This is a genomic window from Roseobacter weihaiensis, assembly GCF_020622345.1.
Classification (GTDB): Bacteria; Pseudomonadota; Alphaproteobacteria; order Rhodobacterales; family Rhodobacteraceae; genus Roseobacter; species Roseobacter weihaiensis.
Genome location: NZ_JACNMO010000016.1, coordinates 1 through 57671, shown reverse-complemented (window position 1 = coordinate 57671; position 57671 = coordinate 1). Strand labels below are relative to the sequence as shown.

The 57671-nt window shown below is 62.7% G+C and carries 48 protein-coding genes (2 of these 48 only partly in view); 31 read left to right on the top strand and 17 right to left on the bottom strand.

The features are described from left to right. On the bottom strand, window positions 1-23 hold the 5' end (the start) of the coding sequence (locus H7847_RS16915; RefSeq protein WP_227270668.1) for an RES family NAD+ phosphorylase. 754 nt of this gene lie to the left of the window's left edge; only the first 23 of its 777 coding nucleotides appear in the window; it begins with the start codon at window positions 21-23; the stop codon falls past the left edge of the window. Continuing rightward, window positions 1-363, bottom strand: partial view of an MbcA/ParS/Xre antitoxin family protein gene (locus H7847_RS16910; protein ID WP_227270667.1) — the 5' portion only. The gene continues 18 nt to the left of window position 1, outside the view; the window shows 363 of its 381 coding nt (coding positions 1-363); the start codon lies at window positions 361-363; its stop codon lies off the left edge, out of view. The genes H7847_RS16915 and H7847_RS16910 overlap by 41 nt, the downstream gene beginning before the upstream one ends. Window positions 364-662: 299 nt before the next feature. Next, on the bottom strand, window positions 663-2840 hold the full coding sequence (gene katG, locus H7847_RS16905; RefSeq protein ID WP_227270666.1) for a catalase/peroxidase HPI: 2178 nt from the start codon (window positions 2838-2840) through the stop codon (window positions 663-665). 115 nt (window positions 2841-2955) lie between these two features. Here katG and H7847_RS16900 point away from each other — a divergent pair, with 115 nt between their 5' ends. Further along, window positions 2956-3867, top strand: a complete 912-nt coding sequence (locus H7847_RS16900) for a hydrogen peroxide-inducible genes activator (RefSeq protein ID WP_227270665.1) — start codon at window positions 2956-2958, stop codon at window positions 3865-3867. A 199-nt stretch (window positions 3868-4066) separates the two neighbouring features. Here the strand turns inward: H7847_RS16900 and H7847_RS16895 are convergent, their stop codons facing one another. Then, complete coding sequence (locus tag H7847_RS16895) at window positions 4067-5512, bottom strand: UdgX family uracil-DNA binding protein (RefSeq protein ID WP_227270664.1); 1446 nt, start codon at window positions 5510-5512, stop codon at window positions 4067-4069. Window position 5513: 1 nt separating this feature from the next. Next, the gene (locus H7847_RS16890) at window positions 5514-6749 is read right to left on the bottom strand and encodes a putative DNA modification/repair radical SAM protein (protein WP_227270663.1); all 1236 of its coding nucleotides are present in this window, start codon (window positions 6747-6749) and stop codon (window positions 5514-5516) included. Window positions 6750-6851: 102 nt separating this feature from the next. Between H7847_RS16890 and H7847_RS16885 the strand changes: the two genes are divergently transcribed. Continuing rightward, a complete protein-coding gene (locus H7847_RS16885) occupies window positions 6852-8276 on the top strand; it encodes an alkaline phosphatase D family protein (protein ID WP_227270662.1) in 1425 nt (474 codons plus the stop codon). A gap of 5 nt (window positions 8277-8281) precedes the next feature. Here the strand turns inward: H7847_RS16885 and H7847_RS16880 are convergent, their stop codons facing one another. Both H7847_RS16880 and H7847_RS16875 read right to left on the bottom strand, forming a co-directional pair. Further along, window positions 8282-10165, bottom strand: coding sequence for a glycosyltransferase family 2 protein (locus H7847_RS16880; protein ID WP_227270661.1), 1884 nt, complete (start codon window positions 10163-10165; stop codon window positions 8282-8284). A 121-nt stretch (window positions 10166-10286) separates the two neighbouring features. Continuing rightward, complete coding sequence (locus tag H7847_RS16875; protein WP_227270660.1) at window positions 10287-10883, bottom strand: eCIS core domain-containing protein; 597 nt, start codon at window positions 10881-10883, stop codon at window positions 10287-10289. 229 nt (window positions 10884-11112) lie between these two features. Here H7847_RS16875 and H7847_RS16870 point away from each other — a divergent pair, with 229 nt between their 5' ends. From H7847_RS16870 to H7847_RS16760, 23 genes are all read left to right on the top strand, one after another. Continuing rightward, the gene (locus H7847_RS16870) at window positions 11113-12405 is read left to right on the top strand and encodes a transporter substrate-binding domain-containing protein (RefSeq protein WP_227270659.1); all 1293 of its coding nucleotides are present in this window, start codon (window positions 11113-11115) and stop codon (window positions 12403-12405) included. Window positions 12406-12446: 41 nt separating this feature from the next. Next, complete coding sequence (locus H7847_RS16865; RefSeq protein ID WP_227270658.1) at window positions 12447-13202, top strand: class I SAM-dependent methyltransferase; 756 nt, start codon at window positions 12447-12449, stop codon at window positions 13200-13202. Next, complete coding sequence (locus H7847_RS16860) at window positions 13196-14854, top strand: transporter substrate-binding domain-containing protein (protein ID WP_227270657.1); 1659 nt, start codon at window positions 13196-13198, stop codon at window positions 14852-14854. Before H7847_RS16865 ends, H7847_RS16860 begins: the two co-directional genes overlap by 7 nt. Beyond that, the gene (locus H7847_RS16855; RefSeq protein WP_227270656.1) at window positions 14851-15486 is read left to right on the top strand and encodes a hypothetical protein; all 636 of its coding nucleotides are present in this window, start codon (window positions 14851-14853) and stop codon (window positions 15484-15486) included. Before H7847_RS16860 ends, H7847_RS16855 begins: the two co-directional genes overlap by 4 nt. 173 nt (window positions 15487-15659) lie before the next feature. Next, on the top strand, window positions 15660-16226 hold the full coding sequence (locus H7847_RS16850) for a DUF4255 domain-containing protein (RefSeq protein ID WP_227270655.1): 567 nt from the start codon (window positions 15660-15662) through the stop codon (window positions 16224-16226). Next, window positions 16226-16960, top strand: coding sequence for a hypothetical protein (locus H7847_RS16845; protein WP_227270654.1), 735 nt, complete (start codon window positions 16226-16228; stop codon window positions 16958-16960). Before H7847_RS16850 ends, H7847_RS16845 begins: the two co-directional genes overlap by 1 nt. 15 nt (window positions 16961-16975) lie before the next feature. Then, on the top strand, window positions 16976-19321 hold the full coding sequence (locus tag H7847_RS16840) for a phage tail sheath C-terminal domain-containing protein (protein ID WP_227270653.1): 2346 nt from the start codon (window positions 16976-16978) through the stop codon (window positions 19319-19321). A gap of 25 nt (window positions 19322-19346) precedes the next feature. Beyond that, complete coding sequence (locus tag H7847_RS16835; RefSeq protein WP_227270652.1) at window positions 19347-19805, top strand: phage tail protein; 459 nt, start codon at window positions 19347-19349, stop codon at window positions 19803-19805. 5 nt (window positions 19806-19810) lie between these two features. Further along, on the top strand, window positions 19811-20266 hold the full coding sequence (locus tag H7847_RS16830; protein WP_227270651.1) for a phage tail protein: 456 nt from the start codon (window positions 19811-19813) through the stop codon (window positions 20264-20266). Continuing rightward, window positions 20266-20439 (top strand): hypothetical protein, encoded by a 174-nt coding sequence (locus H7847_RS16825; RefSeq protein WP_227270650.1) that lies wholly within the window; start codon window positions 20266-20268, stop codon window positions 20437-20439. Before H7847_RS16830 ends, H7847_RS16825 begins: the two co-directional genes overlap by 1 nt. Window positions 20440-20442: 3 nt before the next feature. Continuing rightward, window positions 20443-21129 carry a CIS tube protein gene (locus H7847_RS16820; protein WP_227270649.1) on the top strand — a complete coding sequence of 229 codons (687 nt, stop codon included), beginning with the start codon at window positions 20443-20445 and terminating at the stop codon, window positions 21127-21129. A gap of 9 nt (window positions 21130-21138) precedes the next feature. Further along, entirely contained in the window at window positions 21139-22905 is a 1767-nt protein-coding gene (vgrG, locus tag H7847_RS16815) for a type VI secretion system tip protein VgrG (RefSeq protein ID WP_227270648.1), read from the top strand. Window positions 22906-22936: 31 nt separating this feature from the next. After that, window positions 22937-23227 (top strand): PAAR domain-containing protein, encoded by a 291-nt coding sequence (locus tag H7847_RS16810; RefSeq protein ID WP_227270647.1) that lies wholly within the window; start codon window positions 22937-22939, stop codon window positions 23225-23227. Between the two features lie 3 nt (window positions 23228-23230). Then, window positions 23231-23668 carry a GPW/gp25 family protein gene (locus H7847_RS16805; RefSeq protein ID WP_227270646.1) on the top strand — a complete coding sequence of 146 codons (438 nt, stop codon included), beginning with the start codon at window positions 23231-23233 and terminating at the stop codon, window positions 23666-23668. A 49-nt stretch (window positions 23669-23717) separates the two neighbouring features. Beyond that, window positions 23718-24635 (top strand): hypothetical protein, encoded by a 918-nt coding sequence (locus tag H7847_RS16800; RefSeq protein WP_227270645.1) that lies wholly within the window; start codon window positions 23718-23720, stop codon window positions 24633-24635. 33 nt (window positions 24636-24668) lie between these two features. Next, window positions 24669-28673 carry a baseplate J/gp47 family protein gene (locus tag H7847_RS16795; RefSeq protein ID WP_227270644.1) on the top strand — a complete coding sequence of 1335 codons (4005 nt, stop codon included), beginning with the start codon at window positions 24669-24671 and terminating at the stop codon, window positions 28671-28673. After that, window positions 28670-29530 (top strand): hypothetical protein, encoded by an 861-nt coding sequence (locus H7847_RS16790; protein ID WP_227270643.1) that lies wholly within the window; start codon window positions 28670-28672, stop codon window positions 29528-29530. Before H7847_RS16795 ends, H7847_RS16790 begins: the two co-directional genes overlap by 4 nt. Then, window positions 29527-31668, top strand: coding sequence for a hypothetical protein (locus H7847_RS16785; RefSeq protein ID WP_227270642.1), 2142 nt, complete (start codon window positions 29527-29529; stop codon window positions 31666-31668). The genes H7847_RS16790 and H7847_RS16785 overlap by 4 nt, the downstream gene beginning before the upstream one ends. After that, window positions 31668-34649, top strand: a complete 2982-nt coding sequence (locus tag H7847_RS16780) for a contractile injection system tape measure protein (RefSeq protein WP_227270641.1) — start codon at window positions 31668-31670, stop codon at window positions 34647-34649. Before H7847_RS16785 ends, H7847_RS16780 begins: the two co-directional genes overlap by 1 nt. Further along, on the top strand, window positions 34642-35985 hold the full coding sequence (locus H7847_RS16775; protein ID WP_227270640.1) for an ATP-binding protein: 1344 nt from the start codon (window positions 34642-34644) through the stop codon (window positions 35983-35985). The genes H7847_RS16780 and H7847_RS16775 overlap by 8 nt, the downstream gene beginning before the upstream one ends. Continuing rightward, window positions 35982-39317 (top strand): hypothetical protein, encoded by a 3336-nt coding sequence (locus H7847_RS16770; protein ID WP_227270639.1) that lies wholly within the window; start codon window positions 35982-35984, stop codon window positions 39315-39317. Before H7847_RS16775 ends, H7847_RS16770 begins: the two co-directional genes overlap by 4 nt. 89 nt (window positions 39318-39406) lie before the next feature. Continuing rightward, a complete protein-coding gene (locus H7847_RS16765) occupies window positions 39407-40591 on the top strand; it encodes a CaiB/BaiF CoA transferase family protein (RefSeq protein WP_227270638.1) in 1185 nt (394 codons plus the stop codon). After that, window positions 40588-41358, top strand: coding sequence for a citryl-CoA lyase (locus H7847_RS16760; RefSeq protein ID WP_227270637.1), 771 nt, complete (start codon window positions 40588-40590; stop codon window positions 41356-41358). The genes H7847_RS16765 and H7847_RS16760 overlap by 4 nt, the downstream gene beginning before the upstream one ends. Before the next feature lie 11 nt (window positions 41359-41369). On the opposite strand, the gene H7847_RS16755 is transcribed toward H7847_RS16760, so the two are convergent. Genes H7847_RS16755 through H7847_RS16735 form a run of 5 tightly spaced genes read right to left on the bottom strand, consistent with a single transcriptional unit; the run spans window position 41370 to window position 46254 of the window. Beyond that, window positions 41370-42539 (bottom strand): phytanoyl-CoA dioxygenase family protein, encoded by a 1170-nt coding sequence (locus H7847_RS16755; RefSeq protein ID WP_227270636.1) that lies wholly within the window; start codon window positions 42537-42539, stop codon window positions 41370-41372. Window positions 42540-42564: 25 nt separating this feature from the next. Then, window positions 42565-43374, bottom strand: coding sequence for a 5-deoxy-glucuronate isomerase (iolB, locus tag H7847_RS16750; protein WP_227270635.1), 810 nt, complete (start codon window positions 43372-43374; stop codon window positions 42565-42567). Then, the gene (locus H7847_RS16745) at window positions 43371-44165 is read right to left on the bottom strand and encodes an ATP-binding cassette domain-containing protein (protein WP_227270634.1); all 795 of its coding nucleotides are present in this window, start codon (window positions 44163-44165) and stop codon (window positions 43371-43373) included. Before H7847_RS16745 ends, iolB begins: the two co-directional genes overlap by 4 nt. A 1-nt stretch (window position 44166) precedes the next feature. Next, window positions 44167-45267 carry an ABC transporter permease gene (locus H7847_RS16740; protein WP_227270633.1) on the bottom strand — a complete coding sequence of 367 codons (1101 nt, stop codon included), beginning with the start codon at window positions 45265-45267 and terminating at the stop codon, window positions 44167-44169. Between the two features lie 60 nt (window positions 45268-45327). Then, complete coding sequence (locus H7847_RS16735) at window positions 45328-46254, bottom strand: sugar ABC transporter substrate-binding protein (RefSeq protein WP_227270632.1); 927 nt, start codon at window positions 46252-46254, stop codon at window positions 45328-45330. 155 nt (window positions 46255-46409) lie between these two features. Here H7847_RS16735 and H7847_RS16730 point away from each other — a divergent pair, with 155 nt between their 5' ends. After that, window positions 46410-47408 carry a LacI family DNA-binding transcriptional regulator gene (locus H7847_RS16730; protein ID WP_227270631.1) on the top strand — a complete coding sequence of 333 codons (999 nt, stop codon included), beginning with the start codon at window positions 46410-46412 and terminating at the stop codon, window positions 47406-47408. Here the strand turns inward: H7847_RS16730 and H7847_RS16725 are convergent. Genes H7847_RS16725 through H7847_RS16715 form a run of 3 tightly spaced genes read right to left on the bottom strand, consistent with a single transcriptional unit; the run spans window position 47405 to window position 50565 of the window. After that, on the bottom strand, window positions 47405-48538 hold the full coding sequence (locus H7847_RS16725; RefSeq protein WP_227270630.1) for a Gfo/Idh/MocA family protein: 1134 nt from the start codon (window positions 48536-48538) through the stop codon (window positions 47405-47407). The genes H7847_RS16730 and H7847_RS16725 overlap by 4 nt on opposite strands. Window positions 48539-48548: 10 nt before the next feature. After that, window positions 48549-49442 carry a TIM barrel protein gene (locus H7847_RS16720; protein ID WP_227270629.1) on the bottom strand — a complete coding sequence of 298 codons (894 nt, stop codon included), beginning with the start codon at window positions 49440-49442 and terminating at the stop codon, window positions 48549-48551. 28 nt (window positions 49443-49470) lie between these two features. Next, on the bottom strand, window positions 49471-50565 hold the full coding sequence (locus H7847_RS16715; protein ID WP_227270628.1) for a Gfo/Idh/MocA family protein: 1095 nt from the start codon (window positions 50563-50565) through the stop codon (window positions 49471-49473). Window positions 50566-50686: 121 nt separating this feature from the next. Between H7847_RS16715 and iolD the strand changes: the two genes are divergently transcribed. Genes iolD through iolG form a run of 5 tightly spaced genes read left to right on the top strand, consistent with a single transcriptional unit; the run spans window position 50687 to window position 56237 of the window. Next, window positions 50687-52552: a 3D-(3,5/4)-trihydroxycyclohexane-1,2-dione acylhydrolase (decyclizing) gene (iolD, locus tag H7847_RS16710; protein ID WP_227270627.1), complete on the top strand. Its 1866-nt coding sequence runs from the start codon at window positions 50687-50689 to the stop codon at window positions 52550-52552. After that, window positions 52552-53550, top strand: coding sequence for a 5-dehydro-2-deoxygluconokinase (gene iolC, locus H7847_RS16705; RefSeq protein WP_227270626.1), 999 nt, complete (start codon window positions 52552-52554; stop codon window positions 53548-53550). The genes iolD and iolC overlap by 1 nt, the downstream gene beginning before the upstream one ends. Window positions 53551-53556: 6 nt before the next feature. Beyond that, complete coding sequence (locus H7847_RS16700; protein WP_227270625.1) at window positions 53557-54399, top strand: 5-deoxy-glucuronate isomerase; 843 nt, start codon at window positions 53557-53559, stop codon at window positions 54397-54399. Then, entirely contained in the window at window positions 54396-55226 is an 831-nt protein-coding gene (locus H7847_RS16695) for a class II fructose-bisphosphate aldolase (RefSeq protein ID WP_227270624.1), read from the top strand. The genes H7847_RS16700 and H7847_RS16695 overlap by 4 nt, the downstream gene beginning before the upstream one ends. Window positions 55227-55247: 21 nt before the next feature. Beyond that, complete coding sequence (iolG, locus tag H7847_RS16690) at window positions 55248-56237, top strand: inositol 2-dehydrogenase (RefSeq protein WP_227270623.1); 990 nt, start codon at window positions 55248-55250, stop codon at window positions 56235-56237. Window positions 56238-56276: 39 nt separating this feature from the next. Here the strand turns inward: iolG and H7847_RS16685 are convergent, their stop codons facing one another. Next, entirely contained in the window at window positions 56277-56438 is a 162-nt protein-coding gene (locus H7847_RS16685; RefSeq protein WP_227270622.1) for a hypothetical protein, read from the bottom strand. Window positions 56439-57324: 886 nt separating this feature from the next. Further along, window positions 57325-57471: a hypothetical protein gene (locus tag H7847_RS16680; RefSeq protein ID WP_227270621.1), complete on the bottom strand. Its 147-nt coding sequence runs from the start codon at window positions 57469-57471 to the stop codon at window positions 57325-57327. Window positions 57472-57671: the final 200 nt, after the last annotated feature.

Sequence of the window (57671 nt, the reverse complement as noted above, 5' to 3'; positions counted from 1 at the left end):
GGCGTCCAGGTAGGTGACGACATCTGCAAGTCCTTGTACGGAGGTGATACGGTCCGCCGGACGGGCCCCGAGGGCGGCGTTTGGCGCAGTCAGCCACGCGCGAGCCACGCGTTCATCCCCCCCCGTGATGGCTTCCAGAGAGCGAAAGGCCCGCACCAGCAAGGCCGCCAGCTCGAACGGTTTGCTGTGTTCCGTGAGCGCGGTTGCGCCGGTTCTGAACCGGGAAATTTGTGCTTCTGAAACGCCGAGCACCTCCGCCAGGGTCCGGCCGGATATACTGAGCCTGTCAGCGGCCCGTATCGCGGCTTTGGTCAGGACGGCCCCCCGATCAATCTCGGGCGTATGGTTGAGAGCAATGGACATCGCAATTCCTTTCTTAAGCAAATATAATACATCTTTATTACATAGGAAAGGGTTAATATCTGTATTCCTCACCCTGCGGGCGCTTGCCTCGCATCCCCGCTCATTGGGGGGTGACCGGATACCAGTTCCAATGCTGGTCCAGACCGGCCAGCGCCTCTCGGGCGCGCGGTGTGACAGGCTGTGCTGTTTGACGGGTTCCGCATTCCGGCGCGGGTCCGCTCCAAAACGCGATGCCGCGCATCAGGCCAGCCGCGTGGAGTGCGCGCCCGGGCGATATCGACCGCCCGGGGGCAGGGGGTTCAGGCCGCGAGATCGAAGCGGTCGGCGTTCATGACCTTGGTCCAAGCCGCCACGAAGTCTTTCACGAACTTCTCCGCGTTGTCGTCCTGGGCATAGACTTCGGCGTAGGCCCGCAGGATCGAATTGGAGCCAAAGACCAGATCAGCGCTGGTTGCCGTCCATTTGGTCTGCCCGCTGGCGCGGTCGCGGATCTCGTAGGAGCCATCCTCCACCGGATGCCAGCTGTTGGCCATATCCGTCAGGTTGACGAAGAAATCCGTTGTCAGCGCCCCTTCCCGGTCGGTGAACACGCCCAGCTTGCTGCCGCCATGGTTGGTGCCCATCACGCGCATGCCGCCCAACAGGACCGTCATTTCGGCAGCCGTCAGCCCCATGAGTTGGGCACGATCCAGCATCATCTCTTCGGCTGACACGGCATAGGCCTCTTTCTGCCAGTTCCGGAACCCGTCGGCGAACGGCTCCAGAACATCGAAACTATCCGCGTCGGTTTGTGATGCATCCGCATCCCCGCGGCCCGGTGTGAAGGGGACATCGACGGTGTGGCCGCCCGCCTTGATCGCCTGCTCAAGGCCCACGTTGCCAGCCAGCACGATGACATCCGCAATCGATGCGCCGACCTCTGCCGCAATGGGCTCGAGGATGCCCAGAACCTTGGCCAGACGTTCCGGCTCATTCCCGGCCCAGTCCTTTTGCGGTGCCAGCCGGATGCGGGCTCCATTGGCGCCGCCGCGCTTGTCGGAGCCGCGGAACGTGCGGGCGCTGTCCCAGGCGGTGGCGATCATCTCGGCTGCGGTCAGACCGCTGTCAGCAATCCTGGCCTTTACCGCCGCCACGTCGAAATCCGCGTTTCCGGCCGGGATCGGATCCTGCCAGATCAGGTCTTCCGCCGGCACATCCGGCCCGAGGTAGTTGGCCCGCGGCCCCATGTCACGGTGGGTCAGCTTGAACCAGGCGCGCGCAAAGGTATCGGCGAAGTACTCGGGGTCGGCCATGAACTTCCGGCAGATCTCGCTGTAGATCGGGTCGACCTTCATCGCCATATCCGCATCCGTCATCATCGGGTTGCGCCGCTTGGACGGATCGCCCGCGTCAACAGGCTTTTCCGCGTCCGGCATGTCCACCGGCTCCCACTGCCAGGCGCCTGCGGGGGATTTGGTCAATTCCCAGTCGTAGTTGAAGAGGTAGTCGAAATAGCCCATGTCGAATTTTGTCGGCTCCTTGGTCCAGGCCCCTTCGATGCCGGAGGTGAAGGCTTTGGAAGCAGTGCCGCCATGATCCGGGTTCGCCCAGCCAAAGCCCTGGTGTTCGATGCCAGCCGCCTCGGGCTCCGCCCCGATGTTGTCATCCGCCATCGCGCCATGCGCCTTGCCGACCGTGTGGCCGCCACAGGTCAGGGCGGCGGTTTCTTCATCGTCCATCGCCATGCGGGCAAAAGTCTCGCGCACGTGCAGCGCCGTCTTGGCCGGGTCCGGCGTGCCGTTCACGCCTTCGGGGTTCACGTAGATCAGCCCCATATGGACCGCAGCCAGCGGGTTTTCCAGCGTCGACGGGGTTTCAAGGTCACCGTACCGGTTTTCCGACGGGGCCAGCCACTCCTGCTCTGACCCCCAGTAGACATCGGTTTCCGGGCCCCAGATATCTTCGCGGCCAAAGCCAAAGCCAAAGGTTTTCAGACCCATTGATTCGTAGGCCATGTTGCCGGCGAGAATGATCAGGTCCGACCAGGACAGGGCATTGCCGTACTTCTTTTTGACCGGCCACAGCAGACGGCGCGCTTTGTCGAGGCTGGCGTTGTCGGGCCATGAGTTCAGCGGCGCAAAGCGGATGTTTCCGGAGCCCGCGCCCCCGCGACCGTCCTGCATCCGGTAGGAGCCCGCAGAGTGCCATGCAAGGCGGATCATCAGGCCGCCGTAGTGACCCCAGTCTGCCGGCCACCAGTCCTGGCTTTCCGTCATCAGGGCCTTCACGTCGCTTTTGACCGCATCAAAATCGAGCGCTTTGACCGCCGCGCGATGATCGTAATCCGCATCCATCGGGTTGGTGCGGGCCCCGTGCTGGTGCAGGATGTCGAGGTTGAGGGCGTTCGGCCACCATTTGGTCACCGGCTTGTCCATCGATGTGTTGCCGCCATGGTTGACTGGGCAGCCACCGAGGCCATGAATATTGTTTCCGTCCATCGTGGGTCTCCTTGCAGATTACAACGGTACTAAAGATGCATCGTTAGAATGATTCTATCTTGGGAGTTTCATAAATTCCAATTGAATATAATTAACGCAGTGATAGTTTGTATTTATGATAAACTTCACGATCAAACAGCTGCGGTACTTCGATGCGCTGGCGCGTATTGGGCATTTCGGGCGCGCGGCAGAGGCCTGTTCCATTTCCCAACCCGCCCTGTCGGTTCAAATCAAAGAGTTGGAGGCCATGCTGGGCGCGCCACTTGTGGAACGCACCACCCGCCAGATCCGTCTGACCACCCTGGGCAAGGAGTTTCTGACCCGCGCCCGCAAGGTCCTGACAGACGTCGAAGAAATGGCTGAACTCGCGCGCTCGTCAGACGGGCCGCTCAAGGGGACGCTTCGGATGGGGGTGATTCCCACCGTGGCACCCTACCTGCTGCCCGCGGTCATTCAGGAACTGTCCGAGCGTTTTCCCGACCTGGAACTGCATCCCAGAGAATCAGTCACCAGATCTCTGATCGAGGATCTGCTGCAATCGCGGCTGGATTTCGTGCTCGCCGCCCTGCCGGTGTCCGAACCTGCGCTGCAGGAGTTTGCACTCTTTGACGAGGACTTTGTTTTGGTGCGCCCGCAGAAAGACGCCGGCAAACCGGTGCCAAGCCCCACGAAGCTGCAGGAAATGAAATTGCTGTTGCTGGAAGAGGGGCATTGTTTTCGCGACCAGGCGTTGACCTTCTGCGATATTCGCGGCGCGGACCCGAGCCTGCTGATGGAGGGATCGTCCCTGTCTACGCTGGTGCAGATGGTTAGTGCCGGGTTGGGTCTGACGCTCCTCCCCGAGATGGCGCTCCCGCTGGAGACGCACAGCACCTCGGTTTCGATTTCCCGTTTCACCGAAGACACGCCGGCGCGCACAATCGGCATGATCTGGCGCAAGACCAACCCCCTCAGCCAACAGCTGATGGAGCTGGGCGCAATTGTCCGACAGGTGGGCCAGACACAAAGAGAAAAACTGCACAGGTGACCGCAAAGCCCCGGAGAGAGCCCTATAGGTGACAGGCATCAGGATCTTATGCGCAGGAAGCGCTGGGATGCTCGGAACCCGGAAGGTCGGCGGCATCGCTGTCAGACTTGATGTGAAGCCGTCGTGCATCAACCCGCTGTTCGGTTGCGCACCAGCCGCGACGCCATTGACAAAGGGTTCGCTTACCCGTGGGTTACACCTAATAATACTTTTTTAAATCAATGTTCTGGGATAATTCGACCGCTTGTTTCAGGTCGGCGACCGCCTCAGCCCTCGCAGCATGTTTCTCTGCCGCGTCCCGTAATCGGAGCAGGTAGGACGGGTGCCGGGAGATCAGCACCGGCACCCCTTCAGGCCCTTTTTCGACGGACCCGCGCCTTGTGGAGATTGCCTTGTCGGACCCGGTCAGGGCTTCGGCGGCGGTGGCGCCCAGGGCCAGGATCAGCCGGGGTCGCACCTGCCGGATTTCCGCATCAAGCCACCTTTTGCAATGGGCGATCTCGTCGCTGTTGGGCCGTTGGTGGATGCGTTTGCGCCCGCGCGGCACAAACTTGAAGTGTTTCACGGCATTGGTGACAAAGGCGCGGGACCGGTCCAGCCCGGCCTCCGCCGCCAATTGGTCAAAGAGTTGCCCCGCAGGGCCGACAAAGGGGCGGCCTTGCAGGTCTTCGTGATCGCCGGGTTGCTCGCCCACGATCATCAGGGCAGCATCGAGCGGCCCCTCTCCCGCCACGGCCTGCGTGGCAGTTCGGTGCAGCGGACAGCCTCTACAGGCGGAGATGGCGCGCGGCAACTCTTCCGATGGGCCTTGCCAGGCCGAGACATTGGCGGCCTGTTGCGCCAGCGCTGCGGCGGCGCGTCGCGGCGGCAGGGTCGGCCCGGCAAGCGCCATCGCGCGCGCGCGGGCAGGGGCCTCGGCAATCAGCTTTGGGATCGCGGCGGCCTCCGGCATGTTCTTCCAATACTTCTTGGGCATTTCCGATTGCATCGCCTGCACCTTGAGCCGGGCAGGGTTGAAGATATTGCGGAAATAGGTGATCCACAGGTCCTCGGACGCGTCCGGCGGCAGCGTGGGGCGGGGATGATCCGGCTCAAACCGCAGCGTGCCGTCTTCGAAAAAGACAGAGATATCCGGTGTCAGGATGCGCCAGTCCATATCCGCGAAACGCCGGGTAAAAAACCCGGCAGTCGGCTCTATTGTGTGGTGCGTCGGCTCGAACCAGGCGGCAAAGGACCGGCGTGGATCGGCCGGCCCGCCGAGTTCTCGAAAGCGGACAAAGGCCTTCATCTTGTGCTGACAGCGCCGCACGTTTTTCTCCATCTGGCGCAGTTTCGCAAGCTCGGCATCGCCGCGATCCGTTATCAGATGCGGGGCATCCTTGAGCCGCCACAAAAACGCATAAAGCCGGGCAAAGCGCGCGGGATCGTTGTGAAAGACCACCGTATTGGCCAGCCCGATGAAGGACCGGGGAACGGTGACAGGTCTGCTACCCGTGCCGGTCGCGGGGTCATCGAAGAGACCTGCCTCCACAGAGCTGTCACCCCAGGTCACCGCCTCGGGCGGCACGCCAGCGGTCAGAAAGCCGCGTGCCGCATCGCGCCAGGCCTGCGCCGTACCGATGCGGGGCAGGGTGACATGGGGCACGTCAGAAAAGGCTCATCTGCTGTGGTGGGGGCGCAAACCGCGCCCGCAGATCGGCGCTGTCGGTCAGCGGGCCGGGCGACCACCCCTGCAGGGTGACAAAGGCGCGCGCCTTCTTCATCGAGGCGCCCATGCGGTGCAGATCCTCATAGCGCAGGCTGCGGTGGCGGCGGGTGCCAAGAATGCGCCCGACGGTCTTGGTTCCGAACCCCGGCACCCGCAGCAGCATCTCGCGCGACGCGCGGTTCACATCCAGCGGGAACAGCCCGCGATGCGCCAGCGCCCAGGCCAGTTTCGGGTCGATCTCCAGATCGAGATTGCCGTCTTTGCGGTGCCCGGTGATCTCGTGCAGATCAAAGCCGTAAAAACGCAGCAACCAATCGGCCTGATAGAGCCTGTGTTCGCGTTGCAGGGGCGGGCTGATCAGCGGCAGCTTGGTCGAGGCATCGGGGATCGGCGAAAAGGCGGAATAATAGACCCGCTTGAGCTTGTAGCTGGCATAGAGCCGCGTCGACTGGCCCAGCACTGTGGCATCGGTCGCACCATCGGCCCCGATGATCATCTGCGTTGACTGGCCGGCGGGCGCAAAACGGGGCGGGCGCTTGCCGGTGTGGGAGCGGTCCTTGGCACCGTCCTTGCGCAGCCGCACATCGGCCATGGCGCGCCGGATTTGTTCGGGGCTCTTTTCCGGCGCATAGTGCTTGACCGACGCATCCGTGGGCAGCTCCACATTGATCGACAGGCGGTCGGCCAGCAACCCGGCCTCCTCAATCAGCTCAGGCGCTGCGTCCGGAATGGTCTTGAGGTGGATATAGCCGCGAAAATTCTCTTGGTGGCGCAGCTTGCGCGCAATCCGAACCATGTCGAGCATGGTCGTATCGGGGGACCGGATGATGCCGGAGGAGAGGAACAGCCCTTCGATGTAGTTGCGGCGGTAGAACTCGATGGTCAGCGTCACGACCTCCTCCACTGAAAACCGCGCCCGAGGGACGTTGGACGAGACACGGTTGATGCAATAGCTGCAGTCGTAGATGCAGAAATTCGTCATCAGAATCTTCAGCAGGCTGATGCAGCGCCCATCCGGTGCGTAGGCGTGGCAGATACCGCTGCCTTCGTTCGACCCAAGGCTCTTGCCGCCACGCGAATCGCGTCGGGTAGAGCCAGATGACGCGCAGGACGCGTCGTATTTCGCCGCATCGCTGAGGATAGCGAGTTTCTGATCCAGGGTTTGCTTTGCCATCTGTTCTGTATATGTTCTCATTCGCGCCGTCGCAATGAGAATTGTGGCACGGCGCCATGGGGCCCTTGATCCAGGCGGCGGGCACCCCATTTGCCACTGCATATGAAGACTGAAATTCTTGGCCCCTTCCTGACCCTCGACGCAGCAGACAGTGACCGGATGCATCTGGCCGCGGTTTTTGTGGCCCCCCAGGGTGTGACCGTTCCCGCGGTGCAGGTTCAGGATGTCGACTACCCCGCGGTCAGGCTTGCGCAGATCGATGAGAGCGTGATCTACCGGGTGCGTTTTGCGGTGCCGACCGACCGGGCCAGCGCTTACGCGTGGCAGGGCACGACCTATGATCTGGCCAGCGATCTGCGCGGCGATCTGCGCATCGCCTTTGCGTCTTGCAATGGCGAAGAACACGGCGACATGGATCGCGAGGAAGCCGAGCGCAATGTGATGTGGGCACGGTTGGGCGCGCAGCATGAGGCCGCGCCGTTTTCGATCCTGTTGCATGGGGGCGACCAGATCTACGCGGATGAGGCGACGCTTGGGCACGATCTGAGCCACCACTGGCCCAAGGAGGTGCCCAAAGATCCGTCACGAGCCGATCTGGAAGACCTCCGCCAGCATCTGCGCCAGGGCTTTCTGGCTCGCTACACCGCTTTGATGGCCGCGCCCAGTTACGCATGGCTCTGTGCGCGTGTGCCGTCTTTGGCGCAGTGGGACGATCATGATATCTGCGATGGCTGGGGGTCTCTGCCCCGGTCGCGAACATATTCACCCGTCGGGCAGGTGCTCTTTGAGGTGGCCCGCGAGATGGCGCTGTTGTTCCAGCATGGCTGCCGTGATGGCGATTTGCCTGCGCGGTTCCACGACCCCGAGGGGGCGCATCTGGGGTGGGTGGTTGCGGTGCCGGGGCTGGCGCTGGTCGCGCCTGATCTGCGCAGTGAGCGGACGCGGCGGCAGATCATGGGGCCCGGTGGCTGGCGCATGATGGAGCAGATCGCGGCACAGCCACAACCGGACCGGTTGCTGCTGCTGTCGAGCGTGCCGCTCCTGGGCCCGCGCTTGTCCTTGTTAGAGACGCTTATGGTGCTCACGCCAAGGATGCAGAAATACGAAGACGACCTTCGCGATCAGTGGCAGAGCCGCGCCCACCGTGCGGAGTGGCAGCGCATGCTGCAGCTCGTCTGCACCGTGATGCAGGACGGGCGCTGCGACGTGACCGCACTGTCGGGCGAGATTCATCTGGCCACGCGGGCGACGATGGCAACGGGGCGGGGGCGCGCGCTGCATCAGCTGGTGGCCTCGGGGGTCACACACAGGCCCCCGCCACAGAAATGGGCCCGCTTTCTGGGGGCACTGGCAGCGTTTGGGGACAGCCCGCTGCCGGGCCACCCGATCCGCATTCACCGCATCCCCGGTCAGCGGCAGCGTTACATCGCTGAGCGCAACGCATTGCTGGTGACGCGGCAGTCAGATCGCTGGCGGGCCGAATGGTCGATGGAGCAAAGCGGGCTGACGCCTGCGCTGCCGATCTGAGGCCGCTACCCCTGTATCAGCAGCGTGAGCGCGGCTGAGAGCGGAGGCGATTCTGGTTCTTGATACCCCATCCGGGCCAGCAGTTCCCGACAGGTCGCCGCCTCACAGGCCGCCGCCAGCGCCCGGGGTCCGACGATAATACGGTCGGGCAGGGGGCCGGTTTGCGCGGTCAGGGCATTTGCGATCATCTGCGCCGTGAGCCTTGGGTCATTGACATGCAGCACGGTACAGGCGGTGCGGGAAATCAGCGCTGTCAGCCCGCGCGCTTCATGCTGCCCGTCCATCGCGTGAAAGAGCCCGGTGGCCAGCAGGTGGCGCGTGTCGCTGGTCTCAATACCATTGGCCTTCCAGATTGCCGCAGCGGCCCGGTGCAGGGGGCTGCGTTCCTCTTGCGCGGCAAGGACCAGATCCGGGAACCGGTACGACAGCAGCGCAGGCAGAAAACCGATCCCGGTGCCGATCTCCAGATAGTGGTCTCCGGGGCGGATCAGGCCGGGCAGGCGGCGCGCGTGGTTGCGCAGGAACTTGCCTTCTGTGATGGCCTGCAAGGCGGTATCGCTGAAGATATTCGGATCGGCAGGCAGGGCGATGTGATGGTTGTCAAAGGTCTTTGCCGCCGCCAGTTTTGCGAGGTCGATTGTCCCGGTGACATAGGGGTGCACTTCTGCCGTCAGCGCCGGATCGGCGGTCTTGCCATGATGATCCCTGGGCCGGGCGGCCCCCATTCTTTCGATCTGCGACATCTGTGCTGCAATCTTTTTGGCATCCCGCGCCTGAGGCGGTTTGGCCTCGACCTGCGTGATGGGGACCTGTGAGGCACGCCGCAAGGCTGCGATCAGCCTGTCATAGTCGGGGGTGGCCTTGAATGTTTCCAGGCGCGTCTGCACGGCGGCCACTGCGTTGTGGTGCAGTTTGGCGAGCACCGGGTCGGCGAGCAGCGTGTCGAAAACCTTTTGCCGGCGGGCCTGATGGGCGAGCGCCGTATCGTCGTAAACCTCATTACGATCCTGAAGCGCCCAGTAGTCCGCGTTGTACTTGTCTTTCTTGTTGTTCACATTGCCCCTGAACTGCCGGATCGCATAGCTGTCCATGGATTTGATCGCGTAATGGTTCATCTGCGCCCAGTCGTATCCGACGGTGCGGGCGATCGACCGCCAGCCGCGAAATTTGAAGTATTCCTCCATCTCGCGGCCGGAGCCGTTCAGCCATTTGACCGAGTGGGGAAAATCGCCTTGCAGATGTTTGTTCCTGATCTTGGGACGGTGGATGCCGAGCTTCCAGTATTCCGGATCATATCTGAACAGCGTTTTGACGCCCCAGCCCTTGTTCCACATGGGGGGTGCTGCACTCAGGTACTGCTCTGTCACAGGTGCGTGCGACCAGTCCTGAATGCCGTTTGACCCATAGATGCGCCACGTGATCACAAGGCCGTTTGCGCCTGCTGCTTCGGTTGCGGCAATCAGGCTGTCGACCGTGCCATTGCCGTGTTTGATACACAGGAATTCATCCGCGTCAAAGACGATCAACCAGTCACTACTTTGCACGACAGGCTCGTTTTGCGCATGGTTCAGGGCAGAGGGTTGAGGGCGCACGCCGTCGGGGATGTCATTGCGCCGGTGGTGCACGAGCCCCAGCTCTTCCAGCCGGATCAGCATATCGTCCGTTCCGTCAGAACAGTCGTTCGTGTAGACGACCAGATCGGTGAAACCCAGGCTGAGATGATGCGCAACCCATTCCAGTACGAAGGGCCCTTCGTCTTTCATCATGGACAGAGCCGTGACACGACCGTGCGGGCTGACGTGCGCCTTGAGCGGGAAATCCACGGTCCCGAAGCTCTCGGAGCTTCGCGCCGCTGTGCCGGGGGGATGCCGTGGCGAAGGATGTGTCATGGGCTGTCTTTGCCAACGCTTCCGACCGCCCGGTGGCAGAAATCGTTCCTTGTCATTGCGCGCGTCCAATGTGCCAGAGAGATCGAAACATGAACCGGGTGAATGCGCGAGGGTTTACGGCCTATCTTTGGCGGTTTCTCGCGACGAACTGCGCCGCCTTGGCGCCCATCATGTCTGCTTCCTTCTCCAACCCGGCATCATCGTTGACCGGCGTGCCTGCCACATCCGTGGTGGCTGCCACGCGACCCTCTTGCTGCTGGACAACATGCCAGGCTTCGTGCGGCAGATGCCGCTCCTGACCGCTAGCCAGATGGATATCGCTACCCTGTGCATAGGCATGCGCGCCGACCTGTGCGGGCTGTGACGAATTGTAATGCACGCTGACACCACTCATATCCGCACCCGAGAGCGCCTCGATCCCCTGCTGCAGGTGTCCGGGCAATCCGCCCTGCGCGGGCGCTGGCTGATCCGTCTGGCGTTGCAGGGTGCTGGTCCCGGCAAATCTGCCCTGCAGCATTTCTTCGTCCTCGGCCATTCTTTGAAGGGCCGCGTTTTCCATCTGTTGGAGCTGCGCCAGCTGAGCGGTGGGCCCGCTGAGATCAGCCCGGGCCTGAAGCGCGGCGAGCGCCGTTTCTGGGGCCGTACCACGGGTTGCGCGCGGGGAAGTTGACGGGCGCTTGGCGGTCATGCCCCGTTCAGAGGCAAAAATCTGGGTCATCTCATTCATCCTTCTCTGCGGTGCTCTTAGCACGTCATGGTGGAAAAATCACGTCTGTGTTTGCAGCCCCCCGCCTCACCTTAAGAGGTTGAAATTTCGTAGCAATGCAACTCAAGCGTGAAATGCTTCTTGCATCAAAGCGCAAAAGTGACCTACGGTTGCACCACCCTATCAAGCATTCGGTTAACAAATTGAATTCATGGCATAATCAGGCGGGAAGACCACACCAATGATCCGCGTAGCGTTTTTCGCCCTCATGCTGTCTTGCGGGCTGGGCAGTCTGACGCCGGCGGCGTTGGCCTGTCCCACAACGCGACCGGACGGCGATATCATTGTCTCTCTGCGCGACAATGCCGAACCCTTTTCTTTCTTTGAAAACGGCGATGCGCCCGCCGGGTTTGCCTATGATCTCTGGCGGCGGGTCGAGCGATCCCTGTCGGTGCCCGACGAGATCGGCCGGTCGGTGGCTCCGAAGGTGACTTTTGTCGCCTGCAACACCATTGACGGGCAAGAGCTGGGGCTGGTCACGGGCCGCATCGATGTGGTGATCGCCCCGCTGACCATCACCGCAGAGCGGATGCTGTCTTATGATTTTTCGCAGCAGTATCTTTCCTCCGGCCTGGCGCTGGCTCTGCCGCCTTCCAACGCGATCGATTTTTCGCAGGCCAAGGACATCGTCGTAGAGACAGTTTTTCACCCGACCGTCGCCCGCGCGGTTGTGCTGTTTTTGAGCTTCAACCTCTTGATGGCTTTTCTGATCCGCTGGCTGCTTTTTGGCGGGCAGGACGGGCAGGCGACACGGGCCTCGATCTGGCTGCGGTCGTTGCTGGAATCGATCATCCGCACCATCGGTCTGCGCGGCGTGGGCGACGGCTATAGTACCGCGACGGCCAAGGTGCTGGAAATCTTTCTGGCGGTTGTCGGGACCGCGCTGTCGGCCACGTTGCTGGGGGTGTTGACCTCGGCCTTTGTGGGCTCTGTTGGCGGTCAGCAAAAGGTGCCGGCCCTCGCGCTGACCAGAATGTCGATTGCAACCCTCGATTGCTCCACCGCACAGGCGCTTTTGCTGACCGAATACCGCAAACGGCTTGATGAAGCTGAGCGCGGGTCCGATCTGGCAGCTGCACTTTCGACCCGCATCGAGCAATTGATTTGTCGCCCCGAAGATCCAGAACGCAACGACATCACGGTCGACGATCACCCCTTGCTGGACGGGTCGGTTACCCTGGTGTCAAGCTGGCGGGCGGCTGCAAACCTGCTGGCTGACGGCGAGGTTGATGGCGTGCTGGGGGACTGGATCGCGCTGACATATCTCAGCCGACAGGATACCCACGAGAACCAGATCGCGGTGCAGCCGAATGTCTACCGCAACGAGCCCTACGGGTGGGGGATTTCGCGCGCCTCCGTTTCGGAGGATTTGCGCCGCCAGATCGACCGGGCACTGATCCAGCAGATGCGCAATCGCAACTGGCGCGAACGGTTGGAGGACGTGCTGGGAACCGGCAGCGTATCGCCAAATTGACGGTCCAGGACAAAGACGCGCTCCGAGCCCGGACCCCGCCGGTGACGCAGGGCGATGCAACGACCCGCGCGTCCTACCAGCTCTATTTTACCTCCGGGCTCTACGATCAGCGCTACCCCAGCCCGAATCGCACGATGTGGCGGCGCATCGAAGCGCTTCTGACACCTCAGACCGCCGTGCTGGATTTCGGCTGCGGCAGCGGACGTTATCTGCTGCGGCTTAGAGGGCTGGTGGGCCGGGCGATCGGCTTTGACGTGAGCCCGGCCGCCCTTGAGACGATCCGTGCCCGGTCAGAGGGGTGGGACGAGCTTTTCATCCTGGGGCCCGAGGCGGCGGATCTCGACACCCATATCGAGCGGCTTGGCCGGGTCGACGTCGCGCTCTGCCTCTTTGGTGTTCTGGGGCATATCACTGATGCGCAGGCCCGCATGGATGCGCTGCGGCGGATCAGACGGGCGCTGAAACCGGGGACCGGGCGGCTGCTGATTTCGGTGCCCAACCGCCTGCGCCGGTTTCGCACCGCGCAGAGACAGGGGGGACCGGACGGGCTGGTATGCTATGAGAGGCGCACAAGAGACGGTACGGTAGTGGTGCTGAACTACCAGCTCTTTGATCCGGAGTTCCTGGTTCGGGAACTGGCCGAGGCGGGCTTTGACCTGCGGCGGCTCGGCTGCGAAAGCATGCTGCCCGAAAGCTGGCTTTTGCATCACGCGGCCCTGCGCTGGGTCGACGGGCTGATAACCCCGTTTTGTCCGGCGCGCTGGGGCTATGGCATCTATGCGGAGGCCTCGTGCTGAGGGCCGGTCTGGCGCTGGTGATCGCGGTTTGGATCGCGCTGCCCGGGCTGGCACAGGATATCCCGGACGGGCTGCAGGCGCAGATGCCGGACGTGGCCACCGGACGGCTGGCGCATATTCTCCAGCGCGGCACGTTGATCGTGGGGGTCAAGGATGACTACCCCCCCTGGGGCATGCGCGATGCGCGCGGGGCCATCGTCGGGCTGGAGCCGGATCTGGCGCAGGCGCTGGCTGATCGCATGGGCGTTGACCTTGAGCTGGAGGCGGTGACGGCGACGAACCGCATTGGCCGCGTCAACCAGGGCCGCGTGGATGTCATCATCGCCACAACGGCCGATACCGCGGAACGCCGCGAACAGGCGGATCTGTTGCAGCCCAACTACTATTCCAGCGGGGTTGTGGTCTATGGCAGGGTGGATGCCAACCTGACCGGTTGGGAGGCCCTGCGCGACCAGCCCGTCTGTCTGAACCGGGGGGCGTTCTACAACCGCGCCCTCGAAGAAGACTACGGCGTGCAGGGCCAGTACTACGCCAGCGGACGCGATTCGCAGCTGGCCTTGCGGCAGGGCCGCTGTGTCGGCTGGGCCTTTGACGATACCGCTTTGGCGCAATTGATCCGCGCTCAGGCATTGCAGGGTGACAGCCAGGCCCCCCGATATGAGGTGGCAACCGAGGCGATCCTCGTCTCCCCCTGGGCGGTGCTCGTGGCAAAGGGCGAAGGGCAGGGCGATCTGGGCCGCTTTATCTCCGATATGATTGCGGAATGGCATGCCAGTGGCCGGATTCTTGCGCTGCAGGATGCCTGGGACATCCCACGCACCGCCTTCATCGAAGAGCAGCACGCGCTCTGGCGGAGCGCCCAAGAGGGTCGCACGATATGTGCCCGCGATCCGCAGACCGGCCTGCACCCTGTGGCCTGCCTGTCACAAGCGCCAATCCGCGCCGCCCCTGACGCGCGCCCGCAGGACTGGGTCGTCACGTTGCACCAGGCCACGGGCATCGACCTGCGGGCCGTGGCCACACCCTATAACGGCGCACGCCTGCTGGAGGCCCTCAAACTGACCCTGTCGCTCAGCGCCCTTGCGATTGTGGGGGCCCTCAGCATCGGGGTTGTGCTTGCGCTGATGCAGGACCGGCTGGCACAGTTCGGTTGGATCGGCAGGCTGCTGCTCCTGCCGCAGCGGCTTCTCATCACGGTAGCGCGGATGACGCCCCCGATCCTGCAGCTCTATATCGTGTTCTTTGGCCTCGGGGGCCTTTTGAGCACGCCCGGTGGCTTTGCGCCGGGGGCCTTCGTGATCGCGGCCGTGATCCTGTCGCTCTATGCCGGTGCCACGAATACCATCATTCTCAGCCACGCGCTGCAGGCCGAAGCACTGGCCAGACCGGACACCGGCACGGTGGCACGCTTGCCGGGGGCCATCACCCGCGGGTTCGACGGGCTGGTGGCGGCCTGCGTCAACATCGTCAAGGCGGCAGGCATGGCCAGCGCCATCGCGGTGGGGGAACTTGTCTCAACCGTGGATCTTCTGGTCTCCGAAGGGGCGGACACCACCACGCTGATGAACGGGTTGCTGGTTTTCTACTTCCTTCTGGTGCTGGGGCTCTTGTCCCTCTTCAAGGCGCTCCGGCGTCGTCTGGTGGCCGTATGATCGACCACCTCCTGTCGATTGCAAATGAACTGAGGCCCCATATGGGTTTCCTCGCCGGTGGCTTTGCGATGAACCTTCTGATTTCGGTTCTGTCCATGGGGGTCGGAACGGTGATCGGTGTGGCTCTGGGGCGGCTGCGCTACAGCGGCTGGCGCGCCTTTGACCTTCCCTCGCGGTTGGCCACGAACCTCTGCCGCAATGTCCCGAGCTTTGTGCTGCTCTTTTACATGGCCTCGATGATCCCCAGTGAAGTGGTTCTGGCCGGAAAATTCTATACTGTGCCGATCTGGATCAAGGCGACACTGGCGCTGACCTTTCCTGTCATCGGCTTTGCCTCGGATCAATCCCTGGGCTATTTCACGCAGCGCACCGCAGGCCTCTCCGGCGCTGGCGAAACCTTTCTGGTCGCCTGGGTACAGTACTTTCTCATCATCGTGATGGCCTCTGCCACAGCTTCTATCATTGGCGCGGACGAGATCGTCGGGCGGGCCAATACGCTGATTTCGCAAACCGGCGGCGATGGCTTTATGCTCACGATCTATCTCTTTGTTTCTTTATGGTTTATTTTCTCTGGCCTGCTTTTGACCGCGCTGGTCAAAGGTGTAGCAACCGGCCTGTCCAGAGCAGCGTGAAGGCCTGCCATTCTCGGAAAAGTTGAATAAAATATCATAGTGGATATTGCTTTTGCACAACTTAAGGTTACGCTGCAACAGCTTACGACGAAAGGATACGGCGCTGACTTGCTCCCTCTCGCCCATCAGCCGGGCCGGAATTCAAACCAATTTTCCAAGGGTGGTCCGTCGCTGTGATTGACCAGACACTTGTATTTATTACCGATCGGTTGAACGCCCATCTGTCTGCGGTTTTTTCCGTACCAGAGCCGCTTGTGGCGATTGGTCCGCTCAGCGATGCTGAAGGCAAACCCACCGCCGAAGCGCGTAACCGGTTGACGCTCTTTCTGACAAATATCGCGCAGGATACCGTCCCAAGGGGGTCGCAATCCCGCCACGCACGGTCTGTCGGACAGGCGCCACCGGTTCATCTGGACATCTATGTGATGCTTGCGTCTGGCCATGACCCGGAAATCTATGGCGAAGGGCTCAAGCTGATCTCGGCCGCGCTGATGTTTTTCCAGTCCACCCCGGTGATGACACCGCGCACCGCTCCGGACATGCCCGCCGGCCTGTCGCAATTGTCGGTGGAGATTGCCAACCTCAAAGTCGAGGAGATCGGGCAGCTCTGGGGCAACCTTGGGGGCCGTTACGTGCCATCGGTCATGTTCAAGGTGCGCTCCGTCATGATCGACGCAGGCGACGTCACCGCGATTACGCCACTGGTGCGCGCGCCCTCCAGCACGGCGGAGGCAAGCTGATGGGCTGGGGTGTGGTCATAGAACTGATGCTGGAGCATGACTATTACGCGCCGCATATGCCACCGGTCACAGTGCGGCCCACCGACGCCGCGCGCTTTGCGAAATCCGGGCTGCTGCTGCGCCAGTCGGGGGCGCTGGTTTTTGTACTCGCCGAAAATGCTGCAGAGGATTTGCCTGCAACGGTTGAACTGGGTCTCGAGGTGCAGAACACGGATGTGATTGCTGTCACCCAGGGTGGCGACTGGTCGATGGTGCCACAGCTTACGCTGATGGCAGGCACGGACCGGGCCGTGCTGGAGGATGCGCGCGCCGCGACGGTCCCCCAGCGACCGGGCCGACAGAAGCTGGCCCAGATTACCGCAGAGATCCTCCCCCAGGTGCCGCGCAGGCTCAAGCTGCGGTTCAAGGCGATGGCCTCGCACTGGGCCTATCATGTGATCGGGCCGGGCAGCGACGATGTCCATATCGAGGACCCGGAGGGCGCGGTCGAGTTCGACCCTCTTGGGACGGTTGATCTGCCCGATGGCACGCCGGCGCATGTGCTGCGGTCCCGCGCGCCACTGCCGGCCCGCGCCCGGCCCAACCAACGGTTTAGCCTCACGCGACCGGGTCCCTTTGGCCCGCGCATTCTGATTCCGGTGCTGCCCGCACCCCAACCGCTTTTTGCCAGTGTGCCGGCGCCTGATGGCGCCGGAGCACTGATCCAATCCGATATTTTTGTCTCTATTTACTGAAGGAGGACCCGCAGCATGGTTATGAAAACCCCCGGCGTTTACATTGTAGAGAAAAGCGCCTTTCCAAATTCGGTCGTGCAGGTGGCGACCGCGGTGCCCGCCTTCATCGGCTATACCGAAATGGCGATGAACGGAAATGTGTCGCTGCATGAAACCCCGATGAAGATCACCTCGATCTCTGAATTTCATTCCTATTTCGGGGGTGCGCCAGACCCGATGTTCAAGCTGCAACCCTTTGAGGAACGCATCTCGGCCCAGCCCTACGGCGATGATGCGGATATGGCTGTCGCGGCAGAGCTGCCGCAGGCGGTCTTTACCACCAATGGTCCCGCCGGGACCGAGAAATTCGAGCTGATCCAGACCAATACGGCCTACACGCTCTACAGCGCCATGCGGGCGTTTTTCCTCAATGGCGGCGGCACCTGCTATGTGACGTCGATTGGCTCTTACAGCGATCCGATTGATGCAGCCGCGATGCTCAAGGCCATCAAGGGGCTGGAGAAAGAACCCGAGCCCACGATGCTGGTCATTCCCGAGACCACGCGGCTCAACCGGCAGAATTCGCTCAAGGTGCAGCAACAGATGCTGGCCCATTGCGGCCTGACGATGAAAAATCGCTTTGCGATTCTCGACATCCATGGCGGCTACCTGGACGAGCGCAGCCCGCGTGGCGACCCGATCGCCTCTTTCCGCAACGATGCAGGAGCCAACTACCTCGATTATGGCGCGGCTTACTATCCCTGGCTCGACAGCGCGGTCTATCAGTCACGCGATTTCACCTTTGAAAACATCGAGCTGGGCAGCCGCAACAAGTTCATCTCGCTGCTGAAACGCTCGGTGGGCATGGATAAGGCGCTGGTGCCCGAAATCCTCAAGATCGGCACGGCCGAGGTGTCTGGCGACTTTACCATCTCCGTCGCCTCAGGCGGGGTGTCCGTGCTCAAGGCCTCGGATATCCACGCCGCCGATGATCTCGCGGATACAGGCGAATTACAGTATGTGATCGACGGGGAGCCGACCGCGCTGCAGGCGCAGATGAAGGGCAAGCTGGTGTCTGGCGCGAAAAACGCCAGTGCCGATACGCTCCGCAAGGCGGATGCGATCTTTACCTTTACGCAAAAGGACATCGACGACGGCAAGATCCGCTTTGTGCATGAGGTGACAGACGGGCAGAAAGGGTCGTTCGAGCTCGTCATCACCGACAATGAAGGTGTCAAGACCTCGGCGCGCAAGATCGTCGTGGCCCCTGGCTCTGACGTGATCGCGCTGCCGGATGTCATCAAGCAAAAGCCGGTGAAGGTCTCTGTTGCCGAAGACGGAGCCACGATTGACGGGGTGGTGCTGCTGGGGGCTGATGCCATCGACGAGGTCGCGGTGAAGAATGCCGATGACGGTGTGCAGACCGCGCGCAAGGCGCTGGCGGATGCAGACGAGGGGGCCGATACCGCCCCGCTGCAACAGGCGGTGACCGATGCAGAGGAGGCAGCGGTGGCCAAGGTCAAGGACCAGACCGTGACCCGCAAGGGTGTGGGCACCTGGACGGTCGATGGCAGCAGCGTTGTTTTTGCCCCCAACAGCGATTTTCGCGGGTCGGAAACCACCGTGCGCTACAAGCTGATAGTGGGCGGTGAGCTGTCGGAGGCCAGAGAGATCAAGGTGCTGGTGGACGGGATCACCGAGGACAGCGCGCCCCCCGATCCGATGACCGGGACCATCGACAAGACCATGCGCGCAACCGTGCCGCTTTATACGGATGTGATGAATGCGATCACCAAATACATGAACGTCATGCCGCCCGCGGCAGCGATGGCCGGCGTCTATACGGCGGTCGACAACACGCGCGGGGTCTGGAAAGCGCCCGCGAATGTCTCGGTCGCGGGGGTCACGGGGCCCATGGTCAACATCGATCACGGCCAGCAGGAAAACCTCAACGTCTCCACCACGGGCAAATCGATCAACGCGATCCGGCCGTTCGTGGGGGAGGGGACCCTTGTCTGGGGCGCCCGCACGCTGGACGGCAACAGCCTCGACTGGCGCTATATCAACGTGCGCCGCACGATGATTATGATCGAGGAATCGATCCGCCTGGCCGCCAAGGCTTACGTCTTTGAGCCCAATACGGCGAACACCTGGGTCACGATCCGCTCGATGATCGAAAACTTCCTGACCTCGGTCTGGAAGGCGGGCGGTCTGGCTGGCGCCGTGCCCACGGATGCTTTCAGCGTGCATGTGGGTCTGGGCGAGACGATGACACCGGTGGATATTCTGGAGGGCAAGCTGCTGGTCACCGTGCTGGTGGCGGTCTCGCGCCCGGCGGAATTCATCGAGATCACATTCCAGCAGCAAATGCAGAAATCATAAGTTTTGAACGAGAAGGATTACCCCTATGGCAGATGATGGCTCCGCCCAGACAAATGCGATCTGGCCGCTTCCCAAGTTCCACTTTCAGGTCAAGTGGGACGATACGGAACTGGCCTTTCAGGAGGTCTCGGGCCTCGATATCGAAAGTGAAGTGATGGAATACCGCGCGGGCAACAATCCGGTGTTTTCGACGATCAAGATGCCCGGCATGATCAAATCCGGCAATATCACCATGAAGAAGGGGGTTTTTGTTCAGGACAACGCCATCTGGAACTGGTTTGCCGAGATCAAGATGAACGTGATCAAGCGCAAGGCGATCACCATCTCTTTGCTGGATGAAAGCCACGCGCCGACCATGGTCTGGAAGGTACAGAATGCCTTTCCCGTCAAGGTAACCGGCACGGACCTGAAAGCCGATGGCAATGAGGTCGCGGTGGAGAGCATCGAGATCGCGCATGAAGGCTTTGTCATCGAGAACGCGTAACGGTTATGGAGCTGTTTTCGCCGCCGGTCGCGTTTCATTTTTCGGTCATGTTCATGGGAATGGTTCCGCCGGTCCCCGACATGGCGTTTCAGGAAGTCTCCGGCCTTGAAAGCGGGCTGGAGACGGAAACCGTCGTGGAGGGGGGCGAGAACCGCTTTGTGCATCAGCTGCCCAAGCCCGCCAAGCGCGGCAACCTCCAGCTCAAGCGCGGGATGACCAGCTACGCCAGCGGTTTGGTGCAATGGTGCAAATCGACGATCGAAGGGGATTTTGCCGCAGCGATCCGGCCCAAGGATATCACCGTGTCGCTGCTCAATGAAATGCGGGTGCCGGTGGCGGTCTGGTCGGTCGGCAATGCCTATCCGGTCAAATGGACGGTCGGCGCGTTGGACGCGATGAAAAACGAGCTGGCGGTGGAGACCATAGAGCTGGCCTATACGACGCTGGAAAGGAAGATGTGATGGCCGTTGAGATCGGAACACTGGTGCTGAAGGGTCGGTTTGGTCCGCAGCCTGCGGAGACACCGGGGCAGGACCGAGCCTTTGAAGAGGCGTTGGAGGTTCTGCGGTTTGAGCTCTTGCGCGAGATCGACGACAAGCTGCAAGAGGCTGAGCGCCGGGCATGGGAGCGTTGATCGGTGGCCAAGCTGAAGATCACCAAATGCACGATCAAATCGAGCAAGATCGAGCCGAAAAAGGGCGCGGCCAATACCTTCGAGGCCACGATCAACCCCGAAAGCTACACCCATAACTTCGCGCTGAAATACACCGGCACGATGGGCAAGGGGGATGCAGCGGTTGGCAAATCCGGTGCGATCCCGAAGTATTCGATGGCCGATCCCGAAAAGCTGGGCTTTACGATTACCGTCGATGGGACAGGCGTTGTGCCTGATGCCGCCGGGAAGACGGTGGCGGCGCAGATCGACAGGTTGCGCACCATTGTCTACGACTATGACGGGGACGAGCACGAACCCACGGCGGTCAAGATCGTCTGGGGCAAGGGGCTGAAATCCTTCTTTGGCCGGCTCACGGATATGGCGGTGGATTACACGTTGTTCCACCCCGATGGCACCGCTTTGCGCGCCAAGATCAAGATGAATTTCATCGAAGCCCGCACCGCGGCCCAGGAGGCGCTGGAGGCCAAGCGCCGCTCGCCGGACCTGACCCATGTGGTTCGGGTGGAGAGTGGCGACACGCTGCCGCTGCTCTGCCACCGCATTTACAAGGATGCGAGCAGATACCTCGCTGTTGCCGCTTTCAACGATCTCGACAATTTCCGGGAGCTGGAGCCGAACACGCTGCTGCGGTTCCCGCCCATGAGATAGAGTAGCCCGATGGCGAATGGTCCCGAACTCAATACAGACGGTCCCGTTGGGGTCACGGTGAAGCTGGACGGCAAAGCCATGGCCGATGATATCCAGCTGCAATCGGTCCGGGTCCTGCATGAGCTGAACCGCATCCCCGAGGCCCGTTTCACGGTGCTGTCCGACAGCTTGCAGATCGAGGATTTCACAGCGCTGGACAGTGCGGATTTTGCGGTCGGTACCGAGGTGGAAATCAGCGCCTTTTACGGCGACTACGCCGAGAAATCGCTTTTCAAGGGGATCATTCTGACGAACCGTGCGCGGCTGGATGGGCGCAGCGGCTTGCGGATGGAGCTGATCTGCCGCGACAAGGCGATGCGGCTGACCGAGGTGCGGTCCTCCGCCCCCTACGACGCGATGAAAGACAGCGAGGTGATGGAACGGATCATCAAGGACGCAGGCCTGACGTCTGAGATCACCGACACCAAAGCTGCGGCCGCAACGCAACTGCGGGTCGGGGCGACAGATTGGGATTTTCTGCGTCTGCTGGCGGACCGCAACGGTTTTGCGCTCTTTGTCGAGGGGGGCAAGATCAAGGCTGTGGCCCCGGACACCTCAGGTGCCGCCGTGCTGTCGGTGACTTATGGGATCAACATCATCGATCTTGATATCTCGCTGGATACGCACCGGATGATCGGCGCGGCCAAATTCAGCGCCTGGACCGAGAAAGATCAGGCCGTCGTGACGGACGAAAGCAATACCGTCCCGGCGCAAAGCTTTGGCAATACCTCTGTCAGCACGCTGGCAAAAGTGCTGGGGGACCGCGAGGTGCAGACCGGTACCGCCATCGAGCTTGCCTCGGACAGATTGGGCGTTATGGCCAAGGCACGCACCGCGCGCGCGGGTCTGGCCGCAGTGCGCGGAACGGTGAAATTTCAGGGGAACGGTGAGATCAGACCGCTCGATATGTTGCAGGTTGTCGGGACCGGGGATCGGTTCAGCGGCGACGGTTTCGTGTCGTCGGTGGAACATGAGATCGGGGGTGGCGCCTGGACCACGCAGGTCCGGCTGGGGTTGCCACCGGACTGGACATCCGATGCACAGGGTCTGGGCGCGCCAGCCGCTGCGGGTATCGCGACACCGATCCACGGTCTGCAAATCGGCAAGGTCGTGGCGTTGGCCCCGGATGAGGAAGGCATGCAGCGCATCCAGGTCAAGCTGCCGATGATCGGTGATCCGGCGGCCGAGGTCTGGGCACGGTTTGCCCAGCCCTATGCCTCGAAAGAGATGGGCATCCAATTCCTGCCGGAAGTGGATGACGAGGTTCTGGTCTCCTTTCTCAACGCCGATCCCAGCGCGCCCATCGTCATCGGCTCTTTGCACAATGACAAGGCCAAGCGACCGATCGAGGCGACTACGACCAACGATCTCAAGACCATTGTCACGCGCGAAAAACTGAAGATGACCTTTGATGACGCCAAAAAGATCATCACCGTTGAGACGCCGGGGGGGCATGTTCTGACCCTTGATGATGAGGCGTCGAGCTTTTCTTTGAAGGATATGAACGGCAATTCCATCGTGATGGATTCGGGCGGCATCAGCTTGACGACGGACAAGGACATCACGCTGAAAGCCACCGGCAATGTCGCCACCGAGGCAACGATGGATGCGACGGTGACCGCCAACAATGTGACCTGCGAGGCTCAGATCGGATTTACCGGCAAAGGGGGGGCCACGGCCGAAGTATCGGCAGGTGGCCAGACCAAGGTCGAAGGCGGGATCGTTATGATCAATTGAAGCAACACTGGAAAAGAGGGAGTCCGGGGGGATGCCGCCAGCAGCAAGACTGACCGATATGCACAGCTGTCCGATGGTGACAGGCGTTGTGCCCCATGTGGGCGGCCCGATTATGGGACCGGGGGAGGCCACGGTGCTGATTGCCAAGATGCCCGCCGCCGTGGTCGGCGACAACTGCGTCTGCGTGGGTCCGCCGGCCACCATCGTCAAAGGGTCCGCCACGGTGTTGATCGGCGGCAAGCCCGCTGCCCGTATGGGCGATACCACCTCGCACGGTGGCAGCATCGTTCTGGGCGCGCCCAACGTACTGATCGGAGGATAGGTCATGTCCGAGAATGATCCCGGATTTCTGGGCCGGGGGTGGCATTTCCCGCCGGTCTTTGATCCGGCAACGGGGGAAGTTCAAATGGTCGAAGGCGCGCCTGACATCGCGGAAAGCCTGCGCATCCTGATGGCCACGCGCCCCGGTGAACGGATCATGCAGCCCGACTATGGCTGCCGGCTGCATGACTATGTCTTTGATCTCAACGACGCGGAAACCGAGGCGGGTATCGAGACGGCAATTCGCCAGGCGGTGCTGTTTTTTGAGCCGCGCATTACCCTGCACGCCATTGAGGTCGACATCAGCGACTGGCTGGGCGGCAGGCTGTCGGTGGCGCTGGACTATACGGTTGACCAGACCAACGCCCGCGCCAACATGGTTTATCCTTTCTACATAGACGAAGGCACGCTCGTCTCTGATACGCCGGTCATGTCGTTGTGAGGATGACATGACTATATTTAACATAAATCATATTATCAAAATAATATCTTTGCGTTCTGGTATTGCCCTGGTTTTGACGCTCGGGCTTGCGGGTTGCGGGGTGATTTCGGATCGCCTCGCTGCACAAAAGATCAAGCGCGTCACGACCCTGCCCGCCGATCAGGCCTGCGACGCGCCAGAGCAGAACGAACCGCGTCTGACCGGTGCTTTCTTGCGGCAGTCCGCCGCCTCCGGGTCCGGCTTTGTCCCGGTGCTGGTCACCGGACGCGCCAGCCGCAGTGCGATTGACCCCGACCTGACCATCAACGAGCAATCCCAGACCCGCGAGACACAGGATATTCGCGGCACCACCGTTGTGGGGTCCAAATCGAGCATGGCCAAGCGCCGTCCGGGCTTTGGGCCACCCGATGCGGTGCCCAACGTCTACGACATCCGTTTCGAGGCACAGGACATCACCTTTTCCGGCCCGATGGTGGTGGGGCCCGGCTCCTTTGGTATCGAAATCCCCTCCTCGGGTGCCACGCTTTTTTCGGGTCGGATAGAGATGGATCTCACGACTCAGGACGAGAGCGGCGCGGCTCAGACCGTCCGGGCGCAAGGCCGCTTTTCCATGCAGGCAGGCTACGGGTCGCAAAGCGGCAGCCTGACCGCCAGCGGATTTGATGCGGATTTGCCGTTTGATACGTTAAGTTGGCGCAACCTTTTGCTCTGCGGCACACGCTTTGTCAGCGGCGGTCAAGGCATCGTCACCGTGCAGACAGAGGGCGGACCGCCCCTCGCACCGTTCAAGACTGACCGGGCCACCGCCCCCTTCGTAGCCCTTTTCGAGGCCGCGCAATTCGCCCCCGAGGAACGGCCCGCGCCGCCAACCTCCCTGGGCGGAGTGTTTGTCATCCAAAGCGACAACGGCACGCTCAGGGCCGTCTTCCTGTCCGATCAATTGCCGGAGCCGGATGCTGATGCCTGAGATGTACAATTGCTCACACCCGACGGGGACGCCATGACGCATCGGTGGCAGGATATCTCTGTGACGCCGGGCGCACTGAGCAACGAGCGGCTGCCGCGTGCGCTGGCCCCGCGCCGGTTCATGCCCCGCCCGCAGAGTCTGGCGGAGGCGTTTTGCGCCGCGGGACGGCGGCTGGGGGCCACCGATTTTGCGCTGGCCCGCACCGCGCGCGACGCCACGCCCTGGGCACGGCTTTTCCAGAATGAACCCGCGTTTCTCTATGCGGAAATCCTGAGTTTTCGGGCAGATGACGCAGGCTTTGTCTTTGCCGAATCGCTGGAACAATCACCGGATACGGCCCTGCGGCTGATCGAAGCCCTGGCCCGCAAGATCAAAGCCTGGGTGCAACGTATCCAACTGGACACCCCCCGTCCCTTCTCGAAACAGCTTTCGCAACTGGACAAAGAGGCCAATCTCACGCGCCTTCTGGAGGATGTGACCGGCAGTGGTCCCGCGGCGCTGATGCGTCTTGCGGCGCGGCATCCTTCCGTGCTCAGCGCCGAGAGTCGCGCAGGACCCTTGGCCAAGGCCCGCGCCACCCGAGAGCGGCTGCGCAGCATGCATGCGCTTTTGCGCAATGCGGTGGCGTCGCTTCAACCCTCGGCACAGGCGGCCTTCGATGCACGGTTGCGGTCCGGCCAGATCGATCCCGGGCTGGGGCTGCTGATTGCCGAACTGCGCACCGCAGCCCATGTGGATGCCGCCTTCAACCAATTGCCCGAACGGCATACCACACTCTATTACAGCGACATGATCGGCCAGACCCCGGCGTCAGCCAGTCCAGAGAGGGTGCTGCTTGATCTGGGCACGGTCGCGCGTCCAGGATTCCTGGCGCAAGGCGCCACGCTTGAGGCGCGCTTGCCGGGGGGCACGTTGCAACAATTCGAGACCGAAGCGGGCGTGCCGATCAGCCCGGCCCGCGTCAGTGACATCAAGCTGATGCGCTACGACACCAACGAAAATATCTCCTATAACAGGGCTTTGGGAGGCATCACGGGGCTGCGCGCGGCGACACTGACTCTTGCGCAACAACAGGCCGGGGCCACGCTCTTTGAGGCGGGGACAGATCAGCGCCTCGACATCGGGTTGGATATTGCCTCTCCCATGCTGTCGCTTGCCGAGGGCACCCGACGCGTCGAGGTGTCCCTGCATATGAGCCGCAGTTCCAGCCTTGCTGCGGCCTCGCGCCCGCTGACCGCGGCAGAGATTTTTGCGCGAACGGCGCGGCGAAAGGCGGTCGGGCGGCCCACTGCCCCGCCGGATCTGCGGCGCAACATGGCTTCAAGCCCCGTCTATGCAGACCCGGATGTGCGGCTTGCCCTTGCTGCCGACCCTGCGTTGATCGACATCTTTTTTATGGAAAAACAAGAGATTGCCATCGAGACCCTAACCCAGGAGGTCACCGAATACGCGGATCAGACCGACCAGACGCCTTCGCTGGCGCTGCTCTATGAATTTCTGCTCAACAAGGTCACTGCGGCAGGGCAGTTGCGCTTGCTTCTGGGGCGGATCGTGACGTTGTCGCTGATCGAAAAGCACCCTTTTCCAGCGGGGGCCTACTGGCAGCGTATCTTCGCACTCGTCGAGCAGTACCGCGACGCGCTGATCGGCAAGACGGCGGGCGACCTTGATACCACGGGTCATGCCCAGAATTCGATGATTTTTGCCGCTTTCTCGCAAAGCCCGGACGGCACGATCGACTACCCGCTCGAAGATGTCTTTCAAAGTCTGCTGGGCGATGCCTTTGATCTGACGATCACGACCGACGAGGGCCCACGCCGGCCCGACATCATGCAGATCCTGCCGGTCCGGCGCAAACGCGCGGCAGGTGGGATCACCTTGTCGATGCGGTACGATGCCAGCGCCCCGGCGCTCACAGGGCCGGAGCACGCCCCCCGCCTGTCGCTGCGTTCTGCCGCGGATGCCCGGCTCTGTCCGCTGTCGTTTTTCGAAGCTTATGCGATTGAGACGATCACGATCCGGACGCAGGTCAGCGGGCTACGCCGTCTGGCCGCCTTCTCGGATGAGGGGCCGGTTTCAACAGATCAGAGTTTTCAACCCTTTGGGGCAAGACCCGACGAGGGCGCACGCTTTCAGGTCGGATGCGCCGAGATGGCGCGCAAACCGGTCACCGATATCGGCATCAGGATCGGCTGGTCCGAGATGCCGGACCCCATCGGCGGGTTTGCGCGCCACTATGAAACCTACGGGCGGGACATCGACATCCCCGACCCCCAGCTGACGGTTGACTATCTGAGCGGTGATGGCTGGAAACCGGTCAGCGACGGACCTGTGCCGCTGTTCCAGAGCGAGGGTGTCACCGGCGCGTTGCTGCCGGATTGGCACTTCGGCGGCAAGGTTTCCGGCCATTCGATCCCGGCAGCCGGTGATGTCAGCCCACAGGAATTCCAGTCTCGCCAGACGATACGTGCCGGTATGGTTCGATTGCAGCTCATGGGCACCGCCGATGGCTTTCATGCGGCGCGCTATCCTCTGGCGCTGGTGGATGCGATGCGGCCGCGTCTGCTGCCCCGTGGCCCCCGCAAGGTGCCCTCCGCCCCCTTCGTGCCCGAGATCGAACAATTCACCCTGTCCTATACGGCAGAGGCGACCATCGAGCTCAACGCGCCTGAAACCGCGCGCCCCGGCGAGGCGGTGCATCAGATCAGCCCCTTCGGCAAGGTCACCGTCTTTCCGAAGGGTCAGACCAAGCAGGTTCGTCTGTTTCCCAAGCGGCTGGGGTACGGCCAGATTTGTTTCCAGCTGAAGGGCCCCAACGTCACGGGACCGGTCGCATTGACGATCAGCATGACCGCCTCCGGCCATCTGCGACGGGTCCCGACCCTCAATCCGATTGCCTGGGTCTATCTGGCCGAGAACGGCTGGCAGCCCTTGCCTGAGACGGCGATTTCTTCTGATACCACAGCGGGGTTGATGCGCTCAGGCATTGTTGTCATCGACCTGCCGGAGGATGCCACGACACGTTCGACCGAGATGCCCCCCGGCGGGGTCTGGATCGCCGCCGTGGCGCTGCGGCCCAATCTGGAGGTCTTTCCCGCCCTCGATCAGGTCGGGATCAACGGGGTCTGGGCCAAGCGGCGTGACGACACCTGGACAGAGGTCAGGACCGAGCGGAAGTGGAGCTTTAATCCCGCCCAGCCGGGCCTGACAGACGTTACCGAAATCGCCACCCCGGCCCTCACGCGTCCACCCGAGCCGCGCGAGACCTTTGTGGCGCGCGTCGGGGAGCGATTGCGTCACCGGCACCGTGCCGTCACGCCCTGGGACATGGAGCGGATGGTGCTGGAACAGTTCCCCGAGGTGTGGATGGCCAAATGCCTGCCCCATCTGTCGCAGCAAAGCCCCGCCCCCGCGCCGGGGCATGTCACCCTCGTCGTTGTGCGCAAACCCGCGCTTGACGAGGCCCTGCACAGGCCGGCGCCGTCGCTTTTCGACGTGGCCACGCTGGAACGCATTCGGAGCTGGCTGACGCAATACGCGGCGGAAGCTGCGATGATTGAGGTGGTCAATCCGAGTTTTGAGCGGATCCAGGTCCGCGCCAAGCTGTCGGTGAGTGCGGAGCGTGAAAACGGGGCAATGGCGCAGATGCTGCGCCGCGATCTGACGCGGGCGCTTTCGGTCTGGACGGCGGAACCGGCGCTGCGCCGTTTCGGCTGGTCGCTGAATGTGCATCTGCTGCGAGCCCATGTGGCCGGGCTGGACTATGTGCAGGATGTCACCGATTTCTCCGTGCTGCACCTGTCAGGCGACGATCACCGGACCTTCGAGCTGCTCGATACTGCACAAGACCGAAGTGATCCACGCGGCCTTTATGGCCCTGTGCTGCAGCCCCGGTTTCCGTGGAGCCTGCTGCTCTCCACACCGGACCATGTTTTGACACTCCAGTCAGACCTCAAGACTGAAACACCAACCGCCGCCGGCATCGGCAGCCTGACCCTCGGCGACATGCTGATTGTAGGCCAAAGGACAATCCCGTGACCAAACAAGACCGCGCAACCTTGAAATCCTTCTTTCGCAGTGGGGCCCTGCCCACCGCGGAGGAATACCGCGACCTGATCGACAGCACCGTCAATCAGGTTGATGACGGTTTCGCCAAGACGGATGCGGACGGGCTCAAGCTGAACTCCGTCGGCTCCTCTTTGCGGGTTCTGAGCCTTTATCAGGGGCTCGGCACGCCAAAGCCGTCCTGGGTGATCGAACACGGCGATGCGCCGGGCGCGTTGCATCTGCGTCCCGATCAGGGCAAGGCCGCGCTGGATTTATCCAGGCACGGTGATGATCCGGCCGAAGACGACGCCCCCTTGCCCCCCGGTATGACACTGACTCGCGACGGCCGCATGGGTGTCAGTCAGCACGCGCCCGAATGGCGGCTTGATGTGGGGGGCGTGGCGCGCATGCAAGGCCGGATCGGCGTTGCCAGTCACAAGATCCCCCATGTCAAAGCAGACGGGAAATGGCACGACATCACCCATCCCCTGACCGGTTGTCAGGCTTTCGAGGTGACGGCGGGGACCGGCGGGGACCCCCGCAAGGGGCGCTATTCGATGGTGCATGCCATTGCGATGAACGCCTACCACCCGCGTAATCCGATCCTCAACTGGCTGTTTCGGCGGCGTGCGATCAAGACGCAGACGGCAATGTACGGCAGCTACGCCGACCGGATCAAACTGCGCTGGGTCGCCGACAGCCAACAGCATCATTTCCGGCTCCAGTTGCGGACCAATGCCAATTTCGGCACCGGCAAGGTGGTGCGCTATTACCTGACGCAGCTGTGGTTCGACAGCCTGATGGTCGGCGCGCGCGAAGACATCGACCGCGATCCGGAGGCGCTATGACGACGCCCGTGGACCCTCTTGAAGATTTCGACGATCTGCGGCGCGTGGCCATCGACTATGCGCAGCAAGCCTCGGGAGAGATCTGGACGGATTACAACCTGCATGACCCCGGCGTCACCCTGCTGGAACAGACCTGCTTTGCCCTCAGCCAGATCGCCTATCAGGTTGGGCTGCCCGCGCGCGACCTGCTGACCAACCGGCGCGGACATTTCTGCACGCATGATCTGGCGCTCTTTCATCCGCGCAAGGTGCTGGGGACGGACCCTGTCACACGGGATGATCTGGCGGCCTGGCTCTGTGCCTGCCCGGAGGTCGACAGCGTGACCATTGCCGCCCCCCAGACCTCGAGGCGTGGGCTCTTTGACGTGACCATCGTGCCGGCCGAAGGGGTCCCGCCAGAGGCGGTCCCCGAAGCCTTTCGGCAGGCCTTTGCCACGGCCCGACCCCTCGGGACCGGTCTGGGAGAGCTGCATCTGGCCCGGCCCGTGAATGTGGCTCTGGTCGGTCAGGTGGAAATCACCAGCGAAGCCTTGCCCGAGACGGTGGCCGCGCATCTCTATCACAGGATGTCACAGCTCCTGACCGGCGCGGATCGGCAGCAGAAGGCAGCGACCCGCGCAAATGTCTGGGAGGCGCCGGAACGCTTGCTGCCCAGCACAAAAGGCCGGACGCAAGGCACACTTGATCTGAGCTGCCACCTGTCCCGTCTGCGTGATGTGCCGGGGCTGCGAGACCTGGGCTCAATAACCCTCAAGCCCTTGGTACCATTGCCGAAAAATCGATCAAATCAGATCTATTTCCATGTTGTGCTGCCCCGGACAACCGATCAGATATTGCTTGAGCTGACCTTGAACGGCGCGCCGGTCACGCTCTCGCCGTCGCGGCTGCGCGAAGAGGTCACCCGTATCTCCGCACAGGACATTGCCGCGGCAACCCACAATATCGACCGCCTCGATTGGGATGTGATGCGACCGGGGCGCAGGCGCAGCTTTACGCACGCGCATGTGGATGCCCTGCTACCCGGCCTCTTTCGCGCGGGCGACTACAGGATGCAACACCCCGAGAGCCCGATTGCCGAATACCGCGGGGCCATTGACAGGGTGCTGCACGAAATGGTGAGCGACCTGAGCGCGCTCCCCCGGACCTTCGCCGCCGACCCGGTTGGCGAGACCCTGACAGATGATCCGGTGGTGCACCGCACGCGGGTGCAACTGCTGGACTATCTGATTGCACTGCAAGGCGCAGAGATGCCCGCCACCCGACACAGCGGGCTGCACTGTTACAGAACAACGCGGGCCCGCCACCGGTTTGATGTGAGCTGGCGGCTGGAATACCTCTTTGCCCTGCCGACCCTGCACCGCAGCCGCGGGACAGGTCCGGGACCGGAAACGCCCGGCGGGTTTCTGGCAGAGCTGGCCCTGTTGTGTGACCTCGATCTTTCGGAAGACGGGCGCATCACGCAGCCTTTGCAGGCCTACGGGCTGCGCCTTGACAGCGCGGGGACCGATCCGGACCCAGCCGCGCAGGAAGACGTCCTGCTGGTGGATGCCACCAATCCTTTCGATATGCTGGTGCCCGAAGACGAAGCCGCAGAGGTTCTGACCCCGCAGGCCCTGGCCGAACTATCGCCCTTTATAGAGGACGGCGCGCTCGATCCGGCTGTCTTCGCCCGCCTGGCGGAGGCAGACAGCCTTGTCGTGGCGCCCTCTCCCGGTGGTTGGCAGATCTTGTTTGACCCCGGTGGCGATGCCGCTTTGCGCCGTCTGACCGCCACGGGCAGCAAACAGGACGCTTTGCAGCGTGTTGGTGCGCTGCGGGCAACCTGGCGACATCTCAACCGGCACTGTGAGGCCGCGCATCTGGTCGAACATGTCCTGCTGCGCGATGATGCGGGGGGCGGCGACCCGGATGTTGCGGACCTTCTCCTGCCGGGCTGGACGACGCGCTGCCGGATGCAGAGCTATCGCAGCTACGTAGAGGCACAGGTGGGCGCCCTTGCGCCCGCGCATCTGCATATCCGGGTTCTTTGGCTGGACTTTGACCAGATGCGCGCCTTTGAGGCCCGAAAGGAAAACGCATCGGGTGACACGGCAGGGCTGCGCCGGATGCTCAACGATCTGGCTGAGGGGTCAAGCTGATGGCGTCCCAGGCCCAGACCCAGTCGACCCTTCAACCTGCCGCACGGATCGGGATCTGCGAGGCCCGTTTCGAGGTCACCGCCGCCCGTGGTCCCTTGTCCTCGCCAGAGCGGCTCCTGGCCGCGCTCCGGCAAGAGGTTCTGCCCGCGCTGTCAGAGGTGCTGGAGGCGCCGGACTGGGCCGATACCGATGTGCAGGTTTCGCATTTGGAAATCGATCTGGGCGACTGGCCGGATGATCCGATCTGGTCGGAGGTCCGCCAGGTGCTGGCGCTGAAGCTGCGCGCCGCCCTTGGTCCGTTCGCCCGGCTGCCGCGCACGTCATACCGCCTTGAACAGCGTTTCAGGGACGGGGTGGAGACATCGGCACGATATCCTGCATCAGGCCCCGGCACCACGGTGCCGAACGCCCCGGATCAAAACCCGAACACAGATTTTGCCCGCACCGACGACCTTCAGGATCGAGACGGCTCTGACGCGCCCAACAGGCTCTCTGACGTCGAAACGATCAGATATCTGCGGGCCTTTTCAAAATGGATTGGAACGGCTCCCGGTGCCGCGGGCCTCACCGCCCTGAAAGGACATTTGGCAGACCATCCCGCCGAGGCGCTGGCCCTGCGTGTCTGGCTGGAGGCGCCAACGGGCGGGTTTGCCGACCTGCTGCCCGACAGCGCGGCCCTGCGACAGCAGCTGCGGCGTGCCTTGCCCGCAGAGGCCACGCCGGACCGCACCGTGCCACAAACTCCCGCCGCCAGATCATCCGTCTCAGCGCCGCATATCAAGGACACCGCAGAGACGGCGCCGGATCAAGAGACACGGGCAGCCCTTCTCTCCCATCAGGAGGCGGAAGCGGATCAAGAGATACGGGCGGCACTCCTCTCTCGTCTGGAGGCGGAAGCGGATCAAGGCGGCCCCTTTCAAGAGGCGCATGCCCGGCTTTCTGCCAGCCTTCGCCTTGCAGGCCGGTCCTCTGATGAGGCGGAAGAAATCGCCCTGAGGCTTTTGACGCGCATCCTTGGGGATCCCGCTCATCCCCTTTCTTTGGCACCTGCCGCGAAAGCTCCACGGCCATCAGGATCGAGCCAGACCGGCCCCGGTGATACTAGGATAACGGAAAACGCGCGGCCAAAGAACAAAGCCTCACCACCACCTTTGGCAGGCGATAAAATCAGGCAGGTGCCGACAGACGCGGGCACGAGGCCTGATGCGACCCCGCCCGATGACCCAAGCAATACAGCGAAGCATCCCCCTGGCCATCAGGCGGCACAGCCGCCGGAGGCCGCAGATCTGGACAGTTTGGCGCAAGCGCTTGGAGCCCCGGCCGGAACCCAAACCATTTCCTTTTTACGCGATGTTGTCACTCGCGATCCCGCGCAGGTGTTTAATGCGGCCCAAAAACAGAATGCGCTCTCCGCGCTGGCTTGGATGTTGGCGGCCCACCCGCATGATCGGGCTTGGGTGAGCGGCCCTCGGGCGCTGGAGACCACGCAGCTCAGGGCACTGACGGTCGCGGATCCTGCCGCCATCGCCACCGCGCTGGTGCCGCTGACGGCGGCGGAGGCGCGCGCGCTCACGCTCCGTCTGTTACCTCAAACCGCCACGCTGCTGCATCAGCAGCTCCAAAAGCTTGATACCCGTGCACGCGCCCCAAGTGCCGCGTGGCGAGAGGCGGCGCTTGCGTTGCTGGAAGGCCGGGTGGTTGATCTGGAGACCTTGCAAGCGACCATCACCGCACTGCGGGCTGAGACATGCAACACGCCCGACACGGCCACCGACGCGAGCAAGGGGCAGGCTCCGATCCCCCAAAGCAGTGCCACGGACAAAGCGCCGGAAACACCGCTGGAGGCTTTTCTTGAGCTTTCCGGTCTGACGGCGTCGGAGATCGCCCGCGTGCTGCATCCGGAACAGGAGGGTCAAGGGAGGGCCGCGTCTACCCGACCCGGGACCGACCCGCAGGCTGACAAAGATCTACCCCCTGAAACGACAGCGCAACCGCAGACCTCCGCCTCCCGGACCGATGCGGCGCTGCTTGCGCACCTCGAAAGGCTGGCCGCAGTGGAGCCGCAGGATGACAGTCCCTTCTTCGACGAGGTGCTTGCCTTGATCTGGCAGGCCTGGCCGGAAACAACGTTGCCCGGACGCGATGGTCCGGCCGGGCAACTTCCGCTGATGCGCGCGCGGATAGCGGTTCAGATGGCCGGTGCGGCGGATAGGGTCTCGCTGAGGGCGCGGCTTGATGTCGCCACGCGGGCGATCGAAGAGGACCCGGAAAAGCGCCTTTTGGCCCTCCGTACGGTGGCCGCGCGGCTGGCCGGGGGGGCGGGGCCAGACACCGGCGGTCAGCGCCAAAGGACCCGCGCCGCCGTAGAAAACCTCTTGAACCAAGAGGCCTCTCTCTTTCAATCTCCCCAGGAAAAGGCCCCCCAGCCGGTCTGGCAGATGCGCCCGGAAGAGGCGCCAGGCCCCGCTGATGACCGCACCCTGCTGGTGACTGAAACGGCTGGGCTTGTACTGCTGCACCCGTTTTTCACGCTGCTCTTTGAGCGGTTGGAGATTCCGCGCAAGGGCAAAACGCTGGCGGAGGAGGGCCTTGGACCCGCGCGCGGCGCGCTTGAATACCTCGCTGGCATCCCCCCCGCCCCGGACCCGCTGATCGCCGTGCTGCTGGGCCGTGATCCACATCAGCCCCTGGCTGCGCCGCTGGCACCGGATCGCGTCGCATGCGACCTGATGGAGGGTCTCCTACGCTCGGTGATCGACCGTTGGGGACGCATCGGGACAACCTCCCCCGACGGGCTGCGCGACACCTTCCTGCGCCGGACCGGGAGCCTGCGATTTGATGCAACGGGCGCGCATCTGCGCGTGGCCCCCGGCCCCTTTGACATGCTGCTTGACGGGTTGCCCTGGGCACCGGGACCGGTAAGCCTGCCGTGGATGCCCCTGCCCTGTCACGTTTCCTGGCGCGAGGACAGTGATGCCTGACACCCTTGACCAAGCCCCCCTGCACCAGATCAACGCCGATGCCATCGCCGTTGAAATCAGCTGGCTGGAAGAGGTGATTGTTGCGCGCCTCGCTCACTTTTTCGAAGGGACCGCGACGCCCTTTATCCTGCCAGCCGCACCGAAACAGCCCACCGGTACGATGCTGGGGGACCTCATCACAGAGACAGCCCTGAGCGGACAGGCACGGCTCGTTCTGGCGCTGGCGCTGGCACCGCATGTAAACTCGGCCGTGCTTGACCCGTTCTACGTGAAAAATTCAGCCATTGACCGGGCGTTTTCACAGTTTGGCGGCCTGCCCGACGCAAGTGCGGCCTTTGTCCCGACCGTGGAAACCGCCCTTTTCCTGATTGCCGGTACCGATACCGTGGCCCGTATCGCAGCGATGCGCCTTTTTGAGCCGGATCACCCCCTGCGGGTGAACGCCGGCGTCAGCCTGACACAGAGCCATCCGTCGCAGATAAGCCGCCTCGACCTGCCGATCCACCGCGTCGTGGCGTTCTGTGACGGGAGCGCGCCCCGGCCGGATTTCTCACCCAACTTCCCCGCCCGCAGGCTCAGCACGCGGCTGACCTGGGACGATCTGATCCTGCCCGCCGCCTTGCGTGACCAGATCGACCATATCCTCGCCTGGATGGGCAACCGCGACACGATTCTGGACGACTGGGGGCTCGGGCGGCACGTAGGGCGCGGCTACAAGGCGCTGTTTTATGGCCCCCCCGGCACCGGCAAGACGCTGACCGCGACGCTCTTGGGGCAACGCACCGGGCTCGATGTCTACCGCGTCGATCTGTCGATGGTCGTGTCCAAATATATCGGCGAGACCGAAAAGAACCTCGGGCTGATCTTTGACATGGCGGCGGAACGCGACTGGATTCTGTTTTTTGATGAAGCGGATGCGCTTTTCGGCACGCGAACCGCCACGACCTCCTCCAACGACCGCCATGCCAATCAGGAGGTCGCCTATCTGCTGCAACGGATTGAGGAGTGCGAAAGCCTCGTGATCCTCGCCAGCAATCTGCGCAGCAATATCGACGATGCATTCTTTCGCCGGTTTCAGAGCGCGCTGGGGTTTGCACGACCGACCATGCCCGAGCGGCTGCAGCTCTGGCGCAGCACGCTGGCGCGGGTCCCTGTGGAGGCGGATATCGACCTCAAACGCCTCGCGCAGGAGCATGATCTGTCGGGAGCGGCAATCACCAATGTCGCCCGATACGCCGCCATCAGCGCCCGGCGCCGCGGGGCAGACGAAATCGACAGCGCAGACCTTGCTGCCGCCATTACCGCCGAGATGCGTAAAGAAGGACGAACCTCATGAGCTTGCTTTGGACCTGCCTTTGCCGTCTGACCGCTATTCTGGTGTCGTGTCTTGCGCTAACCGCCGCAGCGGTCGCGGCCTGCACGGATGTCGCCACGCTTGGGGCGGATGAACTCGCACCCGCCAGCATCGGTGAAATCCAGCTGGGCCTGCGCACCACCTACCGCGACGACAGCCCGGCGCTCCGGGACGGGCAGTTCGGGTCTTACACACGGCAGCGGATGCAGGACCTCTGCGTTGACGTCCCACGGCCTGCGGGGCTGGACGATGTCCGCTCGACTTTGCGTCTGACCATCCAATACGCGCGGCTTGAGCAGGCCTTTCCGGGCTGGGCGGAGCAGCTCTATGCGCTCGATCTGACAGCCGGCGGCGATACCGACGCCCGCCGCATGCTGGCGCTGCGACTGGCCGCGACCACACCGATGACCACCCTTGCCCTCGGTCGGCAGGCGACGGCCTACACCTGCGATGATCCCGCCGCCGCCTTGCAGCAGTTCCCGGCAGGGGCGCGGGCGCTGGCCACGTTGACACGGCTCTTTGTCGATAAGACGGAAGCCGAGATTTGTGCGCTCCTGCCCGTCGCGGGGGGTGTAGACGCCTGGCAGCAGGCGATGGATCGCCTTGGCCAGATCAACGGCAGCCGTATCGGCGCCCTGCAGATCCTGCACAGCGACGGGTTCCTCGACTGGATTGCCGCAGGCGACCAGCAAGAACCGCGTGGTACTGAAAAACGCCTGCGCCGCCTTGTGGGCACCCTGCCGGCCGTGCTGGCCTTGCTGGATGATTACACCGCGCAGCACGACGGCAGCGACGGGGCCACGATCTACAGCGGCGGCCCCTGCTCGCCGGTACCGGCGGAGCGGACGTTGACCTTTTACGCCCTGACCGCAGCAGACGTGGCCGATATGGATTTTCTGGTCTCGCTCACCCCCAAACTTGATGCCTTTCGCGCCGAAGCAGGCGGTTTCGACAGCCCGCAAGCGCTCTGGCGGGCGCTGCGCCCGGTGCTGGCCGAGGACCTCGGGGACTGCATCCTTGACGAGATCAAAGACCTGGTGACCGGGCCCGGGAAACTCCCCCTGACCTTCCTGATCCGACCCGGCGCCGCCGATGCGCTGAAAGCCCGTACGGAGCTGGAGCAGGCCCTGCCGGTGCTGGCCGATCTGGAACCGCTGCGCACCGCCACCAAGGCGGAGCTGGTCAATCGCATCAAGGCGGGGCTGCTCGATGTGCAGATGGAAGCGGTGGGCGCGGAGGTCACCACCGCCGCTGACACGCTGGCCGCCGCCTCCGAGCCTGCACCACCCCAGACCGACACCGCAATCGTCGACGTCGAGACAGAAGAAAACGCCGATGCCCCGTCCCCCGCGCCGCTCATCACCGCCACCGATGCGACGGATCAAGCGGTCGAAACCGCGATCAATAACCCCGAGCTGGCCGACACGCTGCGCAACACGCCGCTGGCCGATGCCACGGTGCCCGAGTTGATGCGGGCGCAGGTCCGCGCGGCCTTGGGGCCCACTGCCGCCGAACAGGCCGCGCGCAGGGTGGAGGATCAGATTGTTCTGATCGAACCCGCGGTGATCTCCGAATGGACCCTGAGCGACGCGTTGCAGGCCGAAATCCTGGCCCTTCCCTTTGTGCAGGCGACAATCGCGGATGCGACGGCGGAGGGGCTGGCGGAGCGGCTCGCCCCGCTGATCGGGGCTGCCTACCCCAGCTTCCGGCTCTTTCACGAAGCGCTGGAGACGGTCTCCGGGGCAGACGGCCAAGTGCCGTTTTCGAAGTTCGTGACCGAACGCATCGTCTACAAGGCGCAAAAGGATGTCGAGGATCCCCAGGTGATCCGCGATTTCGGCCCCTTTGAGATCGAAGGCTGTCATTGTGTGCCGGAACGACAGGCCGATGACTTGCAGGTCTATGGCTTCTACCCGTTCTGGCTGGCGCCACCGCCTGGCTCTGCTTCTGCCCCGGCAGCCGACACCTCCGCGGAACAAGGGCCAGATGACATGGCAGGCCCGGCCATGCAGCAGCAGATTGACTTTGGCACCGTCGGACAGGTCGCCTTCTACGGGTTGGAGTTCACTGCCGAAGGTGCAGAGCGCGTGACCCTGCGCAACCGCGACCAGTGGCGCGCGGCCAAACGGCAGTTCGTCAATTCGGCGCATCAGTTCCGCGCCCGCGCGGACCTTGCCTTTGACCTGCGCGACTGGATGCAGTGGGACGCGGCCACCATCGACGAGGTGATCGAAGACATCGCGACCGAAATGGCCCCTTTTGAGCGGCTCGAAGGCTTTGAGTTCCGCCAGGTCGGCGCTGCCATCCCCACGCTTTTCGATCCCGTACAGCCGGACGGCGTGACGCTGATCTTTCATGACTACCAGGGCATCGGCCTGGGGCCTGCCCAGATGAAAACCCTGATCGCTATCGTCAAAGGGGTCTATGAAGCGCTGCCCAACCGCGACCGGCTGCGCCTCAACGTGGCTTTCGATTTCCCGGTCGTGGATGAACGGCTCGACCAGCCCCTCTTTGACGAGCTTTTCGAGCTCTTGGTGCCCAGCCCCTATGTGCTCGCCGATGCGGATAGGGTTGCTGACCCGACGCGACCCGCGCCGCTGGATCGCGAGACCACCAAGATCATCCACAAGATCCTGCTGTTTCTCGAACGCCCCACCACGGACGCCAAGAAGGGTTTGCGCTTTCGCATGGAACAGGGCCTCTTTCAGGGCGAAACCCGCCGTCAGGTGCTGCGCAGCATCATCCCCGTGGTCCCCCCCGGCGGGCATGAGCTGATCCGTACCTCGGTCAGACCCAATGCCCCCGATCAAAGCACACCGCCCCTGTTCTCGCAGTTCGAAGATGATGTGGTCTACTTCAAGGACAATTTCTCGGGCATCGGGTTCTGGCCGGCCCTTGACCCGCAAGCGGCTGAGACGGAGACAATCAACGCCATCATCGCCGAACATTTCAACGCTGCCCGCCTGCCCGCCCTGCTGGCCGGTTTCGAAGAACCGGTGCACCGCGTCTGCACCTTTGCCTGTCCGAACCGCGCCAAGATCACGCTCGCGGCCATGGCGCTCTTTGCGTTGGTTGTGCTGCTCACCTGGCGGTCGTTCTACAGCGGTATCGTGGACAGGATCGCGTTCCGTTTCATGACCATCGGGTTGGTGTGGATCGGGAACATCGTGCTTGTGGCGACGCTGCTTGTGCTGGCCAATTGCGATCCGCAGGCGTTCTGGCCGGGGCTGCTGATGTGGCTGCTGGTTGCCGTGCTCGGCCTGCTGCTGGTCTACAACTTCGTCCAGAGGATCAAGAACGGACCGATGCCTTAACCTGCGGACCATCGCATTCCATCGGGCTTATCATTAACGACTTGTGTCTCGCGGCTTTTGCACGATCATGCGCGCCAAGGAGACATCGCATGACAGCACCGCTAAATGGCATCCGCATCATTGACCTGACCAATGTGCTGGCCGGACCCTATTGCACCTACCAACTGGCGCTGCTGGGGGCAGAGGTGATCAAGGTGGAACGGCCCGGCTCCGGCGATCTGGCACGGCAGCTGGGCGCTGACCCTGCGCGCAACAGCCAGAACATGGGTATTTCCTATTTGGCGCAAAATGCCGGCAAAACCTCTCTCACGCTCAATCTGAAAGACCCCCGCGGGCAGGACATCCTGAAACGGCTTGTGCGCGACGCGGATGTTGTGGTGGAAAACTACCGGCCCGGTGTTCTGGACCGGCTGGGCGTGGGCTATGAGGCGCTGCGCGCGGTGAACCCTGCGCTGATCTACTGTGCCATCTCCGGCTTCGGGCAGGACGGCCCCTGGCGTGACAACCCGGCCTACGACCAGATCGTGCAGGGCATTGCCGGGGTGATGTCGATCACCGGCACGCCGGACACCGCGCCTTTGCGCGTGGGATACCCCTTGGGCGACACGATTGGCGGCATGACCGCGGCCTTTGCCATCTCCGCCGCGCTGAATGCCGAAAAACGCGGGGCTTTTCTGGATATCTCCATGACGGAGGCCGTGTTGTCCTCCATGGGCTGGGTCGTGTCCAACTACCTGATCGGTGGGGTCACGCCCGCCGCCCAGGGCAACGAGAACATGACGTCCGCCCCCTCCGGGACGTTCTGGACGGCGGATCAGCCGATCAACATCGCCGCCAACAAAGACGACCAATGGGTGACGCTGACCCGCATTCTTGAGCGCGAAGACCTGCAGGACCGCGCCGCGTTTCTCACCCGCGAGGACCGCAAGCGCAACCGCGTGCATTTGCGCCAGACACTGGAAGAAGAGCTGCAAAAGGCCCCCGCCGCCCATTGGGTCGAGGTCCTGAACGCACAAGGCGTACCCTGCGGCCCGGTGCTGAGCATACCGGAGGTGCTGGCAAGCGCGCAGGTGAGCGGGCGCGGGCTGACCACCACGCTCGCCGCTCAGGGGCAGGCGAGCGAGCTGATGGCCTCACCGATCCTGGTGGACGGTCAGCGGCCCCTGCCCCAAACGCCGCCTCCGGAGCTGGGCCAGCAAAACATCGATCTGCTGACCCGGCTCGGGGTCGGGCCGGAGGAGATCGAGACATTGAAAGCGGAGGGTGTGATATGAGCGATGTAGCAGACTGGTGGCGGACCTCGATCATCGAGATGGCGCCGGGGCGCATCGACATCCGCGGACGCCCGATCCAGGAGCTGATCGGCACGGTGAGTTTTCCGCAGATGATCTGGCTCATGCTGCGGGGTGATATCCCCACGGCGGCACAGGCCCGGCTTTTCGAAGCCGCCCTCGTCGCAGCCGTGGACCACGGGCCGCAGGCCCCCTCGATTGCCGCCGCGCGCATGGCGGTGACCTGCGGCGTCGGTCTGAACAATGCGATGGGAACTGCCGTGAACATGCTGGGCGATGTGCATGGCGGCGCGGGGGAACAGGCGGTGGCCCTTTATACCCATATTGCGGGTTATGAGGGGGGTCTGACCCAAGCGCTCAAGGACTGGACGGCGGTGCATGGCCGGTTCGTGCCGGGCTTTGGTCACCGGTTTCACAAGCCTGTTGACCCGCGCGCGCCCCGGCTGCTGGCCCTGGTGGAGGCCGCGGTGCAGGAGGGCTGCTGCGCGGGCAAATATGCCCAGATCGCCCGCAGTGTCGAAGCGGAACTGGCGCGTCAGAAAGGCAAGCCGGTGCCGATGAACATCGACGGCGCCACGGCAGTGATCTTTGCCGAACTGGGGTTTGAGGCCCCGCTGGCCCGCGGCATCTTCTGTCTGTCACGGTCGGTCGGCATTCTCGCCCATGCCTGGGAACAACAACAGCAAGGCGGACGTAACAAGGGCCCGACCCCGCCCGGTTACCGCTGGACCTATGATCCGGACGGCTGAGGGCAGGTGCTTCAGACGTGCCTGCGCACTTCCTGATCTTCCAGACGGGCCCGCAAATGCCCACCGTCCCAATCCCCCAGGACCGCCTCTTTCAGCAGGGCTTTCTGGCTTTGTGGCGCAAGCCCCCCAGCAGGTGGATCCCTGTCGAGGTTGGTTGGAAAGGAATACCCCTCCGCCGTCGCCGCCAGAGCAGCGTCAAACGCGGCGCCGCCAAGCTGTGCCGTGGCCACCAGACGTTTCATCGGCGCAAAGACAAGGGTGCACATCTTCACCCGGTCAATTGTTTCCATCGCACGGCCAAAGGCCGAGGACACCTGCAAGAGATTGACCATGCGGTGAATACCCTCGCTGCTGTTCGCGCCCGCGGCATGAAACAGCGCCGGGTTGAAGAACAGCGCATCGCCTTTTTGCAACGGCAGCTGCACGTAGTGATCTTCGAAAAAGGCCCGGAAATCCTTGCGGCGCCACGCGGCATAACCGGGGCGGTAGCGCTGCGAGAACGGCAGCAGCTTGGTCGGCCCGCTCTCAACCGGCGTGTCGCCATGGGCAATCCCGCCCTGCAGGGTCATCAGCGGCGACAGATCATGCACGTGGGCCGGGTACTCAGCGCTGACCTCGGCAGTCTGAAAGCCCAGATGGTAGTCGCGATGCGCCTGTTGCGCAGCCCCGCCCGGATGCACCACGTTGACCTGTGCGGTCATCTGGTAGTTCGGCCCCAGCCAGGCCGCGCAGGCCGCGTCAATCACCGGGTTGGCAAAGTAACGCACGAAGGTCTCAGGGTCCACCTCACAGAGCTTTTGCAGCGCATTCCAGATGCGGTCGTTGCTGCCGGCGGCAAAATGATCCGCAGCCGTGCCCTGCGCGGCCTTTTCCCGCGCAATGATCTGATCGTAGATCGCCGTTGCCGCGTCGAGGACGCTGGTGTCGGCATAGGCGCGCCGCAGCACCAACACCCCGGCTCCGTCCTTGAGCACCCGCGCCCATTCCGCCATCAGGCGGCGGCGCGCCTCAGGCCTGTCGAGCGCCGCGCGCAAGGCGTCCATATCGTAGATCGGCACGTTGCCTTGCACGTCCGAGGCCTGTGGCACCATACCGCTCTGTAAGGGCTGCAACACCTGTTGCGCAAAATCCGCCAGATCGCAGGCGTCAGCGTGGTAAAACCCATCAGACATTTCAGTCATTGCAGCCTCCTCTTGAGGGACCGGTTCAGTCCGCGTCCCGTTGTGCGATCCAGTCGTGATCGGGATCGTTTTCGAACCGCCATTTGCGCAGGGGTCCCGCCATCACGTTGAGGTAATACATGTCATAGCCGTAGGGCGCGCCGCAGGGGTGATGGCCGCGCGGCACACAGACCACATCACCGTCCTTGACCGCCATGGTCTCATCCAGACTGCCGTCGTCGGTATAGACCCGTTGCACGCCAAAGCCCTGCGCGGGGTTGAGCCGGTGGTAGTAGGTCTCTTCCAGGTAGGTCATGCGGGGATAGTCATCCTCGTCATGGCGGTGGCTGGGATAGGAGGACCAGTTGCCCGAGGGCGTGAACACCTCCGTCACCAAGAGGCTTGAGGCAACATCGCGCCCCTCCATGGCGATGTTATTGATGTAGCGGGTGTTCTGGCCCTTGCCACGCGGGGTCAGTTCGATGCCATCCGGGCCCAGTCTTTGCACAGGATACTCCGCAATCGCCGGTGCCGTACAGACGGCAAGCACGCAATCCGTCCTGGCCTCCGCCCGCCAGTCGCTTTGACCCGGCACATAGAGACAATGGGGCGGTGTCCGCTCAAAGACGGACATGCGCTCGCCCATCTCGCCGAAATCCTTGCCTGCCGCAGAGAGGCGGGCCTTGCCTTCCACGAGCACCAGAATGGCCTCGCGGTCGCCCGTCCTCTCTGCTGCACTCTCCCCCTCGGAGAGATGATAAAGGCCAAAGCCGACATAGCCCCAGCCTGCCCGCTCCGGCGTGATGTCATGCACCTTACCGGACCGGGCCATTGGGTTGTGCAGCAGGTCGCTCATACGGTCCCGCCGAGCGATCCTTCCAGCGCTGCCAGCTCCTGACCCCCCGCCATAAGGTCCTGCAGCTCGTCGGGCGTGATCTGGCCGCGCTGTGCCGTGCCCAGCGTCTTGCCGCGATTGAGCACGGTAAAGCGGTCGCCCACCGCCATGGCATGGCGCACGTTGTGGGTGATGAAGACCACACCGATCCCGTCCTTGCGCACCCGGTCGATGGTCGCCAGCACGTTGGAGGTCTGACGGACACCCAGGGCCGATGTCGGCTCATCCAGGATCAACACCTTGGCCCCGAAGTAGACCGCCCGCGCGATGGCCACCGTCTGACGTTCGCCCCCCGACAGCGTACCCACCGCCTGATCCGGCGCGCGCAGATTGATGCCCATCTTGCGCATCTCTTCCATGGTGATCTCGTTGGCTGTGGCCGTATCGAACCGCTTGAACGGGCCCGACCCCTTGGTCGGCTCGCGCCCCATGAAGAAGTTGCGCGTGACCGACATCAGCGGGATCATCGCAAGGTCCTGATAGACCGTGGCGATGCCCGCTTCCATCGAATCGCGCGGGCTGCCGAAATTCATCTCGCGCCCTTCGAACATGATCTTGCCCTTGGTGGGCCGATGCACCCCGGACATGGTCTTGATGAAGGTCGATTTGCCCGCGCCGTTGTCGCCCAGCAGGCAATGGCATTCCCCGGCGGAGATATCGAAGGAGACCCCGGCAAGTGCAATCACATTGCCGAAGTGTTTTTCGATCTGATCCATATGGACGATGGGTGCGTGTTCCGAGCGGCTGTTCATCTCAGCGCTCCCCCGTCACACGTTTGCGGATCATGTTGTTGAAGAGTACCGCGATCAGCAGCATGCCCCCCAGAAAGACCAGATACCAGTCCTGGTCGATGTTTGTGTAGGTCAGGCCGATGAGCACCATGCCGAAGATGATCGCGCCGAAAAACGCCCCGATGGCCGACCCGTAGCCGCCCGTCAGCAAGCAGCCCCCGATGACCGCCGCGATGATCGCCTCGAATTCCTTTTGGAACCCGCGCCGCGCGTCGGTCGACCCGCTGTCGAGCACGGTGATGATCGCCACCAGGGCTGCACAGCACGCCGTGACCATAAAGAGGATCAGCTTGACCCGCCGCACCGGCACACCGGAATTGGACGCCGCATTGGCATCACCGCCGGAGGCAAAGATCCAGTTCCCGAACGGCGTTCTTTGCAGCACGTAGGTGGCCAGCAGCGCGATGACAATGAACCACAGGATCTCGACGGGGATACCCTGCACCTTGGGCGTACCGTTGCGAAAGGTATCGATCATGCCCGCCTCTGCCATGCGTGTAAAAAGGGCCGGGAAAGCCTCACCCGAAAAGATCGGCGCAAGCCAGTCGCCCTCGACCGCATCGCGCACACCGCGCAACTGGGTGGAGCCATCCGTCGCCCATTTCAGGCCCACAAGCGACAGGCCGCGCAGGATGAACAGGAAGGCCAGCGTCACAATGAAGGATGGCAGCCCGGTGGCCAGCACGATCTGCCCGTTAAAGGCACCGACACAGGCGGCAAAGACCAGCGTGGCCGGGATGGCGATTGCCAGCGGCAAACCAAAGGTGACGACACAGGCGCCAAAGAAAAGCCCGGTAAAGGCCACCATCGAGCCCACCGAAAGGTCGAACTCGCCCCCCACCATCAACAGCGCCGCCCCGATGGCCAGAATGCCCAACTGGGCCGCAGGCGACATGAAGTTCATGAAGCCCGCGAGCGTGAACATCGCCGGATCGGCGGTGACGAGGAAAAACACGGTGACCAGAATGACGCCCGCAATAGCCCCCAGTTCCGGTCGTTTCATCATGCGCGAGAAAAAGGACTCCTCCTTTATGCGCTCGTCGATGGCGACATCTGTGGGCATTTTCCCCCCTCCCGAAAAATGAAAAAAGCGGGGCACCGAGATGCCCCGCTTGAGGTGTGGCTAGCGAATGCCCTGTGCGGACAGCTCAACCACTTGACCGGCTTTGTCAGCCGTGATCAGGTTTGGACCCGAAGGCACGTTGCCGCCCGGCACAAGGCCGTATTGCGCATGCAGCGCGAGAAAGGCGACCGGCAGGTAGCCTTGCAGATACTGCTGCTGGTCGATGGCGAAGGCCGCGTCGCCCGCCTTGATGGCTTCAAGGAAACCGGCAGACAGATCGAAAGAGCCGATATTGATGCTGCCTTCGCCACCCACGGCCTTGACCGCGGCAACCGCCGGCTCACCTGCGAGCGACGCGCCAAGCGCCATCACCGTGTCAATCTCTTCGTTGGAATCGAGCGAGGCTTTCACCTTGGCTTCGATCTCGGCGGGATCGTTGGTTGTCGGCAGGACGGTGACTTCACCGCCAAAGCCTTCGGCAAAACCCGCGCAGCGGTCATCCAGCGAGACGTTGCCCACCTCGTGGTTGACGCACAGCGCGTTGGTGCCGCCCATCTGTGCCATCATTTCGCCTGCCGCCTTTCCCGCGTCAAACTCTTCCTGACCCACATGCAGCAATGCACCAAGACCTTTCGACACATCAGAACCGGAGTTCATCGAGATCACCGGAATGCCCGCGGCAACCGCTTTTTCAATGGACGGGCCAAGCGCGTCCGCATCCGGGATCGAGACCACAATACCGTCCGGCTCCTGGTTCACGGCCGCATCAATGAGCTGGCTCATCGCGACCATGTCGAAGGTTTCAGGCGCGCGGTATTCAACGTTCGCGCCGGTATCTTCCGCCGCCTTTTCCACGCCGTTCTTGACAACCGACCAGAACGGATCGCTCGCCTGTCCGTGGCTGACCACGATGATATCCGTGGCGAGCGCAGGTGTGGCAACAGCCAGCGCCGCCGCCGCAAGAGTTGATTTTAGCAGATGTCTCATTGTTCCTCCCAGAATTGACTTTGACAGCCTTTGAAAAGGTCGCTTGCACGCCTTCTGCGGGAAAGCTAAGCACAGGTCGATTCACATTGCAACCGGTTGCAACAAATCAGCCGGTGTGGTCATCTGGGACGAAGTTGTCAACGTGAGCTGCTGAAATGACTGTTACGCTGAAAGAGGTCGCCGCACGGGCGGGGGTGTCCCGCTCTGCCGTTTCGCGCACCTTTACGGCGGGCGCATCGGTATCGGTCAAGACCCGTCGCAAGGTTGAAAAAGCCGCCGATGAGCTGGGTTACAGCCCCAACGCGCTCGCCTCATCGCTGACCACCGGGCGGACCAAGCTGATCGGGCTGATTTCCAACAACTTTCACAATCCGGTTTTTCTGGAAGTCTTTGATCTCTTCACCCGCAGCCTGCAAGACAAGGGCCTGCGCCCGCTGTTGGTAAACCTGACGGACGAAACCGACCCGGCGCATTCGCTGCGCCTGTTGCGACAGTATTCCGTGGACGGGGTCGTCGTGGCTTCGTCCACGCTGGCGCCTGAGTTTTCGCTGGCGTTTCAGGACGCGCGGATCCCTGTCGTGCATTCCTTTGGCCGCTTTGCCAGCGCACCCAAGGTGCATGTGGTCGGCATCGATAACATCGAATGCGGACGCATGGCCGCGCGCACGCTGATTGCGCGGGGCTACCGGCGGATCGCCTTTCTGGGCGGCCCGGCGGAGGCCACCTCGACCATCGACCGCCACCGGGGATTTTCCGAGGTGGTGGACGCGGTGCCGGATGTGACCGCCACCCGGAGCTTTGCGACCGCCTATTCCTTTGATGCCGGACGGGCGGAGATGCTCGCCTTGCTGGACCGGACCCCGGCGGAGGCCTATTTTTGCGGCGATGACGTACTGTCTGTCGGCGCGCTGAGCGCCATTCAGGATAGGGGCCTGAATGTGCCAGAGGACATCGGGATCATCGGGCTGAACGACATGGACATGTCACGCTGGCCCAACATCAACCTGACCACGATCCGCCAGCCCATCCGGCGGATCATCGACAGCTCCATTGAGCTTGTAATGGCGATGCTGGATGATCCGGATCGCCAGCCCGAAGCACGGCTCTACGCCTGTGAGATTGTCGAACGCGGCACGTTGCGCCCCCTGCCCTAGCGAAACATCGGTGGCCTGGCATCGACCCAGGCCCCGTGTTCCTTCGCAGAAGCAACTGCGGCATAGACCGCCGCCATGGACCGCAGCCCATCCTCGGCAAGGGGCAGACTGTCGCGCGCCTCACCGCGAATCGCCGCCGCCAGATCGACATAGATATTGGCCACCGCCAGGGGAAAGCCTTCGGGATGCGCAATGGCCACACGGCTGAGGCGCCCGGCCTCGTCAGACAGGCCCGCTTCGCCTTTTTCCATGATCTGCGTGCGCCCACCGACCGGGGTGTAATAGACCTGATTGGGCTGCTCGGAGGCCCACCGCAGCCCGCCCGTTTCGCCAAAGACCTGAATATCAAAGCCGTGCTGCCGACCGATCGCGACGGAGGACGACCAGAGCCGCCCAACCGCGCCGCCCGCCATGCGGAAATTCACCATCGCGTCGTCCTCCAGCACCCGGCTGGGAATGGTTGAGGCGAAGTCAGCCGACAGGGTGCTGACGTCATCGCCCGCGATAAAACTGGCCATATGCAACGCATGGATGCCGCAATCGGCGAACTGGCCGGACACGCCCGCCATCGCCGGATCATAACGCCACCGCACCCGCGGATTGTCCGCATCGGTTGCATCGCCGTGATGGCCATGGCTAAAATTGGTCACGATCAGGCGGACCTTGCCGAGCTGGCCGGTGGCCACCATCTGGCGCATCTCGCGCACCATCGGATAGGCCGAATAGCAGTAGTTCACCGCACAGATTTTGCCGCTGGCGCGGGCCACGCGCACGATCTCTTCGCCCTCCTCCACAGTCAGGGTCATGGGTTTTTCGCACAGCACGTTAAAGCCTGCTTCGAGGAAGGCCTTGGTGATCTCGAAATGGGTGGAATTGGGCGTGGCCACGGTCACCAGATCGACACGGTCCCGGCGCGCGGCTTCCCCGGCAAGCATCTCCTGCCAGTCCGCGTAAGCCCGGTCAGGGGCAACACCAAGGCTTTGCGCATAGGCGCTACCTCTCTCCGCATCAACGTCGAGCGCGCCCGCCGCCAGCGTGAAGTTCCCATCCGCCTGCGCGCCCAGACGATGTGCCGGGCCGATCTGGCTGCCTTCACCGCCACCAATCATACCCCAGTTCAGTTTCTTCATCGTCCGCTCCCTAAAATCCGATGGACTGCAGATAGGCGCGGTTGGCCTTGGCATCGCGCAGCGCATCCGTGTCCGGCAAAGTTGGGTCGCAGTCCTGTTCAACCGTGCACCAGCCCTCGAAGCCGCTGTCCAGCAGGATCTGCCGCACGCGTGAAAAATCCACGTCACCCTCCCCGAGCGTGCAAAAGATCCCCTGCCCGCAGGCATCGTAGAAGCCTGCGTTTTTCGCGATCACATCGGCTTTGACCCCCGGGTCGATATCCTTGAAGTGCATGTAGCTGATCCGGTCGATGTGCCGCTCCATAAAGGCCACGGGGTCAAAGCCCGCATAGGAATGGTGGCCGGTGTCAAAGCAGATCTTGAGAATGCTCTCGTCCACCTCGTCCAGCAGGCGCTCCAGCTCGGGTTCAAAATCCATGAAGCCTGCCGCGTGGGCATGAATGCCCACGCTCAGCCCGTACTCTTCGGTACCGATCCGGGCGACCTGCGCGATCCGGTCGCGAAACGCGACCCATTCCGCCTTGTCCATCTGCTCCGCCGCTTCGGCCCGGCCCGCTGTCCCCGCGCGGCGCGGCGAGATGGAATCGATCAGAACGAGATGCTGCGCCCCATGTGCCTTGAGCGCGGTGCAGGTCCGCCGGGCGGCGTGCTCAACCTCGGCCCAGGCATCCGGATCATGGAAGGGTCGAAACACCACGCCGCCGATCAGCGTCAGATCATGCGCCGCCAGTGCCTCCGCCAGGACAACCGGGTCCTCCGGCATGAAGCCCACGGGGCCCAGTTCGATCCCCTTGTAGCCCGCCGCCGCGTTTTCGCGCAGCACCTCGCGCCAGCCGGGGTTGCGCGGATCATCCGCGAACTCGACCCCCCATGAACAGGGCGCATTGCCGATTTTGATGGTCATTTGGTGTCCTCCCTCACCCCTTTGGGTCTTACAGCGTGATCCAGGACCGCGCCGCATGCGACTGACGCGCGGCCTCGACGATCTGCGAGACCGCAAGCCCGTCGCGGAACCTGGGCCAACGCGCCGCACCAGCCTCGATCGCCGCGAGAAAATCGCGCGCCTCGATGATGATCTGATCCTGATACCCGGTGCCATGCCCCGGCCCCTGACAGAACGGCGCGTAATCAGGATGCGCGGGCCCGGTCAGGATCTGCCGAAAGCCGCGCTCCGCCTCGGGTCCCTCCGCTTTGTAGAGCCAGACCGCGTTCTGATCCTCCTGGTTGAAGCGGATCGCGCCTTTGGTCCCTGTAACCTCGTAGATGTAGCCCATCTTGCGCCCGGTAGAGACCCGGCTGAAAAACAGATGCCCCATCGCCCCCCCGGCAAACCGGCACATCATCTGCCCCTGATCGTCATTGGTCACGGCCACGCCACCCCGGGTTTCATGTACCGTCTCGATCTCGGCCATGACGGAGGTCACCGGGCCCATGAGGGCCAGGGCTGCGTTGATCATATGCGGGGCCAGATCCCCCATGCAGCCATTGGCATCGCCGGTCGCGCGCCAGGTCAAGGGGGCTTTTGGGTCGGCATAGAAATCTTCGGTATGCTCGCCCCGAAACCAAGTGATCTCACCGATTGTGCCCTCACAGATGAGTTGACGGGCAAATTGCGAGGCGGGCGTGCGGATGTAATTGAACCCGATCATGTTCACAATGCCTGCGTCCTCGGCCAGTTTGACCATCTCTTGCGCATCCTGCAATGACGCCCCAAGCGGCTTTTCGCAGAAAACCGGCTTGCCCAGATCGGCCGCCATGCGGGTGATCTCCAGATGGGTCTCGGGCGGTGAAGCGATCACGATCGCCTCCACCCTGGGGTCCTCCACCAGCCTGCGCCAATCGCCGGTACTGCGGGAAAACCCGAAAGCGCCCGCATATCTTTCGGCAGAGGCATCGGAGGCGGCCGCAACCATCTCCAGCCGGGGCCGGAGGCGTGTCTCAAAGACGGCCCCCACCGCCCGATAGGCCACCGCATGCGCCTTGCCCATGTAGCCACCGCCGATGATGCCCAACCCGATATCGGCCATGACTGTCCCCAAAAAAGATATTGCAACCGGTTGCAACACGGGTATCTATAAAAGACGGATCAGGTCAAGCGCCAATCTGTTTTGACCCGATATCTGTCGCATTCGAGGAGGGGGGCCGACAATGACCGACCAGACACTTCGCCTGACCACGGCACAGGCGATCATCCGTTATCTGAATGCGCAATTCATTGACGTAGGCGGGGTGCGGCAGCGGGTGTGCGGTGGCGGTTTTGGTATTTTCGGGCATGGCAACGTCACCTGTCTGGGCGAAGCGCTTTATGACATGCGCGACACCCTGCCGCTCTATCGCGGCCAGAACGAGCAAAGCATGGGCTTTGCCGCCGCCGCCTATGCCAAGTACCACCTGCGCCAGCGGTTCATGTTCTGCACCGCCTCGGCCGGACCCGGCACCGCGAATCTGCTGACGGCCGCAGCACTGGCCCATGCCAACCGCCTGCCGATGCTGATGCTCTGCGGGGATACCTTTCTGACCCGCCTGCCGGATCCGGTGCTGCAACAGCTCGAACACTTTGGCAATCCGGCCTACGGGCTGAATGACGCCTTCCGCCCGGTCTCGCGCTATTGGGACCGGATCACCCACCCCGCGCAGGTCATTCAGTCGCTGCCCGCGGCCCTGGCGACCCTGCTGGACCCCGCCGATTGCGGGCCCGCCTTTATCAGTCTGCCGCAGGACGTCCAAGGCTGGGCCTATGACTACCCGGTCGCCCTTTTCGACGAGAAAACCCACCGCATCCGGCGCCAGACCCCCGATGCAATTGAAATCGCCGACGCCGCCCTGGCGCTGAAAGCGGCGAAGCGCCCGGTCATCATCGCGGGCGGTGGCGTGCAATACTCCCGTGCCGTAGCAGAGATGACGGGTTTTGCCGAAGCACATAATATCCCTGTGTTGGAGACGATTGCCGGGCGCGCAAACCTGCATGACACCCATCCGCTCAACATCGGTCCGGTGGGGGTAACAGGGTCCGACAGCGCCAACGCGGTCGCCGAAGCCGCCGATGTGATTCTGTCCGTGGGCTGCCGATTGCAGGATTTCACCACCGGCAGCTGGACGGCCTTTGCCAAGGAGGCGCGGATCATCTCGCTCAACGCGGCACGCCACGATGCGGGCAAGCATATGTCCCTGCCCGTGGTCGGCGACGCCAAGCTTGGCGTTGAGGCGTTGGGCGCGGCGCTTGGCGATTACCGGGTACCGGCCTCCTGGACAGCCTATGCCCAGGGCGAGCGCGGGAAATGGGCCGCCTATGTCGCTGAAAACGTCAAACCGGGAAACCGCCCCAACTCCTACGCGCAGGCCATCGGCGTGGTCAACGCCCTCTGCGACACGCGCGACCGCGTGGTCGCCGCTGCGGGCGGGTTGCCGGCGGAGATGACAGCGAACTGGCGCACCTTGGACATCGGCACCGTGGATGTGGAGTTCGGGTTTTCCTGCATGGGCTACGAGATCGCAGGCGGCTGGGGCGCGCGCATCGCGCAGTCCGAGGTGGAACCCGAGGCCGACACCATCGTCTTCTGCGGGGACGGGTCGTACCTGCTGATGAATTCCGACATCTATTCCTCCGTGCTGACGCGTAAAAAGATGATCCTTCTGGTGCTCGACAACGGCGGTTTTGCCGTCATCAACAAGTTGCAGAACAACACCGGCAATGAAAGCTTCAACAATCTGATCGTGGATACCCCCACCGTGCCCGACGCCTTTGCGGTGGATTTTGTCGCCCATGCGGCGTCCATGGGCGCGCATGCGGTGCGGGTCGATACCGCCGACGGGCTGGCCGAGGCGTTCAAAGCGGCGAAAGCGGCAGATAAGACCTCTGTCATCGTGATGACTGTGGACGCCTACGAGGGCTGGACCACGCAAGGCCACACCTGGTGGGAGGTCGGCACGCCGGAAGTGTCCGACCACGCCTCCGTGCGCGCAAAACACGCCGAGATCGAGGCCAGCCGCGCCAAGCAGCGCCGGGGGGTCTGATGGAAAACGTCTCTACACAAAGGCTTTTGACCGGGATCAGACAAAAGAGCTTTGTCATTCTGGGGCGGGCGGGCATGGATATGTTTGCCCACCCTCCCGGCGTGAAAAGCGAAGAGGCAGAGGTCTTTCACGCCGATCTGGGCGGCTCCTCCGCAAATATCGGGGTCGGTCTGTGCAAGCTTGGCTGTGCGGCCTCGCTGGTCACCTCCGTGTCTGATGACGCGGTGGGGCGCTTTTGCCTCAACAGATTGAAGCACTACGGCGTGGACACGCGATATGTGCGCGCCGTCAGCGGTGAATTCCGCAACTCGCTGGCGATCTACGAAAGCCGGATCGAGAATTTCCAGAATGTCATCTATCGCAACGGGGCGGCCGACTTTGAGGTGACGGTGGAGGATATCGGCGCGGTCGATCTGTCGCCCTTCGGCGCGTTGGTCACGGCAGGCACCGTCTTTGCGGCAGAGCCCTCGCGCACAGCCACCTTCGCCGGTTTCGAGGCGGCCAAGGCCGCCGGGCTGCCAGTGATCTTCGACATCGACTACAGACCCTACTCCTGGCCTTCTGCGGAGATCGCCGCCGATGTTCTGTCCCGTGCGGGGGCGGCCAGCGACATGATTGTCGGCAATGATGAAGAGTTCGGCTTCATGGCGGGTGACATGTCCAAGAGCCTGGAGAAGGCTCAATCGCTGGCGGAAAAGGACGCCCGGATCGTGATCTACAAGATGGGCGAAAAAGGCGCGATCACCTTTGCCGGAGACCAGCAAATCCACACCGGGATCTATCCGGTCGATGCGATCAAACCCAACGGGGCCGGCGATAGTTTCATGGCGGGGCTGCTGTCCGGTATTGCCGAAGGCCTGGCCCTGCGTGATGCGGTGCTGCGCGGCTCTGCCTGCGCAGCGATTGTCGTCTCTAAACCGGGCTGCGCGCCTGCGATGCCCGATCACGCTCACCTCTCCGCGTTTCTGGCGGAAAATCCCAACCCGACGGAAGGATGACCCCAAATGCATATCCCCCCCTTTGACAACCAGAACAAACCCATCGTCGATGTGGGTGATGCGCTGGTACCGCTGAACTACTTCAACATCGTCAAGCTGAAGAAAGGCGAGAGCTTTGGCTACGCCGTGCCGGGGTTTGAGACCTGCATCGCCCCGGCGACAGGCTTGCTGGATGTGACTGTCGGCAGCTTTGAGGCGAAACAGCTTGGCGGGCGCGGCGTCGACGTTTGGGACGGCGAACCCGAAGGCGTCTATGTGCCCACAGCGGTCGAGGCGCGCTTTACCTGCCTGTCCGACAAGGCCGAAGTGTTCATCGCAGGCGCAAAATACGATGAGGTGCTAGAGCCCTTCGCAGTGCGCGCCGATGAGATCGATCTGGTGCAATATGGCTCTGACGACACCAAAACCCATCGCAAAATCAAACACGTCCTGGGCGCCAACCAGCATGATCGCGTGGGGCGCCTGCTGGTGTCAGAGCTTTTCACCGTGGGCGCGGGCGGATGGTCGGGCTTTCCCAGCCACAAGCACGATACCGACCGTCTGCCCGAAGAGACACGCCATGATGAGACCTATAATTTCCGCTTCAAGCCGAACTATGGCTCAGGGGTGCAGATGCTCCAGCGGACAGAAACCGAACCGGGTGATGCCTATCACATCGTCGATGGCTCTACGATTTGCATCGACAAGGGCTATCACCCCTGCTGTGTGCTGCCAGGCTATGAAATGTACTATTTCACCATCCTTGGCGGGCTCAGCCAGCGCAGCCTGAAACAATACTTCCAACCCACACATGCCGAACAGCTCCATACAATCCCCGGCATCATGGATATGGTAGCCAAGTTCAAATGACGCTTGCGACGCTGAAAGACGTGCTGGATCAGGCTCTAACAAGGCATTTTGCCGTCGGCGGGCTTGTCTGTCTCGGCTGGGAGGACATGCGCGCCTATGCGCTGGCCGCCGAGGCGGAGGGGTTGCCTGTGATCCTTCAGGCGGGTCCAAGCTGCCGCAAGCACACCCCCCTGCCGGTTCTGGGCAAGATGTTCCGCACCTTGGCCGAGAGCGTATCTGTCCCCGTGGTGGCGCATCTGGATCACGGGTATACCCTTGAGGAGTGCCGCGAGGCGCTCGACAGCGGCTTTACCTCGCTGATGTTTGACGGCTCGCGCCTGCCCTTGGCTGAAAACATCGCCCAAACCGCCCAGATCGCGGAGATGGCCCATCGCGCCGGGATCTCCTGTGAGGGCGAGATCGGTTTCGTCGGCTATTCTGACGGCGAAACGTCAGAAGGCACGGAGCCGGAGGACGCCGCAGCCTTTGCGCGCGACAGCGGTGTGGATGCCATGGCGATCTCGGTCGGAAACGTCCATTTGCAGCAGAACCATGAAGGCGGGCTGGACGAGGCCCGTATCCGCGCCATCGAAGCGGTCACGGATATTCCGCTGGTCATCCACGGCGGGTCGGGCGTGCCTCTGGCGCAACGCCGGGCACTCGCGCGGGGGTCAAGGATTTGCAAGTTCAACATCGGGACCGAATTGCGCATGGCTTTCGGCACCGCTCTGCGCGCCGCCCTCGCGCAAGACCCTGAGCGCTTTGATCGCGTCCAAATCCTCAGCGCGGTGGAGCCGCAGCTTGTCACGGCAGCGCGCGCCGCCTTGCGCACCCTCGGCCCGGAATAAGGCTCTATAAAGGACAAAACCATGATCTCTATCGGATTACTGGGCTGCGGGCGCATCGGTCAGGTTCACGCCCGCAGCATCGCCCGGATGCCCGACGCCCGGCTGACTGCCGTGGCCGACGCCCTGCCCGCCGCGGCGCAAGCCCTGGCTGAGACCTCTGGCGCCGTGGTGCGGGAGGCGTCCGAAATCATCGCGGCCGCGGATACCGACGCGGTGATTGTCGCGACACCAACCAGCCTGCATTATGCGCAAATCCACGCCCTGGCACAGGCGGGCAAAGCCATTTTCTGCGAAAAGCCGATCGATTTGTCGTCAGACCGCGCGGCGGAATGCATGGCCGCGGTCAAAGCCGCCGGCGTGCCCTTTATGACGGGTTTTAACCGCCGGTTCGATCCGCATTTTGCCCAGCTTCAGGCCCAGGTGGCAGAGGGGGTGATCGGAGAGGTCGAACTGGTGCTGATTACGTCGCGCGACCCTGCCCCGCCGCCGCTGTCCTACGTCGAACAATCCGGGGGCCTGTTTCGCGACATGACAATCCATGATTTTGATATGGCACGGTTTGTGCTTGGGGAAGAGCCTGTTGAGCTCTTTGCATGGGGGTCCTGCCTTGTCGATCCCGAAATCGGCGTCGCCGGTGACATCGATACCGCTGCGGTGACGCTCAAGACCGCGTCCGGCAAGCTCTGCCAGATCAACAATTCGCGCCGGGCGACCTACGGCTATGATCAGCGCATCGAAGTGCACGGTGCAAACGGCATGCTGCAAGCCGCCAATCAGCTTGAGCATCTTGTGACCCAAGCAAGCGCAGAGGGATTCGTGACCTCCCCCAATCAGCATTTCTTTCTAGAGCGGTATGAGGCAGCCTACCTTGCGGAAATGACCGCCTTTGTCACCGCACTGACCAAGGGCGTTGGCCCCACCCCCGGCATCGAAGACGGGGTTGCCGCTCAACGATTGGCGGATGCTGCAGCAGCATCGCTGGCCGAAAGCGCCCCAAGACGTCTGGGCTAAAGTGCCGCTGAAGCCTGTGGGCCATCGTGCCCCGGAGGATCAGATTGTGGCCGCCTGGCGACGTGACAGCTCCGCGAGCTTTGCGTGGCTGAGGTTGAGATCCAGAAGCTCGTCATCGGTGATCGCAGAGAGTTCAGCATAGGTTTTCCGTTCCAGCGCACGGCGGGCGAGGAATTCACGGATGTTATCAAACAAGGACATGGCGCGCTCCTTACACTGCGTCGTGAATCGTCTTTGATCTGCGCGATACATAAGAACATGCGGCACCTGCACAATAGCGCAAATTGCATGGCCGTCCTGCATTTTTAGAATGGTTTCTCAGAGCCAGAGATTTCGGCCCGAAACAGAGATTATAAGTGATTTCCAAGTCGACCGCTGTGCCCAGATGCTGACTCAGCACGGGACTGTTGCATTCTTCTATTCCAGCTTGCAGCTTTGGTATCCTGTCAGTTTCCGGAGACCTGTCACGCGACGCAATCCTTTCAAACATCGCAGGTTTCCGCCTGATGTGATCCTATGTGCGGGGCGTCGGTACCGCCGTTACTCACGTTCATGTCGCGACCTCCGAGGGCTGTTTGCGGAGGTGGCATCGAAGTGGATAAAACAGCGTGAGAAAGTGTTCACCGGTCGCGATTGACAAGCCGCAGAGCTGGCCGATATCGCTCCGGTTCAATTGAGAACTGACGCGATTCATGCCCGATCTCCGCGATAAGCGCGTCGCAGCATATGCTCACTGGCCAGAAATCCGCTGGCAATCAAACCCTTGCACCGCAATCGCGCCAGAAGATCGCGGCTGACCTCTTTGCTGAAAATACCCTTCAGACCGGTTCGGGAAAACGACAGTGGTACTGGCGAGCGAGGCGTCCAAACGACCTCAGCAGCTTCGTGCTGATCATCGCTACACAATGTGACTCTCCCGCAATCGTCACCTGAAATAGCAAGGTTCGCATATCACTTCTGATAATTCGGTAGGGCCTTCATTGTTCTTGTCTTCAGTTCACGCTCAAGGTGCTGGCGCCGTTAATGAAGTCCGTGAGCGAATTGCATATGAAAGCGCAAGCGTTGAAACCTCTTCCGGCCTTCCCGATCAGCCGGAATTGTTGGGGCGGAGTTCTTTCCGGAAGCGCTTTTTAACTGTCTCCCAGTTATCATCCCAGCCAAAAGTGCGGATGGTCTCCATCAGTCGATCTTTTCGTCCGGGCGTGACGATGAAACCGGTGCTGGTCGTGTTCACAGCGACCCAGCTCCCTGATCCGGGCCGATCAGGTGTAGAAGCCGTTCCTGTTTCTTTCTGTTGATTTGGTTGTGGTCAAGGCCTGCTGAGCGGAGCCTTTGCGGAGCTCAAGCGAAGCAGGCCGGGTGGCACGGTTGAGATTGGCGAAGACGGTCGGAGCCAGCCCGCCAAGCGATGTGTGTGGTCTTTGCGTGTTGTAG

Coding starts and splice junctions, on each gene's coding strand:
- H7847_RS16745 (WP_227270634.1), bottom strand. CDS start 44,165: ATGAACAGCCGCTCGGAACACGCACCCATCGTCCATATGGATCAGATC.
- H7847_RS16775 (WP_227270640.1), top strand. CDS start 34,642: ATGCCTGACACCCTTGACCAAGCCCCCCTGCACCAGATCAACGCCGAT.
- H7847_RS16725 (WP_227270630.1), bottom strand. CDS start 48,538: ATGAAGAAACTGAACTGGGGTATGATTGGTGGCGGTGAAGGCAGCCAG.
- H7847_RS16715 (WP_227270628.1), bottom strand. CDS start 50,565: ATGGCCGATATCGGGTTGGGCATCATCGGCGGTGGCTACATGGGCAAG.
- H7847_RS16755 (WP_227270636.1), bottom strand. CDS start 42,539: ATGACTGAAATGTCTGATGGGTTTTACCACGCTGACGCCTGCGATCTG.
- H7847_RS16855 (WP_227270656.1), top strand. CDS start 14,851: ATGATCGACCACCTCCTGTCGATTGCAAATGAACTGAGGCCCCATATG.
- H7847_RS16890 (WP_227270663.1), bottom strand. CDS start 6,749: ATGGCAAAGCAAACCCTGGATCAGAAACTCGCTATCCTCAGCGATGCG.
- H7847_RS16735 (WP_227270632.1), bottom strand. CDS start 46,254: ATGAGACATCTGCTAAAATCAACTCTTGCGGCGGCGGCGCTGGCTGTT.
- iolC (WP_227270626.1), top strand. CDS start 52,552: ATGGAAAACGTCTCTACACAAAGGCTTTTGACCGGGATCAGACAAAAG.
- H7847_RS16880 (WP_227270661.1), bottom strand. CDS start 10,165: ATGACACATCCTTCGCCACGGCATCCCCCCGGCACAGCGGCGCGAAGC.
- iolG (WP_227270623.1), top strand. CDS start 55,248: ATGATCTCTATCGGATTACTGGGCTGCGGGCGCATCGGTCAGGTTCAC.
- vgrG (WP_227270648.1), top strand. CDS start 21,139: ATGGCGAATGGTCCCGAACTCAATACAGACGGTCCCGTTGGGGTCACG.
- H7847_RS16730 (WP_227270631.1), top strand. CDS start 46,410: ATGACTGTTACGCTGAAAGAGGTCGCCGCACGGGCGGGGGTGTCCCGC.
- H7847_RS16810 (WP_227270647.1), top strand. CDS start 22,937: ATGCCGCCAGCAGCAAGACTGACCGATATGCACAGCTGTCCGATGGTG.
- H7847_RS16785 (WP_227270642.1), top strand. CDS start 29,527: ATGACGACGCCCGTGGACCCTCTTGAAGATTTCGACGATCTGCGGCGC.
- H7847_RS16840 (WP_227270653.1), top strand. CDS start 16,976: ATGGTTATGAAAACCCCCGGCGTTTACATTGTAGAGAAAAGCGCCTTT.
- H7847_RS16805 (WP_227270646.1), top strand. CDS start 23,231: ATGTCCGAGAATGATCCCGGATTTCTGGGCCGGGGGTGGCATTTCCCG.
- H7847_RS16685 (WP_227270622.1), bottom strand. CDS start 56,438: ATGTCCTTGTTTGATAACATCCGTGAATTCCTCGCCCGCCGTGCGCTG.
- H7847_RS16700 (WP_227270625.1), top strand. CDS start 53,557: ATGCATATCCCCCCCTTTGACAACCAGAACAAACCCATCGTCGATGTG.
- H7847_RS16835 (WP_227270652.1), top strand. CDS start 19,347: ATGGCAGATGATGGCTCCGCCCAGACAAATGCGATCTGGCCGCTTCCC.
- H7847_RS16760 (WP_227270637.1), top strand. CDS start 40,588: ATGAGCGATGTAGCAGACTGGTGGCGGACCTCGATCATCGAGATGGCG.
- H7847_RS16900 (WP_227270665.1), top strand. CDS start 2,956: ATGATAAACTTCACGATCAAACAGCTGCGGTACTTCGATGCGCTGGCG.
- H7847_RS16695 (WP_227270624.1), top strand. CDS start 54,396: ATGACGCTTGCGACGCTGAAAGACGTGCTGGATCAGGCTCTAACAAGG.
- H7847_RS16885 (WP_227270662.1), top strand. CDS start 6,852: ATGAAGACTGAAATTCTTGGCCCCTTCCTGACCCTCGACGCAGCAGAC.
- H7847_RS16875 (WP_227270660.1), bottom strand. CDS start 10,883: ATGACCCAGATTTTTGCCTCTGAACGGGGCATGACCGCCAAGCGCCCG.
- H7847_RS16830 (WP_227270651.1), top strand. CDS start 19,811: ATGGAGCTGTTTTCGCCGCCGGTCGCGTTTCATTTTTCGGTCATGTTC.
- H7847_RS16740 (WP_227270633.1), bottom strand. CDS start 45,267: ATGCCCACAGATGTCGCCATCGACGAGCGCATAAAGGAGGAGTCCTTT.
- H7847_RS16780 (WP_227270641.1), top strand. CDS start 31,668: ATGGCGTCCCAGGCCCAGACCCAGTCGACCCTTCAACCTGCCGCACGG.
- H7847_RS16795 (WP_227270644.1), top strand. CDS start 24,669: ATGACGCATCGGTGGCAGGATATCTCTGTGACGCCGGGCGCACTGAGC.
- H7847_RS16870 (WP_227270659.1), top strand. CDS start 11,113: ATGATCCGCGTAGCGTTTTTCGCCCTCATGCTGTCTTGCGGGCTGGGC.
- H7847_RS16845 (WP_227270654.1), top strand. CDS start 16,226: ATGGGCTGGGGTGTGGTCATAGAACTGATGCTGGAGCATGACTATTAC.
- H7847_RS16765 (WP_227270638.1), top strand. CDS start 39,407: ATGACAGCACCGCTAAATGGCATCCGCATCATTGACCTGACCAATGTG.
- H7847_RS16770 (WP_227270639.1), top strand. CDS start 35,982: ATGAGCTTGCTTTGGACCTGCCTTTGCCGTCTGACCGCTATTCTGGTG.
- iolD (WP_227270627.1), top strand. CDS start 50,687: ATGACCGACCAGACACTTCGCCTGACCACGGCACAGGCGATCATCCGT.
- H7847_RS16720 (WP_227270629.1), bottom strand. CDS start 49,442: ATGACCATCAAAATCGGCAATGCGCCCTGTTCATGGGGGGTCGAGTTC.
- iolB (WP_227270635.1), bottom strand. CDS start 43,374: ATGAGCGACCTGCTGCACAACCCAATGGCCCGGTCCGGTAAGGTGCAT.
- katG (WP_227270666.1), bottom strand. CDS start 2,840: ATGGACGGAAACAATATTCATGGCCTCGGTGGCTGCCCAGTCAACCAT.
- H7847_RS16825 (WP_227270650.1), top strand. CDS start 20,266: ATGGCCGTTGAGATCGGAACACTGGTGCTGAAGGGTCGGTTTGGTCCG.